Below are 54,764 nucleotides of genomic sequence, written 5' to 3'. Positions count from 1 at the left end.
TGGTCCGGCGGCAGAATGTTCAGGCGGCGCTCGTCTTCGTGCATCGCATCGATCATGCGCTTGGTCAGGGCGTCGAAGGTCTCGCCGTTCTCGTTGGCCCGGTTGATGATCTTGTCATCGATGTCGGTGATGTTGCGCACGTAGGTCAGCTCGTAGCCGCTCTTGCGCAGCCAGCGCGTGACCAGGTCGAAGGCCACCATGCTGCGGCCATGGCCCAGGTGGCAGTAGTCGTACACGGTCATGCCGCACACGTACATGCGCACCTTGTTGCCATCCAGCGGCTTGAAGACTTCCTTGGCTTTGCTCAGGGTGTTGTAGATGGTAAGCACGGCGGTTCCTCAGCTGCCCCAGGAGTCACGCAGGGTGACAGTGCGGTTGAACACCGGGCGGCCCGGCTGGCTGTCTTTCAGGTCGGCGCAGAAATAGCCTTCGCGCTCGAACTGGAAGCGGTCCTCGGGCTGGGCCTGGGCCAGCGACGGCTCGGCACGGCAGCCGCGCAGCACCTGCAGCGAATCCGGGTTGATGTTGTCCAGGAAGCTGCCGCCCTCCTCGGTCTTTTCCGGGTTCGGCGAGCGGAACAGGCGGTCGTACAGACGCACTTCGCACTCGACGCTACCCTCGGCCGGCACCCAGTGGATAACCCCCTTGACCTTGCGCCCTTCAGGGTTCTTGCCCAAGGTGTCCGGGTCGTACGAGCAGCGCAGCTCGACGATGTTGCCGTCGGCGTCCTTGATGGCCTCGTCGGCGCGGATCACGTAGCTGCCGCGCAGGCGCACCTCACCGGCCGGCTCCAGGCGCTTGTAGCCCTTCGGCGGCGCTTCCATGAAGTCGTCGCGGTCGATGTACAGCTCACGGGAGAACGGCAGCACGCGTACGCCCATGTCTTCCTTCGGGTGGCGCGGCAGCTCGAGCTGCTCGACCTGGCCTTCCGGGTAGTTGGTGATGACCACCTTCAGCGGGCGCAGCACGCACATGGCGCGTGGTGCGGTACGGTCCAGGTCGTCACGGATGCTGAACTCCAGCATCGACATGTCGACCACGCCGTCGGAACGGTTGGTGCCGATCATTTCGCAGAAGTTGCGGATCGAGGCCGGGGTGTAGCCACGGCGACGGAAGCCGGACAGGGTCGACATGCGTGGGTCGTCCCAGGCTTCGACGTGTTTTTCGTCGACCAGTTGCTTGAGCTTGCGCTTGGAGGTGATGGTGTAGTTCAGGTTCAGGCGGCTGAACTCATACTGGCGTGGGTGTGCCGGCACCGGCAGGTTGTCGAGGAACCAGTCGTACAGCGGACGATGCCCTTCGAATTCCAGGGTGCAGATCGAGTGGGTGATACCCTCGATGGCGTCCGACTGGCCGTGGGTAAAGTCGTAGTTGGGGTAGATGCACCACTTGTCACCGGTCTGGTGATGGTGGGCATGGCGGATGCGGTACAGGATCGGGTCGCGCAGGTTCATGTTCGGCGACGCCATGTCGATCTTGGCCCGCAGCACGCGCTCGCCGTCCTTGAACTCACCGGCCTTCATGCGCGCGAACAGGTCCAGGTTCTCTTCCACGCTGCGCTCGCGGAACGGGCTGTTCTTGCCTGGCTCCTTGAGGCTGCCACGGTATTCCTTGGCCTGCTCGGGGGTGAGGTCGCAAACGTAGGCCTTGCCACGCTTGATCAGCTCTACCGCCCAGTCGTGCAACTGGTCGAAGTAGTCGGAGGCGTAGCGCACGTCACCGGCCCAGTCGAAGCCCAGCCACTTGACATCGCTCTGGATGGCGTCGATGTACTCCTGGTCTTCCTTGGCCGGGTTGGTATCGTCGAAACGCAGGTGACAGACGCCGCCGAATTCCTTGGCCAGGCCGAAGTTGACGCAGATCGACTTGGCGTGGCCGATGTGCAGGTAACCATTGGGCTCCGGCGGGAAACGGGTAACGATGCGGCTGTGCTTGCCCGAGTCCAGGTCGGCCTGGATGATCGGCCGCAGGAAGTTCGCAGGGACAGCGGGGGCGCCTTTGGCAGCGGCGTTGGGCGCGTTGTCGGCAGTGGGCTTGCTCATAGGATCCTTGAATGCACGTGGCCGGCCTGGGTAGGCCGATTGAATCAAAGGGCCTATCATAGCCGAAGCAGTCAAGCTGCTGACAGTCGGGCCCGGACAAACAGGCGTGATTTATCACGGCTTTTTGCCGCAGCCTGGCAAAATGGCCAGTGCGCGCCATGTGTCGCGATCGCCTGATCCTGCGTCAGGTGGTAACCCGCGCCCTGCGCATCCTAATTCCCGATTGCCTTGAAAGAGCGAGTTTCAGCATGTCCAAAGTCAAACTGAGCACCAACCACGGCGACATCGTCCTGCAACTGGACGCCGAAAAAGCGCCGCTGACTACCGAAAACTTCGTTCAGTACGTCAAGGATGGCCACTACGACGGCACCGTGTTCCACCGCGTGATCAAGGGCTTCATGATCCAGGGCGGCGGCTTCGAGCCGGGCATGAGCCAGAAGAAGACCCGCGCCAGCATCCAGAACGAAGCCGACAACGGCCTGAAGAACAAGAAGTACAGCATCGCCATGGCCCGTACCATGGAGCCGCACTCCGCCTCGGCGCAGTTCTTCATCAACGCCTCTGACAACGACTTCCTCAACCACAGCGGCAAGAACGTGCAGGGCTGGGGTTACGCGGTGTTCGGCGAAGTGATCGAAGGCCGTGAAATCGTCGATGCCATCGAAAAGGTCGCGACCGGCTCCAAGGCTGGCCACCAGGACGTGCCGAAAGACGACGTGATCATCGAGAAAGCCGAGATCATTGAGTGATCCTGCTGATCTCCGATCTGCACCTGCAAGAAGAACGCCCGGACATTACCCGGGCGTTTCTTGATTTGCTCGATGGTCGTGCCCGCCACGCCAAGGCCTTGTACATCCTCGGCGACTTCTTCGAAGCGTGGATCGGCGACGACGCCATGACACCCTTCCAGCAGTCGATCTGCCAGGCCATGCGCCGGCTGAGCGACAGCGGCACGGCCACCTACCTGATGCATGGCAACCGCGACTTCCTGATTGGCCAGGCCTTCTGTGACGCCGCAGGCTGCACCTTGCTGGCCGACCCCAGCGTGATCGAACTCGCTGGCGAACCGGTGTTGCTGATGCATGGCGACACCTTGTGCACGCGTGACCTGGGCTACATGAAGATGCGCCGTTTGCTGCGCAACCCGCTGAGCCTGTGGATCTTGCGCCACCTGCCGCTGGCGGCGCGGTACCAGTTGGCGCACAAGCTGCGCAGCGAAAGCCGCACGCAAGTACGGATGAAGGCTACCGAGATCGTCGATGTGACGCCGGAAGAAGTGCCCCAGGTGATGGCCGCGCATGGCGTACGCACATTGGTGCATGGCCATACTCACCGGCCGGCGATCCACAAGCTGGTGGTCGATGGGCAACCGGCGCGGCGCATCGTGCTGGGTGACTGGGACCGCCGGGGCTGGGTCTTGCAGGTGGATGAGCAAGGCTTTCAGCTGGCGCCGTTCGAGTTTTCCTGACGCCGTAGCGCTGCTAATACCGGCCTCTGCGCGAGCAAATCCGCCCCCACAGGTATCGTGCTGCTTGCAGTCCTGGTGCAGTACTGTGGGAGCGGGTTTACCCGCGAAGAGGCAGGCACTGGCTAACGTTTCAAGGCCGGCTGACCACTGCCCCCTTGTCCCGCTCACTGATCACGACTTCCCGATACTCCGGGTCAGCCTTGATCTGCGCCTCGGTAAACGGAATCGTCGCCAGTTGCCTGGCCGCAAACGCCTTGGTCTGGTCACTGGCATGCGCCGAAGCCGCTTCACTCGACAGGGAAAACGCCAGCAACCCGCGTGCCTCCGGCCCCTTGTCGGTAAAGCTGACCAGTTGCAGGTAGCTGGTACCACTGACCACCAGCCGCTTGCCCTGCCCGTGCGGCACGCTGTGGATCGCGTTGTACACGCCCAACGCTTGCGGGCCGCCCGGCACCGGGGTGCCGTCGACCGCCTGTTGCACCTGGCCCCAGCGCACCTGCCCTGCCACACCACTTTCATTCACCTGCCTGAGCGACGCCAGCGCCGCCTGGTGCAGCCGTTTGCGCACCGCCGCCTGCTCGACCGCCAGGCCGCGCGGGGTATGCTGGGGGTCGGCTGGATCGAAAGCCACCCGCCAGCTATCCGGGTGTTTGGCCAGCGCCTCGAACAGGTTGTTGAAGTGCACCAGGCCAATGCCACTGTCGAGGTCGGCCTTGCCGTTCCAGGCCGCCAGGCTGCTGCATACGGCCTGCACATCGGCAGCGGCGCCCTGGCACCATTGCAGCAGGTCTGGCAGCACCAGACTGGCCAGGTACACCTCATCGTCGGTCACCATGCGTTGCAGATCATCGATACTCAACCGGGCCTTGCCCTGCAGGCGTTGCAGGGCAAAACGGCCACGCATGCCCAGCGGCTGGTCGCTACGGCTTACCAGCGGCGAATAGCCGGTCAGCGGCTGCGCCGGGTTGGTCATCCAGGCCGGGTCGTTGGAGTTCTGTACGAAATCGCTGCGCTGGAGGCTTGGTAGCAGGCGCGCCGGGAAGATACCCGGCTGTGCCGCTTGCGCGTCCACTTTCCACGCACACACGCTGCGCGAGCCATCGAGCACTACCAGGCGCCCCTGGGCCTGCGGATTGCTGCAGGTGTCCAGCAACTGCTGGTCGACATAGGGCACCACCGACTGGTTCAGGTACAAGGCTTGGCCACCCTGATCCACCGCCAGCGTATTGACCCAGGGAATACCCTGCAACTGCCCGATCGACCCCTGCAGCGTTGCCAGGCTGTCGGCGCGGTTGATCTGGTACCACTGCTGCAATACCCGGGTGTTTTCCAGGTTGGCATCCCGCAAGCTATAGGCCGTGCGGCTGTCCCAGTCCAGGCGCCCGGGCCATCGCACCACCGGGCCGAAACGCGAACTGTAGATCTGGCGTTGTACCTGGCTCAGGCTGCCGTCCTCGGCCTTGACTGCAACGCTGATGGTCTGCCGGACCAGCGGCAGCGATTTACCATCGAGCAGGTAGCGGGTCGGGTCCTTGGGGTCGAGCTGCAGACGGTACAGGGTAAAGTGCTGCGACGTATCGACCGTGTGCGTCCAGGCCAGGTGCTGGTTGAAACCGATATTGACCACGGGCAGCCCCGGCAATGCCGCCCCCATCACATCGAGCTTGCCAGGGATGGTCAGCTGCATCTGATAGAAGCGCATGCCCCCCATCCACGGGAAGTGCGGGTTGGCCAGCAACAGGCCGCGACCATTGGCCGAACGCCGGGCGCCCAAGGCCACCGCATTGCTACCGCGCTCCAGGGCAAAACGTTCCTGCCGGGCCAGCGCCGTGGCATAGCCGTTCGTGGCCTGCCGGTCGGCCAGACTGGGCGGTTGCGCACCCGCCAGGGCTTCGACGAACTGCCCGACACCCCCTTCGGCCAACAGCCGGCGGGTCAGCTTGACCAGGTCTGCGCTACTGATCGGTCGCAGCCACTCGCCATTGCCGCACTCGGCGGGCAACCCTTGGCCACGGCGCTCTGCCAGGGCCCGGTTGTAGCCGCTGGCATAGCCCGCCAGCAGCGCCTGGACCGAGGCCGGTTGTGCCTGCAAGAACGCATTGACCGCCGAGGGGCTGTTGAGCCAGGTGAAGAACAGGTCACTCGCCAGGTTGTCGCGCTGCTCCAGCGTCTTGCCGTTGGCACCGAAATATCGGGACCGTTCGCCGCTGACGGTCAGCACCTCGTTACCCAGCAGGCACAGGTTGTCCTGGGCATAGGCGTAGCCGATGCCATAGCCCAGACCCCGCTCATCCTTGGCCACGATATGCGGCACGCCATAACTGGTGCGACGAATCTGCGCGCTGGCATCGCCTGCGGCGGTCTGTGCCGGAACACCTGCGCTGAACGCCACCAAGGCGACAGCCAGACCAGCGCAAGTCATGGGACGGAAAAGTGGAAACACAGGCATTCCTCGTTTTCGGGGGGTCATCCCGATCAGACGAATACCTGAATGGAAATTTTACCAAGCACCGGCTGATGAAACGTCTTACACGGTAACCGGCATTTTTTTTCACCGAAGGGCTGCAGTTTTTCCCTTCTCATTCGTCTTAGTCAGTGAGGCACCGATTGTTTCGGGTTCGTCGACGAAAAGGAGCATTCACATGTACAACCCGCCATCCTCGATCCAGGCCGGGCGCGTCCCGGGCAAAGCGCACCAGGGACAGGACGCACTGGCCGACGGACGCACCGGCAACGAACAGATCCGCGAGTTGTTGCGCACCTTCGGCCTGCGCACCAGCCTGATCCGCCTCAAGGTGATCGACACCCTGCACGTCGCCCAGCGCAGTGGCCGCAGCATCGGTGTGCGCGGTGTGCACGCACAACTGGAACAGCTGGATATTCCGCTGTCGTTCCTCAGCGTGCGCGAAGTGCTCAAGCGGTTGTGCGCAGAAGGCGTCATCCAGCTGGGCAGCGACAAGTGCTACAGCCTCCACCCCCAGGCACGCGCCGTGCTGGAGCAGGCGTCTTCACGCTGAGTGGGCGGCCGGCCACACCAGGCCGGCCCAGCTCGTCAGGGCTTGAACTTGCGCCGCAAGATGCCGTTGATCACCACGACCACCACGGCGATGGCAATCGCCAGTATCTGAAAGGTCTGTTCACTGATCGTGCCCTGCTTCTGCAGATGGGACAGGCCCAGCATCAGGCCCAGCACGACCAGAATGATCAGAATGGAATATTTGAGGCGCTGCACGTGTGTCATCGAAGGTTCCTTGCAACATCGGGGCAAATGGCTCGCAACGAGCCGCGGCAATGATACAACGCCGGTCGGCCCCGGCGCTGGATTTCCTGCTGGGTGAGCCGGCGGCGGCCTGAAAGCATGGGGCTCCCAAGTTACCCGCCGGAGTCACCATGTACAAACCCCTGCTGTTCGCATCCCTGTTTCTGACGCCTTTTTCCTTGCATGCACTCGATACCCGCCAGGCTTCGGCCGAGCAACTGCTTGAGCTGGGGCGCAACCTGGCAGACCAGGCCGGTGCCAGCCAGTGGCAACAACTCTGGCAACGGGTGCGCCAGGCCGGCTACCTGCAGGCAAACGGTGCATCCGTGCATTTCAGCGTAGCGCCGGCGCGGCTGCCTGAACTGGCCCGGCAAACCTTGGCCCAAGCTGACCGGGTCCAAGCACTGCAGCAAACCCAGGCTGTGTACCGGCGCACCTTTGCCGGCCAGGTAGTCGGCCAGCGCGACGGCCAGCCGCTGCATGCACTGTGCCTGCTGGTCGATTGGCGCACGCTGCCACAAGGCATGCTCGACACCCCCCAGTCTTACTTGCGCAGCGCCAGCCTCCTGAGCAGCTATCCGTGCGACTGAGGGGTACCGGACCCAACAGGCATACCCGGAGGAGACCCGATGGGAAACCGCCCGCTACAGCCGAGTGTTGAATCCATGTCCTACAGCGCCGGATATCGCTGCCTGCGAAAGCTGTTCTCCGAAGCTACAAGCCCAAACCCCTATGTCGCCTAGCGACCTGCCAGGGCTGTCGCAGAAAATTCAGTCACACCGTCGACATAACGCCGCTGGTGATCGGGTAGTAATCCCATCCATCCCCGAGGAGCGCCACATGGAATTGCCAGACTTGAGCCAAATCGATACCAGCCAACTGCCCCATTCGTTGCAGGCCCTGATTGACTGCATCGGCATCGAAAACGCCTATCAGCTCACCTGTGCATATGGCGGCAGACCCAAGTACATCCCCAAGTACCGTGAGCGCACCAAGCTCGCCGACGTTCTGCCGGCCGAAGCACTTGACGCACTGATCAAGCGTTTTGCCGGGGTCGCCCTGGAAATTCCCAAGGCCGACCACTTCCTGCGTCAACTACGCAATCTGCAAATCCAGAAAGAAAGCGCCAACGGCTTGTCACGCAGCCTGTTGGCCAACAAGTACGGCCTCAGCCTGCGCCAGATCGGCAACATCCGTCGCCAGGAAGCGTGCGCTCGCTGAGCCCCAACCCCCGTGACCGGTCGCTAATGATCGCTTGTCACACCCAACCAGAAAGAGAGACCCGTCATGATAGATAACAGCCTCATTGGATCCGTCATCAACTCGTTGCCGATGGATCGCATGATTGCCGGCCCGCTGCAAGCGATGGTTCAGGCCCAGGTCACCGCGAGCAAGTCATACGCCGACTTCCTGATGCAAGTATGCATCCAGGACGGCAAAGCGGTCGCCATCCAGTTCGACTACGACGAAACCATTGTCGACGAACAGGGCGAATACAAGGGCGTGGTCAGCAAGACCATGAAAGTGCCGCTGCTGGCGGCCATTACCCACCCGAACATCGCCATCGAAGAAGGCAAGGTCGAGTTCGAACTGACCATCGAACAGTCGGCGGAAGACACATCCAGCAGCGAAAAGAGCGGCGAAATGGCCGCCTCGCTGGGCTGGGGACCTTTCAAACTCAACATGAAAGGCAGCATCAGCCACAAGTCCACGCAAACCCGCAAGACCGATACCCGCGCCCGCTATGCCTTCAACACCACCCTCAAGCGCCAGGAACCCCCAGAAGCGCTGATGCGGGTGATCGACTTCCTTACCGACGCCGCCACCAAACCGACCGTGGTCAAGACGGCAGCACTGGAAAGCCCCGATGCGATCTCGACGGCCGACACGCTGAATAACAAGGGCGCCGACGCTGGAGCCGGTGCCCGCAACGGCGCCATGGCGCCTTGAACCACGCAAAAACCACAAAAAAGCCCCCACTCGGCAGGGTGGGGGCACTACCGTCCAGAGGAGCCAAGTGAGTGGACAAAGTTCCTGCCCCGATGACGTCCATCGACCTGCGTGAAATTACGCGTGGCCTGCAAGAAGCCGCCAGCGCTACCAACGGTCTGATCGCGCAGCAGTATATCAACCTGTTCGACCAGTTCTTCGACTGTGACAGCGAAGCCTTGGGCGCGCCCATGAAAGCCAAGATGGTCGAGGTAGCGATGGACGGCCAACATATCATGCGCGTGCCCCTGTTCGCGCTGGTCTCGCCCAAGGGCCTGGCCTTGGAGCGTATGCAGGTCGACCTGTCGGTCCGGGTCAAAGGTACCGAAGCACAACGGGCACTGCTTACCGCCAGTGAAAACCAGGCCGCGAGCTTCAAGGTGACGATCGGCGGCCAAGGCCGCCAAGGGGAAAGCCGTGACCCGGACGAAGTGCAGATCCGCATGCAGTTCCAGGCCAGCGAGCCACCCGAAGCCCTCAACCGGCTGATCGAGGATTACACCAAGCTGATCATCCCGGTACGTGCCCCCAGCCCCCCGCCTTCGCCCGATACCAATGAGTTCATCGAGGCGGCTACGGTCCGTTGACGGCCGCCCCCCGCGCGACTCAGAAGTCGCGCTTGTAGAAGATATCCAGTGAACTGGCCAATCCGCTGGCAGCCTCGAGGTAGACCTTCTTGCTCAGCTTGTAGCGCAACGCAATGGTGTTGGCGGGCTCGAACACCCCCACGCCGTAGCGCAGGCTCAGCTTCTCGGTCAGGTTACCGCTGGCGACCACACTCGTGGTGTTGCCCGAACCTTCGGTGTCCAACTGGAAGTCGTCGATTCCCAGGCTCGAAGCGAGGCTGCCGGTGATGCCGGCGCTACCGGCCAACCCCAGGCCCAGAGCCGCCTCGGCAAGCATGTTGTTGTCTTCACCGGAAGCGCCCAGTGGCCGCCCCAGCACCAGGTATGACAATGCCTGTTCCTGGCTCATGGCCGGCTCCGAGAACACCTTGGTAGTGGGTTGCTCTGCACTGCCGGTCAGGCGGATACCGGCAATCACGTCGTCAACCTTGCGAATTGCTTCGATGTCCAGGTAAGGCTGGTCGATCGGCCCGGCAAACAGTAGCCGCGCACGGCGAATGGTCAGGCGCTGGCCGTAGGCACGGTAGCGCCCGTCGGCCAGGCTCAGTTCACCCCGGGTATCAAGGTTGTCGCCGATGTGTACATGGCCGAGCAGGTTGGCCTTCAGACCAAAGCCACTGAATGCCAGCTTGTCGTGGCCCACCTCGACGTCGATGTCCATGGCCATCGCCATGGGCGGGGTACCCTCTTCGGTCTGGTGGCCGACGATCACCGTGTCGTCCGACACTTTTACGGTGGACGGTGGCAACTCACGCACGGTGATCGTGCCTTTGGGTATTTGCACCTTGCCGGTGACTGCCAGCTTGTCGTCGACCAGGCGCAAGGTCAGGTCAGGGGCGACCTCCAGCGTCGCATAGGGCTCGACGGTAACGGGCAGTTGCTGGCCTTGCAGGCGCAAGTCCATGCCCAATGCCTGGCCCCAGGTGAGGTTGCCGCGCAACTGGCCCCGCCCCGCCTCGCCACTGCGCCAGTCACCCACAAGCTGCACCTGCTCGCCGGCAATCAACGCCTGCAACGACAGGCCTTCGACGCTGACCGGCAGCTCGGCGCCACTGACCTCGCCGCCGCTGAGCATCAGGTTGCCGTTGACCTGCGGCGCCAGCAGGGTACCCGACAGCCGTCCAGTGCCATTGAGCTGCCCGGCCAGGCGCTCGACCATCGGCACGAACGGTCGTGCCACTGACAGGTCGAGGCCGGCCAGGCGGAAATCACCGGACAACGGCTTGTTCCTGCCCAGCGGGTCGAGGCGGGTATTGACGTTCAGCTCACCCAGGCGCTGGCCACGGAAAACCAGGCGGGTATCGATGCGCCGTGGTGCCAGTGTGCTGTCCAGGCGCAGGGCCTGGTAGGGGAAGTCGACCCAGCGCTCCTGGTCACGCACACGCAGGGTACCGCCACTGGCGTCGACGACGATGCTGCCCTTGGGGCCGCTGGCGGGAATGTCCAGATTGATATCGGCATTGAGCAGGCCCTGCCAGGCGAAGTCTTTCGGCAGCCACTGGGCCAGGCTGTCCAGCGGGAACTGCTTGAGGTGGTAGCGCAAGCGTGGGTCCGGGGCCAGGCGCTGGTCCTCGCCACACAGGCTGGCCTGGCCGGAGCGCCAGCAATGGGCACCGAAGTCCAGCTGGCCGCTGGCCAGGCGCTGCAGGCGCGCCGGTGCCTGCAACCGCCAGTCCTGGCCACCGGCCTGGATTCGCCCGCTGGCCAGGCGCCCACGCCAGTCGCCCTTGTTCAACTGGCCATCCAGGCCCAGGTCGAGTTTGAGTTGCGGGCCGTCCAGCGCCAAGGTCAGCGCTTGCTGGCGAACGTCGCCCTTGCCGTTGGCCTGCAGCTCACCCAATGCCGTGTCACCCAGGTGGATGCCGCCGGCCTTGAGCACGAGCACGCCGCGCTGGGCGTTATCCAGGCGGGCATCCAGGCCCAGCTGCTGCAGGCGGTTCTCAGCCAGGGCCAGCCGTTGGCCTTGCACGGCCAGGGTACCTTGCGGGGCCTGCAAGGTACCGGCGACGTCCAGCCGGCCCTTGACCTGGCCCTGCAGCCTTGGCCACAACTGGCCCAGGCGCGGCAGGTCGAGGTCGATCCGCCCGGCCAGGCGTTGTTGCAGGCTGCCACTGCCAATGATGCGGTTGTCACCCAGTTGGATGGCCAAGGCGCCCAGCGTCCAACGCTCCCCTGCCCCTTGGGCGTCGACCTTGAGCACTGCCGGCTGGCCGCGCAGACGGCCTTTCAGGTCCAGCTGGGCCTCCAGGCTCAGCGCATCACCTTTGAGCTCACCCTTGCTGCGCAGCGGCCCGGCCAGGGTGCCTGGCAGCTCGGCCAGCCAATAGGCCGGGTCGAGCGCCGAAAGCTGCAGGGCAACGTCCCAGGCCAGGTGGTCGGCAAAACCCACGGCAACACTGCCTTCAGCCTTGCCTTGCCCGGCACTCAGCGCCAACTGCGGCAGCTTCAGCTGGCTCAGGTCCCCTTGGAACGGGCTGGCCAGGCTGAACGGCCCGGCCGGGCCATCCAGGTCGCCGTTGAAGCTGCCCTGGTAATTGCCATCGCGGTAATGCACCTGTGCGATGAAGCGCTTGAGCGTGACCTGGGGCGGCGTCTCCAGCGGGTACAGGCGCAGCCACGGGAAGTCCTGCCAGTCCACTTGGGCATCGGCGGCCAGGCCTTGCTGCCAGTCGGCCGTGGCTTGCAGCTTGACGCGCTGGGTGTCGCTGGCGCTCAGGTCCAGGGCAGCCAGCCTGGCGCCTTTGCTATCGACCAATCCAGACAACAGCAAGGCCACTGGCGACTGTTCGGCGGGCAGACTGGCAGAGCCCGACAACTGATAACCGCTGAGCAGGTTGCCCTTGGCATCGAGCTTGAGCTGGTTGAACTGCAGGGTGTCGGGTAGCGAACCGGCCGGTTTGAATGCCTCGGCGCGAACCTGCAACGCTGCCGGCAGATGCTCGGCCAGCGCCTGCAGCTGCCCGCTCAGGGTAGCGTCGAGGTAGCCACTGCTGGTCCCTGCCAGCTTCAAGGTATTCTGCAGTTCGCCGCTGGCAGTCAGCGCCACCTGCCAAGCTTTGCCGTCTACTGCGGGCAGTTGCAGCTGCGCCTGCAGTTGCACCGGCCAGTCGCCTTCGGGCTGCAGGTCGCCCTGCAGGTTCAACTGCAGGTCATCACGCTGCAGCTGCAGGCTGTCGATACGCATCCCGCTACGTGTCCAGTGCGCAGCCAGGTGCAGGTCACCCAGCAGATCACTGCCGTCCAGGCGCAACTGGCCGACCTTGACCTCACCCAACTCGACCGTTAACGGCAAACGCAGGCCTGGCAGTTGCAACGGGCCGCTTTCGCTCGGCTCGGCCGCTGGGGCAAAGGCCATGTCGATGCGCTGCGCCTGCAACTGGCCGATGCACAAGGTGCCGCGCAGCAAACATGCAGGCGACCAGGCCAGCAGCGGTGCCTGCAGCTCTACCCTGCTGGCACCGTCGGCCCAGACCAGCCGGCTGGCTTGCCAGCTACCGCCCAGGCGGCCCTGGAAATCCGCCACCTCAAGCCCAGGCACCTGGCCCAGGGTCCAGCGGCTGCCCGCCTCGGTCCCCAGCAGCAGGCCCACGGCAATACCGAGGCCGGCAATGCTCCCGAGCAGGCCCGCCAGCAAATACTTGATCACACGTTTCACAACTCAGGCCCCATGGAAAAGTGCAGGCGGATGCCCCCTTCGTCATCCAGTGCCCTGGCCAGGTCCAGGCGCAATGGCCCGACCGGCGATACCCAGCGCACACCAAAACCGACGCCGGTCTTCAGGCTCGGCAGCTCAAGGTCGTTGAACGAGTTGCCCTGGTCGACGAAGGTAGCCAGCCGCCACTTCTCGGTCAGTGAGTATTGGTACTCGACACTCCCAGCAACCAGGTAGCGCCCGCCAATGCGGTCGCCATCGCTGTTTTTCGGCGACAGGGTCTGGTAGTCGTAGCCGCGCACGCTCTGGTCGCCACCGGCGAAGAAGCGCAATGAAGGTGGAATGTTGTTCTTGAAGCCATTGGTCGCACTGCCCCCGAACTGCACCCGGCCGAGCAGCCTGTGGTTGTGACCGAGGGTGGTCAGGCCCTTGAGCAGTACGTTGCCATGCAACAGGTTGGTGTCCGAAACCAACCCTTCCTTGGCGGCCTGCACATCGAACTGCAGGCGGTAACCGTTATGCGGGTCGATGCGGTTGTCGCTGCGCAGGAACGAGAAGCTCACCCCCGGCATCAGCAGGTTGCTCAAGCCGGAATCATCGCCCAGCCGATACTCTTCCCGCTGGTACTTGAGCGAGACCACCCGCTGCCAGCCACTGGGCAGCTTGCTGTGCCACTCGGGGCCGACCGTCAGCAGCTTACTGAGCGTGTCGGTGCCAGCAATTTCCTCGTTCTGGTAGCCGCCGGCAAAGCGCAGTTTGTCGGTGAGCGGCGGGTCGAGCGGTATGTCGTACCACAGGCCGACGTTCTGCCGCGGTGCCGACAGTTCGGTTTCCCAGCCATAGCTATGGCCCTGCGGGTTGACCCAATGGCGAGTCCAGTTGGCCTTGCCGCGGGGGCCGACGTCGGTCGAAAAGCCCAGCCCCAGGCCCAGTGTGCGCGGCTTGCGCGTTTGCAGGTGGACGTCCACGGGGACCTCTTCGCCGACGGCGGCGGTAGGCGCCGCATCCACGCGCACGCCTTCAAAGTAGCCGCTCGATTGCAAGTCATTGTTCAGTTCGGCGACCAGTTCGGAGTCGTAGGGTGTACCTGGCTTGAACGAGACCATGCGCTGCAGCAGGTCGTCGTCCAACGGGGTGTCGCCGCCGAAGGTCACGGCGCCCAGGCGATAGCGCGGGCCGCTCTGGTACACCAGTTCGATGTCGGCCACACCCGCCTGGGGGTCCACCGCCAGGCGCTGGCGGCTGAAGCGCCCACTGAAGAAGCCATAGCGTGACGCCTGGTTCTGGATCAGCCGCTTGGCATCTTCGTAGTGGCCGTGGTTGAGCTGTTCACCGGCACGCAGGGCCTTGCTGTCGGGCAGGCGAAAAGCCTTCAGCTCGCTGGCGGGCCCTTCGATGCGCACGGTCACGTTGCGCAGGCGAATCGGCTCGCCCGGGGTGATGGTGATGATCAGTTGCGGGGAACGCTCGGCCGCGCTGGCAGGCTTGACCTCGGTGTCGATCTGCGCCTGATAGTAGCCAAGTGCCTGCGCGGCTTTGCGCGCCTGCTCCTGGGCGCCGCGACTGAAGCGCAGCAGCGCTTCTTCATCACGGTCGCCAAGGGTACCGATGTAGCCTTCGACATTGGCCTTGAGCGCCTTGTTGGCGGGTTCAACCTTCACCAGCAACTCGCTCTGGCCCCATGCTGCGAAACTGGCGGCCCAGATAACCAGGCCCCAGGTCAATCTTCCTGAATACGTCATGCGGCGCATGCTACCAGAGCCGCGCGCCCAAGTGAGCCGCTGCGCTGCCCGCTCAGGCAAAAGCGGAATCGGAAGAGACCGGGTTGGGATGAAAGAACACTCTCTCCCGGATTGGTCCTACAGCTACCTCGCCAATTTCTTCATAACCCTGACGCTGGTAAAACGCCAGGTAGTGTTCGTTGCCGGTGTCCAGTACCACGCCTTGGGTATTCGCGTCCGCTGCGCACCAGTCGTGCACCGCTTGCAACAGTTGCTCGCCGTACTGCTTGCCCTGGTACTGCGGATGCACGCCAAGCAGCGGCAACACATGGACCTTGTCGGTGGGCAGGCAACTGGCCAGGGCGGCCTGGTAGTCCATATAGCGGCGCGTACAGCGCAGGCCGGTGCCCAGCATCATGCGCAGGCGCCAGGCCCAGCTGTCGGCCACGCCCAGCCGGCGCAGCGGTGGCACGATCAGGGCCAGGGCGATCAGGCGGTCGTCCAGCAGCAGGCCGATGGCGGGCAGTTGCAGGTAGAAATGCTGGCGAACCCATTCGCGCACCATCACCCGCAAACGCCGCTCATATCCCGGGCGCTGGGCCTCGAAGATATAGGCAAAGGTCGGCTCGTGGCGGTAGGCGTTGTACAGCAGCGAACGCGCTTCGCGGCTGTAGCCGTCATCGAGCAGGCAGACACGAGCCGGAGCGGCAGTGGTTTCGGGCATTGCGGGCAGACCTCCTGGAATGGGCATACAGTGCCTTGGAGGTGCCTCAGCGTGCATCGTTCACCCCCCTGCACAGCACGTTAGCAGCAGCCTCGCGAAGCCGCCATGCTGGTGGTGACAGGCGATGTCGGCTAGCATCGCGCCTTTTACCAGGATTGTCTTTCCATGAAGATCGTCTGTTTCAACATCAATGGCCTGCGGGCCCGCCCGCACCAGCTGGCGGCGCTGATCGAAAAGCACCAGCCGGACGTGATCGGCCTGCAGGAAACCAAGGTCAGCGACGATCAGTTCCCAGCGGCCGAGGTGCAGGCACTGGGTTACCACGTGCACTACCACGGGCAGAAAGGCCACTATGGCGTGGCGCTGCTCTCGCGGCAGGCGCCGCTGAGCCTGCACAAGGGCTTTGCCAGCGATGAAGAAGATGCCCAGCGCCGCTTCATCTGGGGGACCTTTGCCGACGCCGATGGCACTCCGGTCACCATCATGAACGGCTACTTTCCGCAAGGCGAGAGCCGCGACCACCCCACCAAGTTCCCGGCCAAGCAGCGCTTCTACAGCGACCTGCAGGCGCTGCTCGAAGGCCAGTTCCGCAACGACCAGCCACTGCTGGTGATGGGCGACATGAATATCTCGCCGCAGGACTGCGACATCGGCATCGGTCCGGACAACGCAAAGCGCTGGTTGAAGACTGGCAAATGCAGTTTCCTGCCGGAAGAGCGCGAGTGGCTGGAGCGTTTGAAAGGCTGGGGCCTGGTTGACAGTTTCCGTCACCTGCACCCGGACGTTACCGACCGTTTCAGCTGGTTCGACTACCGCAGCCGTGGCTTCGAAGACGAGCCCAAGCGTGGCCTGCGCATCGATCTGATCATGGCCTCACAGCACCTGGTGCCGCGGATCAAGGCAGCGGGAGTGGACTACGAGCTGCGCGGGATGGAAAAACCGTCGGACCACGCGCCGATCTGGCTGGAACTGAGCTGATCGCATCGCCCGTGCGGCCTCGCATGGCCGGCCTTTGCGTTGCAAAGGGCCGCGCCTGCAGGGCCGTGCCACTGTTTTTCACAACCCCAAGCGCAACGCCTCGCCCACCCCTGCCCCGCGCATATCGTCAGCCGCGCTGACCAAGGCAAAGTTGTACGCCCCGTGCGACCAATAGCGCGCTTCCAGCTGCCCCTCCACGCGCTGCCCGTCGGGCATGCGCCGGTATTGCTCACCCGGTGAGCGCAGGAACAGGCTGATGCGCTGCCCCTTGCCGTCCTCGAACACCAGCAACGCCGCCGGGCCTTGCTCGTTGCTCAGCAGGCGTGCGCCGACCGGCGTGAAGCCATACCCTGCCAGGTCTGGCAACTGGCCCACGCGGCTGAAGTGCCGGCCCAGCCAGTCGCGCAACTGCGCCGGGTCGCTGGCCTGGATATCCAGCGCCTCGCTGCCGGCGAACAGACGGTGCGCCTGGACGGCATCGGCCATCGGCAGGCTGGCGTGCGTCAGGCTCAGGTCGCGGACCTGCCAACCGCCCAGGCCGCCCACCCCCAGTGCCAGCAGCAGTACCGCTGCCGTGGCCCAGCGCCGCTGGCGGCGCTGGCGTAGTTGCCGCTGCAGCCGGGCAAGGTCCAGCTGAGCCGCCCCGGGCAGTTCGGCAAAGCCGGCCAGCGCTGCGCGCAAGCGGCGGGCATCGGCACGCCAGCCCTCGACCTTGGCCGCTGCCTGCGGGTTGGCCGCCAGCCAGGCCTGCACTTCGGCGCGGCGTGCGGGCTCGAGGCGCTCATCGACATAAGCGTGCAATTCGTCTTCGCTGGGGATCAGGCGCGTCATTTGAGTCTCCGCAAGGCTGGTGGCTGGGGGGCACCTTCGGTCAGTTGGCGCAAGGCATTGCGCGCGCGCGACAGGCGCGACATCACGGTGCCGATGGGGACACCAAGCGCCTGCGCGGCCTCCTTGTAGCTCAAGCCTTCGATACTGACCAGCAGCAACAAGGCACGTTGTTCTGCCGTCAGCCGGGCAAACGCCTGCAAATCGGCCTGGGCCAGGATGGTGGCTTCGAGGTTGTCGCCAACCGGTTCCTCGTCACGCTCGCCACGGCCAAACCAGGACAGCCAGCGCGCATGCAGGCGCTCACGGCGTTTAGTGTCAAGGAACAGCCGGTAGAGAATGGTGAACAGCCAGGCGCGCAATGCATCGGCATCTCGTTGTTGATCGCGCCGGCTCAGCGCCCGCTCTACCGTGGCTTGCACCAGGTCATCGGCGCTGCCCGGCTCGCGCGTCAGCCACACGGCAAAGCGGCGCAGGCGGGCAAGCAGCTCGCGCCACTGGTGGTCGTCCAGATCGTGCATGGCAAAGTCCCGGCCTTTGAGGGTGTCAGTGTAAGGGGCAGACGCCTGCCAGGAAATTTTATTCCGGCCGAGGGAATAAGACTTTGCCGGCGGCGTCGTACCGGCACCTTCACTGAACCGGACAATGACCATGAACTCACCCCTGCACGGCCAGGCCCGGGCCTTGCGCCTGGCGGCCATCGGTGCCGTGATGCTGGCCGCCGGCGCCAGCTTTGCCTATGCCGCCGGCTGGCTCGGCGAGCCCCGGCTGACGCCACAACGGATCATCGACACATTCGAGGCCCAGGCTGGGCACTACCCAGGCTACCGCAAGAACCACGCCAAAGGCCTGTGCGTCAGCGGCTACTTCCAGGCCAGCGGGCAGGCTGCCAGCTTGTCCACGGCGCGCGTGTTCAGCCAGCAACGGGTGCCGGTCGTCGGCCGCTTCGCCATCGGCGGCGCCAATCCGTTCGCGCCCGATACCGGCATACCGGTGCGCAGCCTGGCCATCGAGCTGCGCACCGATGACGGGCAGGTCTGGCGCACCGGCATGAACAACCCGCCGGTGCTGGCGGTGAGCACCCCGCAAGGGTTCTATGAGCAAGTGCTGGCGAGCGCGCCGGACCCGGCTACCGGCAAACCCGACCCAGGCAAACTGCAGGCGTTCTTCGCCGCCCATCCGGAAAGCGCGGCGTTTCGCCAGTGGGTCGCCGCCTACAAACCCAGCAACAGCTTCGCCAGCACGCAATACCACAGCATCAATGCCTTCCACCTGGTCGATGCAGCTGGCGCCGCCCACCCGGTACGCTGGCAACTTGAGCCACACAGCGCGTTTGCCGCGTTGCCTGCACAGGTCGATGACAAGCAGTTCCTGCAACATGACCTGCAGCAACGCCTGGCCCAGGGCCCTTTGCGCTGGACCCTGCGCCTGGTCCTGGCCGAGCCGGGCGATGCGGTGGATGACCCTGCCCGCCCCTGGCCTGCCGAGCGACGCAGCGTGGATGCCGGCACCCTGGTGCTGGAGCAGGTCGATGCTCCCGAACACGGCGCCTGCCGTGACCTCAACTTCGACCCGCTAATCCTGCCCCACGGTATGGAAGCGTCGGCCGACCCGATCCTCGCCGCCCGCTCCGCCGCCTATTCGGAATCCTTCAACCGCCGCAGCCGTGAATCGCTCAGCACTGGAGCCCGCCCATGAGACCCGAAGCCTTCCACCCGATCGCCCGCCTGCTGCACTGGCTGATGGCCATCCTGATTCTGGCCATGCTGTTCATCGGCGTGAGCATGGTCGCGGACCTGTCGCCACGTCATACCGTGCTGATCGGCCTGCACAAGGCCACTGGCCTAGCCCTGCTGGTGCTGGTCGTGCTGCGCATCGGCGTACGCCTGGCTCTGCCCCACCCGCCCTTGCCAGGCGACCTGCCAGCATCGCAGCGCTGGGCCGCCGGCGCCTCGCACCTGCTGCTGTACGGCTTGATGCTGGCCATGCCGCTGCTGGGCTGGGCCATGCTGTCGGCGGGGGGCTATCCGCCGCCGCTGGGCCTGCCGGCGATGGCCCCACACGACCTGCAGCTCTACGCCGTCTTGCGCCAGGCGCATGGCTGGGCCGGCTACCTGCTGTTTGCCACCGTGCTGGTGCACGTGGGGGCAGCATTGATGCATGCGTGGGTGCGTCGTGACGGGGTGTTGCGCAGCATGTGGCCCGGCCCTTTGCGCCGCAACCCGTGACCGCCAGCGGACAGGGCGCTCGACAACCGATGGCGATTCCTGATCAACTCGGCTTCCTGTCTGCCGCACTGCCCTGGACTGCCTGATGAATGCTGCAAAGGATCCTGCCGCTCTCCTCCCTGCCAGCACGCTGGACCTGCGCCCGCTGCTGCTGGCCAACATGGCCTGTACCCTGTCGATGATGGCCTTTGTCGCCCTGATCGGCCCGATTGCCCGGCAGCTCGGCATGGCCACCTGGCAAGCCGGTGCCGCGGTTACCGTGGCGGGGGTGGTCTGGGTACTGCTGGCACGCCCCTGGGGGCGCGCGGCGGATCGCTTCGGCCGCCGACGCATCCTGCTGCTGGGCAGCGCCGGCTTCACCCTGGGCTATTGGCTGATGTGCCTGTTCATCGAAGGTGCATTGCGCTGGTTGCCGGGGGCGACGCTGGCGTTCATCGGCCTGACCCTGGCGCGCGGCTGCATCGGTGCCTTCTATGCTGCCATCCCGGTGGGCTGCAACGCGCTGATCGCCGACCATGTCGAACCCCAACGCCGGGCCCGGGCCATGGCCGCGCTGGGCGCCGCCAACGCCGTCGGCCTGGTAGTCGGGCCGGCATTGGCCGCGCTGCTGGCGCGGCACAGCCTGAGCCTGCCGTTCCACATTCTGTCGCTGCTGCCAGCCAGCGCCTTCCTTGTCCTGCTGTTCAGCCTCAAGCCACAGGCGTTGTCGCACCGCCATGTTCCGCGCCCGGTGCAGCTGAACGACCCGCGCCTGCGCCGCCCCCTGCTGGTTGCATTCTGCGCCATGCTCAGCGTCACGGTCTCGCAGATCGTTGTCGGGTTCTTCGCCCTCGACCGCCTGCACCTGGGCCCAGCCGAGGCCGCCCAGGCCGCCGGCATCGCCCTGACCACGGTGGGCGTGGCACTGATCCTGGCGCAAGTACTGCTGCGCCAGCTGGAATGGCCACCGCTGAAAATGATTCGGGTGGGTGCCACAGTGTCGGCCCTGGGCTTTGCCTGCGGGGCCCTGGCAACCACGGCGCCGTGGCTGTGGGCCTGCTACTTCGTCGCGGCGGCGGGCATGGGCTTCGTGTTCCCGGCGTTTTCCGCGTTGGCGGCAAATGCCATGCACGCGTCGGAGCAAGGCGCCACAGCCGGCGCCATCGGCGCGGCGCAGGGCATGGGCGCAGTGATCGGGCCGCTGGCGGGCACCCTGGTGTATGCGCTGGACCCACGCTTGCCATTCCTCGCCGTTGCGGCCCTGCTGCTGCTCGTCGGGCTGTGGCCGATGCCCGCCGCACAAAGGGCCTGACAAGCACAGCGCGCAAGCGTGCAGAGTGTGTTTTAATGCGCATCGCTCATTATTTTTGACACCTCTTGAATACAAGGCGGCTATGGACACGGGGACGCGACTCAAACTGGTGCGTGAACGCAACAACCTCTCCCAACGGGAACTGGCCCGCCGCAGCGGGCTGACCAATTCGACCATTTCGCAGATCGAGCAGAATCGCGTCAGCCCTTCGGTCAGTTCCCTGAAGAAACTGCTCGAGGGCATCCCCATGAGCCTGGCCGAGTTCTTCAGCTTCGACGAGCCGGTGCGCGAAGAGCGCTACGTGTTCCGTGCCGGCGAACAGCCAGACCTGGGCCGCAATGGCTTGCGCATGCTGCTGGTCGGCGCCAGTGTCGAAGGCCGCCAGATGCGCATGCTGCGTGAACTGTATGCACCGGGTGCCGACTCGGGCGAACCGATCGTGCATGCCGAGGGTGAAGAGTGTGGCCTGGTCACCCGCGGTACCGTCGAGTTGTGGGTCGATGGCCAGGTGAGCGTGCTCAACTCGGGCGACGGCTACTACATCCCCACGACCCTGCCGCACAGCTTCAAGAATATCGGCCCGGACGAGGCCGAGATCATCAGCGCCAACACCCCGGCGAATTTCTGACCTCGCCGAACTGCCGCGAAGGGCCGCACAGCGGCCCCCGACAGGAGCAGCATGAACACCCGGACCATCTACCAATGCCTGCGTGATGCAGCGCTTGGCATCCATGCCTTGTCCGTTGAAGCCCGCCACGAACACGGCCTGGTCGATATCGCTATCCAGGGCTGGCAGCTGACACTCGCCATGGACGCCGAGGGCCTGGCCCAATGCGTCCATTGCCAGGCACCCAACGGGGAACGGGCCGGGCTCGAAGATTGGCAGCGCTATGGCACCAACCCGACCGACCTGCTCAGCCTGTGGGAACGCACTCAGCTGGAACGGCTGCTGGCGCCCTGACACAGCGCCTGCTCGACAAAGTCCAGGCGGTCCTGGCCGAAGAACATCTCATCACCGACGAAGCAGGTCGGCGCACCAAACACCCCGCGCCCCACAGCCTCTTCGGTCACCTGCCTGAGCGCAGCCTTTACCTGCTCGTCCCCCGCCAGCGCGCGAAATGCCTGCGGGTCGAAGCCACCCTGGCTAAGCGTAGCGTCGAGGACGGCGCTATCGCCCAGGTTGCGGCGCTGCACGAACAGGCCATTGAACAGCACTGCCAGTAACGCCTCGAACCGCTCCGGCGAGCGCAGTTGGGTGCCCAACGCCCCACGCATCAGGGCCAAGGTGTTGACCGGGAACCCCGGCGGCAGCCCGAACGCAACCCCATAGCGCGCGGCGAAGCGCGCCAGGTCGATGAACATGTGACGCCCTTTGGCCGGAATCATGACCGGCGAAGCGTTGCCGGTGGCCTGAAAAACCCCGCCCAGCAGCATCGGCCGGTAGCGCAGCGTGGCACCTTGGCGGGCGCACAGGCCAGGCAGCTGGGTCCAGGCCAGATAACTGGCCGGGCTGCCCAGGTCAAAAAAGAAGTCGACAGTCTTGTGCATGGTGACGATCCTTGCTCGGTGAAAGGGCTTTACCAACGTTCCAGCCAGGGGCGCAGGTCCAGTTCGAAGGTCCAGGCGTCGCGGGGCTGGGTGTGCAGGAACCAATAGCTGTCGGCGATGTGGGCCGGGTCGAGAATACCGTCCTGGTCCTTGAGGGCGTAGCGCTCGGGGAAACTGTCACGGATGAAAGCCGTGTCGATGGCGCCGTCGACCACCACGTGGGCGACATGGATGTTCCGCGGCCCCAGTTCGCGCGCCATGCTCTGGGCCAGGGCGCGCAAGGCGTGCTTGGCCCCGGCGAATGCTGCAAAACCGGCCGCGCCACGGGTGCCCGCGGTGGCGCCAGTGAACAGCAGGGTGCCGCGCTCGCGCTGGACCATGCGCCGGGCCACCGCCTGGGCGGTGAGGAAACCGGCAAAACAGGCCATTTCCCAGATCTTGAAGTATTTGCGCGGGGTTTCTTCAAGAATGCTGCAGGGCACATTGGCCCCGATGTTGAATACGAACGCTTCGATCGGGCCAATATCGCGCTCGATGGTATCGACCAGCGTCGCCACCTCCTGCTCCTTGCGCGCATCGGAGCCAAAACCGTAAGCCTGGCCGCCGGCAGCGCGGATTTCGTCCAGCAGCGGCTGCAGCCTGTCAGCCTGACGCCGGGTCACACAGGCGATGTAGCCCTCACGGGCAAAGCGCTTGGCAATCTCGCCACCGGTGGCATCACCCGCGCCTACCACCAGCACTACTTTTTGTTGTTCTGCCATGCCTGCACCTATTGGTGAATGATCGTTTAGTAAACGAACGCTATGTTATGATCGCCGCCAACGTCAAGCCCGCCTGCAGAGGCAAGTGAATGCGCTACACCAACGAACACAAGCAGCAAACCCGTGAGCGGCTGCTGGCCAGCAGCGGCGCCCTGGCCAAACGCGGGGGCTTTTCCAGCACTGGCGTGGCCGGGCTGATGAAGGCGATCGGCCTGACCGGCGGTGCCTTCTACAACCACTTCCCGTCCAAGGACGACCTGTTCACCGAAGTGGTGCGACAGGAACTGTGCAACAGCCCGCTGGCGCGCCTGGCCAACCAGGAGGCCAGCCGCGAACGCCTAGCCCGTTGCCTGCAGCAGTACCTGAGCCTGGCCCACCTGCACAATGCCGAAGGTGGCTGCCCGCTGCCGCCATTGGGGGTGGAGATTGCGCGGGCCCAGGCACCCGTGCGCGCGGTGGCCGAACATTGGCTGGTGGAACTGCACCAAGCCTGGAGCGCGACCCTGGAGGACGACGAGTTGGCCTGGGTGCTGATCAGCCAGTGCGTCGGCGCCTTGCTGGTCGGGCGCATGCTGGCCACCGAGAGCGTGCAGTCGCAGGTGCTGGATGCCAGCCGCCACTTCGTCGAGAAGGCCCTGCATGAAGCGGATTAGTCTCCTGCTGTGGCTACTGGCCCTGCCTGCGTTCGCCGAACAGGCTTGCCCGCCAGGGCAGTACCAGGTGTGCCTGATGGGGTGTTTCTGTGCGCCCATCGACCCCGGGCAGGCCGGGCAGATTTTCAAGGATGTTGAAGTGCTGGCTTCTTCCAGCCTGACCTACGCCTTGCAGCAGGCCCGCGACGAGGCCACCGCCGACGGCGTGCAACCGATCCCGCTGCATATTCGTGCACAACTCGAAGCCTGGTATGACTTTGCCGTGCTCGACGCGGCACGTTTCCGGGTGGGTGACGAACAGCAAATGAGCGCGGCCAATGCGCTACTGCAGAACCCTGATGTGAATGCCGTGACGCTGATCGACACGATCATCTTCCGCCGCGCTTCCGACGCCGAGGACAACGTCGCCTTGTGGGCACATGAACTGAAACATGTGCAGCAGTATCAGCAACTGGGTGTGGAAGAGTTCGCCCGACGCTACACGCGCAACTACGACGAGCTGGAAGCGCCGGCCTACAAGATCGAGGCTGAAGTGGGCAAGGCACTGCGCGCGCGTGGTTCAGGACAGGCCAGATAGATACTGGCGGTCGCCGTGCAAGCGGCGACCGCGTCGCTGGCCAACCCGCGCGTGTCAGGACGCCGCCGAAGCCTCTTCGGGCACCTGCTCACGGCTGGCATAACGTTGCGCCAGTACCGCACAGACCATCAGCTGGATCTGGTGGAACAGCATCAGCGGCAGGATCATCGCGCCGATGCCACTACCGACGAACAGCACCTGGGCCATCGGTACCCCGGTGGCCAGGCTTTTCTTCGAGCCGGCGAACAGGATGGTGATGCGGTCCTCCAGGTCAAAACCCAGCAGCCCGCCGAGCAGCCGGGTACCGTACAGCACCACCGCCAGCAAGATCCCGCATACGGCAAACAATCCGGCCAGGTGTTGCGGCGATACTGTGTGCCACAGCCCGGTGACGACCGCCTCGCTGAAGGCGGTATAGACCACCAGCAGGATCGAGCCTTGGTCCACCACCTTGAGCCAACGCGCATTGCGCTTGACCCAGGCACCGATCCAGCGCCGTGCGATCTGCCCGGCCACGAACGGCACCAGCAATTGCAGGGTGATCTTCAGCACCGCTTCCAGGCCCGAGCCGGTATCGCCACTGGCGCCGAGCAACAGCATGACCAGCAAGGGGGTGAGGAAGATGCCCAGCAGGCTGGATGCCGCCGCGCTGCAGATGGCCGCCGGCACGTTACCACGTGCCAGCGAAGTGAAGGCGATGGCCGACTGCACGGTGGCCGGCAAGGCACACAGGTAGAGCACGCCCAGGTACAGCTCGTTGCCCACCAGCGGTACGAACAGTGGCTTGAACGCCAGCCCTAGCAGCGGGAACAGCACGAAGGTGCAGGCGAATACCACCCCGTGCAGGCGCCAGTGGCCGGCACCGGCAATGATCGCCTGGCGCGACAGCTTGGCGCCATGCAGGAAGAACAGCAGGCCGATGGCCAGGTTGGTCAGCCAGCCGAAATACACCGCACCGTCGCCCGAGCAGGGCAGCACGGTGGCGAGCAGTACCACCCCGAGCAAGGCCAGGGTGAAGTTGTCGAACAACATGCGCAAATACTTCATTACCGTTTCCGTCTTGTCATTGTGCAAGGGCAGACGATAAGGTCTTCGACTTTTCGCCGCTAACGCCGGAACCCCCACCGGTATCGCGCAACGGACACCTCCCGCAAAAGGACCTGCCCATGCCTTTCCCACGCCTGGCTACACTTGCCGCTGCCCTCTCCCTCAGTCTTGGCTACAGCACCGCCGAGGCCGACGACCAATTGCAGGCCAAGGTCGACCGGATCATTCGGCCACTGATGCAGGAACAAGGTATTGCCGGCATGGCCGTGGCAATCTATGCCCACGACCATGCCCACTACTTCAGCTATGGCGTGGCCAGCAAGGCCGACAATGTGCCGGTCAGCCGCGACACGCTGTTCGAGATCGGTTCACTGAGCAAGACCTACACCGCCAACCTGGTCGCGCTGGCCAGCGCCGAGGGCGCGCTGGACCTCGCCGCACCGGCCAAGCGCTATCACCCGGCCCTGGCCGGGGCCCCCATTGGCGAGGCGAGCGTCCTGGACCTGGGCGCCTACAGCGCTGACTGCCTGCCGTTGCAGTTTCCGGATGCGGTGCAGACACCACAGCAGGTGGTCGATTTCTTCCGCCACTGGCAACCCCGTGCCGAACCTGGCACCCAGCGTTGCTACTCCAACCCCAGCCTGGGTCTGTTCGGTGACCTGGCCGCGCGGGCCCGGCACCAGCCGTTTGCCACGCTGATGAGCGAGGGCCTGCTGGCGAAAATGGGCCTGCAGAACACTTACCTGCAGGTTCCGGCCGACGCCCAGGGGCTGTATGCCCAAGGCTACGACGCCAACGACCAGCCCGTGCGGGTCGGCCCCGGCCCCTACGCAGACGAGGCTTACGGCATCAAGACCAGCGCCAGCGACCTGCTGCGCTATGTGCGCCTGCACATGCAGCCGGACGGCCTGCCTGCCGCCCTGGTGCAAGCGACAACCATCACCCGACAGGGTTACTTCCAGGTTGGCGCCATGACCCAAGGCCTGGGCTGGGAGCGTTACCCATATCCGGTCACGCTGGATACCCTGGTCGACGGCAACAGCCCGCGGCTCATCCGTGAACCGCAGGCAACCACGCGCTTGCAACCTGCCCTGCCCGCGTTGGCGGCCGCCTGGTACAACAAGACCGGCTCGACCAATGGCTTCGGTGCCTACGCCGCTTTCGTGCCCGCCGAACAACTGGCCGTGGTGCTGCTGGCGAACCGCAACTACCCGAACGAAGCCCGCGTTCGCGCCGCCTTTGAGATACTCTCCGGGCTCTAGTAGCGGCTGCGATTGTCAGACAAAACGACACAATGTAGTGAGGAAAAATATTCACTACAAAATGGTTGACGCCGTTCATCGCCCTTGGGCATGATGAAGCCGTCTCCCTGATCGGGAGCGGTGGCAAGGGTGTTCCAGACGGCCTGCGCGGTAACGCAGGCCGTCCGTGGAGAGGGAAACTGTCCAAAAGGCAGCGTGAGAAAGCCCCTGTTGCGATGCTGCTGTAGCAGCCTTGGTAGTGCGCTACACCGTGGTAGCGCCAACTGTGAAAAATCAATACGACTGGGTAATGGGGGCTTTATGATGAACCTGAACAACAATCCGACTATCGACCAATTGGCTCAGCTGTTCGCCGTACGCAAGGACAGCCTTGACGACCACCTGCTGTGGGTCAGCCAGACCGGTGAAGTGCGCCTGGACCGCCTGCCACCGAATACCGTCGAAGATGAATTCGAAGAGCACCTGCCCAGCATGCGTGCGCGCTTCAAGGTCTACCGTCGTGGCCAAGGCTACGTCGGCAAGAAGGCCGCCGCCGACACCGAGTTCGTCGGCCGCGTCCTGCAGACCCTGCAACAGGAATGGCCCGCTGCCCGTGAGCAGCAGGCCGTGAAGGTGATCGAACCGATCAATTGAGGGTTCGCACCCTGCTTGAGCCCGGCCTGCACAGGCCGGGCTTTTTCATGCCTGGCGCCGGTGCTTGCGGGTTTCCGGCAGCGGCAAGGCGCCGGTGGCCATGGCCCGGGCGCGGTTCACGCCCCAGACCAACGCACGGGTCATGGTCTCGCCCGGCCGTGCGGGGTAATACTCCTCCAGCAATGCCCGCCCGTCCCGGCCATACAGACCCAGGAACAGCTGGGTCGCCCCCAGGCGCGACAGGCGCACCTGCACGTCCAGCGTGGTGCCGTCACTGAGCGCTTCATCATGGCAGCGGCTATGCAGCTGGGCATCGGCCCACTGCCAATAGGTCTCTTCCCTGACTCGCATGAGCATTCAATCCTCCGTTACAGGAATGCCACGTCAGGAAACCACAGCCTTGGCAATCCGGCGAGCGCTACCCGGCAATGCCATGAGGCGGATCAACGAATTGCAACAAAAACCCCGCCGTTCGGCGGGGTTGAGCTGAAGCGGGATCACTTTTTCAGCGGCACCCGCGGCATGAAGCGGCCTTTCTTGCTGCGCTGCAGGTGTGCTGGCTGGAGCTGTTCGGAATCATCCAGCGTCATGTGGGCGAAGCCCAGGCGGAATGCCGCCTGGCCGCAACGCACCTGGCTGTTGATCGGGAACGCGTCGTTCAGGTCTTCGAAAAAGGATTCGCTCATGCCCTGTCTCCCTCCAGTGGCGGACGCGCCGACAACCAGAAGGGTTGCCCAGGTAAACGCGCCCAGTGAAAGTGAGACTAGCTGGTCATTTGCAGACCGCCCGGACTGCAACTCCGCACCCGACCAGCGGCCGGGCGCCCTACTTCAGGCGCACCGCCGTGCCGGTGGCAAATACCACGACCATGCCGCCCTGTACCGACGGCATGCTGATCTCGAAATCCACCCCCACTACCGCATCGGCTTGCAACTGGCGTGCCCGCGCTTTCAGTTCTTCGGTGGCCTGTTCCCGGGCCTCGCGCAATGCGCTTTCCAGGGTTTGCGAACGGCCGCCGAAAAAGTCGCGGAAACGTGCAAAGAAATCGCGCACGAAATTGATGCCCTGCACCGATTCGGAGCTGACTACGCCCAGGTATTCGGCAATCGGGCGGCCTTCGAGCTGGCTGGTGGTGGAAATGATCATGGGGTGCACTCCATTGGCCTGGCAAAAGAGACCGATTCTAACAGCCCCCAGGGCCGCACTTCATGCACTGACCGCGCGCAAGCGCTGGCCGATGCGCGCGCCGAACACGTTCACCAGCAGCCCCGCCATCACCAGCAAGGCGCCCCAGCCCTGGGTGGCACTCAGGCGCTCGCCCAGCAACAAGGCCGAGGAGCTCAGGCCAATGACCGGCACCAGCAGCGAAAACGGCGCTACCTTGCCGGCCGGGTGGCGCGACAACAGCTTGCTCCACAGGCTGTAGCCCAGCATGGTGGCGACAAACGCCAGGTAAGCCAGGGCCAATACCGAGCTCCAGCTGATATGCGCCAGGGCATGACCGATGCGCTCCGGCCCCTCCAGCCACCAGGACAAGGCCAGGAACGGCAGCGGCGGGATCAACCCTCCCCAGATCACCAGCGCCACCAGGTCAACCGAGCCAAAGCGCCGGGTGATGATGTTGCCCAGCCCCCACATGGCTCCGCCGCACAGGGTCAGCACCAGCGCCAGCATCGGCACATGGCCGCCGTCTTCGCTGCCGATCAGCGCCAGGCCGCTGGCCGCCACCAGCAGCCCCAGCACGCTGGCCAGGCGCAGCCGTTCGCCGAGAAACAGCGCGGCAAAACCGAGGGTGAAGAAGGCCTGCGACTGCAGGATCAGGGAGGCCAGCCCTGGTGGCATGCCGCTGTACATGGCCTGGAACAGGAAGGCGAACTGGCCCAGGGAAATGGTCGCACCGTAGGCGACCAGCCAGCGCCACGGCAACTGCGGCCGCTTCACCAGCAGAATCGCCGGGAACGCCACCAGCAGGAAGCGCAGTGCCCCCAGCAGCATCGGTGGCAAGCCATCGAGGCCAACCTTGATGACCACGAAGTTGACACCCCATGCAACGATCACCACCAGGGCGATGAGCAGGTCCTTGAGCGGCATTGCGGTATCCTTTTTTCAGGCGTTCTAGACATATTTCGTTACAGCATAAGGCTATTCCCCCGCCGGTAACCAGCACAGTTGCCGTCCATCCTTACGCAACAGTGCACTGTTTCACCTGTGGCAACTTCACTTGACCCTACTTGTATATACATGCTCAGATGCAGGCGATGTCATCCGCCTTGCGTGCCGCCGATGACTGACTCGCCAAGACAACTACAAAGAAGCGGAGCAGCGTATGTCCAGCAAACCCGTAATCGAGCGGCGCTCGATCGACTACATACCCGAAACCGAGCGCCATGGACGCGTATACAGCCAGTTCACCCTGTGGCTGGGCGCCAACTTGCAGATCACTGCCATCGTCACCGGCGCACTGGCCGTGGTGCTCGGCGGCGACGTGTTCTGGTCGCTGATCGGCCTGCTGCTCGGCCAGTTGATCGGCGGCGCGGTGATGGCCCTGCATGCCGCACAGGGCCCGCGCCTGGGGCTGCCGCAGATGATTTCCAGCCGCGTTCAGTTCGGGGTCTATGGTGCGGCCATACCGATGGTACTGGTATGCCTGATGTACCTGGGCTTCACTGCAACCGGCACGGTGCTCTCCGGGCAGGCGATTGGCCAGTTGCTGAGCGTCAGCGACAGTACCGGTATCCTGATCTTCGCCAGCGTCATCGTGCTCGCCACCCTGGCCGGATACCGGGTCATCCACTGGATCGGCAGAGTTGCCAGCGTGCTGGGCATCATTGCCTTCGTCTACCTGTTCAGCCGTATCCTGATGCTGGCTGACATCGGTCAGTTGCTCGACAACCGCCACTTCAGCTGGGCATCGTTCCTGCTCGCCGTCTCACTGGCGGCGTCCTGGCAGATCGCCTTCGGCCCCTATGTCGCCGACTACTCGCGCTACCTGCCAAGCAGCACCTCACCACTCAAGACCTTCCTCGCCGCAGGCCTGGGCTCGGTGATCGGCGCCCAGGCGTCAATGGTCCTCGGCGTATTCGCCGTGGCCATTGCCGGCGGCCAGTTCTCCGGTCGCGAAGTGGCCTACATCGTCGGCCTGGGCGGTGCCGGCGGCACCGCAGCGCTGCTGTATTTCTGCATCGCCTTTGGCAAGGTGACCATCTCGACGCTCAATTCCTATGGCAGCTTCATGTGCATTGCCACCATCATCAGCGGCTTCCGTGGCCACCTGGTGGTCAGCCGCGCACAACGCCTGCTGTTCGTACTGGCTATCGTCGGTGCGGCCACCTTGCTGGCCCTGCTTGGCCAGCATTCGTTTCTCGGTGCGTTCAAATCGTTCATCCTGTTCCTGCTGACGTTCTTCGTGCCATGGAGTGCAGTCAACCTGGTCGACTACTACTTCATCACCAAGGAGCGTTACGACATCCCTGCCCTCGCCGACCCGCGGGGCCGCTATGGCCGCTGGAACTGGCCCGGGATCATCGTCTACAGCGTGGGCGTGCTGATCCAGATGCCGTTCATCGACACCAAGCTGTACACCGGGCCGATGGTCGAGCACCTGGGCGGTGTGGATGTATCGTGGATGATCGGCCTGGTAGTGCCGAGCGTGCTCTACTACCTGGTGGCGCGTAAACGGGCCCACCACGCGCCAGTGTCGATGATCATGCCTGAGACTCGCTGAGTCGCGCAGACACGGGCTGCAGCAGCGGTTATGCAGGAGCGACCTTGTGTCGCGAAAGGGCCGCAAAGCGGCCCTGGCTTCGGCGTTGGCACCGAGTTCTCTGGGGCCGCTTCGCAGCCCTTTCGCGACACTGGGTCGCTGCTACAGCGTCAGCGTTTGGTACCTGACTCAGGCAGCAACGAACAGTTCGTTGGCAATTTGCGCCTGGGCAGTGTCGATCGCCTGGCTGCGCTGCTCTGGGCCGTAGGCCAGGCCATGGGCGCGAACGATTTCCAGGTCGGTGATACCGATGAAGCCGAGGAACACCTTGAGGAAGTCTTCATGCCCGGCAGCGGTCGGCTGGCCAGCGTGCAGGCCACCGGCAGTCGACACCAGCACAACTTTCTTGTTACCGCACAGGCCTTCCGGGCCGGCTTCGGTGTAGCGGAAGGTCTGGCCGGCAACGGCGACGCGGTCGATCCAGGCCTTGAGCTGGGTCGGCACGGTGAAGTTGTACATTGGCGCACCGATTACCACGGCATCCGCAGCAAGGAACTCGGCCAAGGTTTCTGCGCTCAGCCTGGCTTCGAAGGCCTGGGCCGCATCGCGCATGTCTTCCGGGGTGCCTGCCGCTACCAGGGTGGCAGCGGAGAAGTGAGCGATGGCGTCAGCGGCCAGGTCGCGGTACACCACTTCCACGCTTGGGTCGGCCGCTTTCCAGGCCTCGACCACTTCGCGGCTCAGTTGGCGAGAGGCGGAATTGTCGCCCAGGATGCTCGAATCGATATGCAACAGTTTCATGGGACTCTCCTGTGAGTGACGACCGCAGCTGGGCGATCAAGATGGGAAAATCCTATCGAGGTGACCAATGGCTGATAAGACGGCAAAAATGCGTTAGTTTGTCCTACACATGGAACAATGAGACATTCCCATGCAGGACCTCAACGACCTTTTCTACTTTGCCCGCGTGGTCGAAGCCGGTGGTTTCGCAGCCGCCGGGCGCCAGCTGGGCATCCCCAAGTCGCGCCTTTCGCGGCGCATCGCCGAGCTCGAGGAACGCCTGGGCACCCGCCTGCTGCAACGCACCACCCGGCAGTTGAAGCTCACCGCCGTGGGCGAGCGCTACCTGCACCACTGCCAGGCCATGCTGCTGGAGGCCGAAGCCGCCGACGAAGCGGTGGCCAGCATGAGCAGCGAGCCACGTGGGCGCTTGCGGGTGTCCTGCCCGGTGGCGTTGGCCCACGCGTTCCTGCCGGATGTCATCAGCCGCTTTCTCGAGCAATATCCGCTGGTGCAACTGGACATGGTGCTGCTCAACCGCCGCGTCGACCTGATTTCCGAAGGCATCGACGTGGCCTTGCGGGTACGCGACCTGGGCGATGAAGACCCGGCCCTGGTCACCCGCCGCCTGCGCCAGGCACAGATGCAACTGGTGGCCGCGCCGGGTTTCGCCGATCACATCCGCGACCCCGCCGAACTGGCCTCACTACCGGTGCTGGGCGCCGCCGAAGCGGACCGCCTGGTACACTTCCGCCTGTTCGGCCCCCACGGCAAACAGCAAGAAATTGCCCTGGAACCGCGGCTGGCCATCGACGATTTCGTAGTACGTAATGCAGCCGTACGGGCAGGCCTCGGGTTTACCGCGCTGCCCAGCATGTTCTGCGAAGAAGAGCTGGAACGTGGCGAACTGGTGCGCCTGCTGCCGGACTGGTCGCTACCAGGCGGCTACCTGCAGGCGGTGTACCCGCACCGGCGGGGTCTGCTGCCGGCGGTACGGGTGTGGATCGACCACCTGGCGGCCTCATTCGAGGCCTGTGGAGAACGGTATGTCTGAGCGAAGCCTGAGCGAAGCCTGAGCGAAGCCCAGGTGGCGGCGTTCTGCCTGAGCCTGCCAGGGGCACGGGAAGACTACAAATGGGGCGGCATCCGGGTGTTCTCGGTGGCGGGCAACAAGATGTTCGCGGTGCTTGACCTGGCGGGCGCGGGGCTGTCGTTCAAAGTGGCCGACGAGCTGTTTCTCGGCTATTGTGACCGCCCCGGGGTGCGGCCTGCGCCGTATCTGGCGCGGGCGCGGTGGATCAGCATGGCGCTGCCCTACCCGATGGCAGGTGAGGAGCTGTGTGATTTGCTGCAGCGCTCGCACCAGCTGGTGGTGCGGCGCCTGCCCAAGCGGCTGCAGGTGGGGTTGGTGTTGTGATCCCTCTTCGTCGGCATCTTCGCGGCTTCACCTGAAACAGCAGGTTACCCGCGAAGAGGTCGGCACAGCCATGGATCAACCAACGGCCAGATAACGCCCGCCGAGAAACAGCCAGTCCGCCCAGAACACCTGGTGCAGCAGCACGATTCCCCAGCACACCAGCTGATACGAGACCTTGCGCGTCTTGTGCCGAAACAGCTGCTGTGCCAGCAGTGCCCCCGGCCAGCCACCCAGCAGCTCACTGGCATGCAGCAGCTTTTCCGGCGTACGCCTGGCCTGGCTGCGCGCCTGTTGTTTATCCTGCCAGTACAGCAGCAGGCTGACCAGGCTCATCGCCGGGTACAGCGCCAGCAGCCACCAGGCCTGGTCGAGCCAGGCCATGCGCGCCACTCCCAGGCCTGGCAACAGGCACAGCAGGCCCAACAGCAGCAGCTTCAGGCGTACGTTGCGTACGCCCTCGCGCGGTACTGCCCGGGTTGCCTCAGCCATGTGCCGTCGCCCAGTCAACCCAGCCGAACTGCCAGGTCGCCAGAATCAGCAGGCCAAAGGCGATGCGATACCAGGCGAACGCCGCATAGCTGTGGTTGGCAATGAACTTGAGCAGCGCGCGCACTGCGATCATGGCGAAAATGAACGAGGTCACGAAACCAAGGGCAAAGACCGGCAGGTCGCCGGGCTGGAACAGGTCGCGGTACTTGTAGCCCGAGTACACCGCGGCCCCGACCATGGTTGGCATGGCCAGGAAGAACGAGAACTCGGTGGCAGCCTTGCGCGACAGGCCGAACAGCAGGCCGCCGATAATGGTCGAACCGGAGCGCGAAGTGCCCGGAATCATCGCCAGGCACTGGATGAAGCCGATCTTCAGGGCATGGCTCCAGCGCATGTCATCCACATGGTCGACCTCAACACGGTGCTGGCGACGCTCGGCCCAGAGCATGATCACCCCACCCACCACCAATGCCGCCGCTACAGTGATCGGGTTGAACAGGTACTCATGGATCAAGTCGGCGAACAGCACGCCCAGTACCACTGCCGGCAGGAATGCCAGCAACAGGTTGCCGGTGAAACGCCGCGCCGTAGGTTGGCTGGCCAGGCCGAAGACCACGTCGAGGATCTTGCCACGGAACTCCCACACCACTGCCAGGATCGCCGCCAACTGAATGATGATGTTGAAAGCCATGGCCCGTTCGCCACCAAACCCGATCAGGTCGGCGACGATGATCTGGTGGCCGGTGCTGGATATCGGCAGAAATTCCGTCAGCCCTTCGACCACGCCCAAGATGATTGCCTGAATGGCAGTCCAAAAATCCATCGTTCCCCCGCTGGAGCGCTGCTCATGGCAGGCCCCTTGTTCTTGATTTGCTTGAGTTTGCCGCGCGCGGCCCGGCTGTTTTACAGCGACTGCTGGGCGCAACGCCAGTAGAAAAGTTCACGCTGCCTAAAGGTTTCATCTTGCGCGGCCGAAATCCTAGCAGAGTGCCTTTGCGATCGCCTGGTACGAACGCGGCAGACTATCAGTCGCATAGCACTTAGCCATTAGTCGAGTAGGGCCCTCGCCCAAACCATGCTTGGATGCACTTGAATAACAAGAACAATGCGGGAGCTGTGGGATGAAAACCCTGAGATCGATGTCTATCAGCCGCCGCCTGTGGCTGATTCTGCTGGTGGCGGTAGCGATGCTGCTGGTGCTGGGCCTACTGATGCTGCGCCAGATCCATGGCGACCTGTACCAGGCCAAGGCGGAAAAGACCCGCCATGTGGTGCAGACCGCAGCGGGTGTACTGGCGTATTACCAGGGCCTGGAAACGGCCGGCACGCTCAGCCGCGAAGCGGCCCAGCAACAAGCGCTGCAGGTGGTACGGGCCCTGCGCTACGACCACGACGATTATTTCTGGATCAACGATCTGGGGCCGAAGATGATCATGCATCCGGCCAACCCAAAGCTCGACGGCCAGGACCTGTCGGCCATCCGCGACCCTGACGGCTTCGCCGTGTTCAACGAAATGGTCGCCCTGGCCCGGCAACAGGAAGCAGGGCCGGTCAATTACCGTTGGCCCAAGCCCGGTGCCAGCGAGCCGGTGGCCAAGACCTCGTATATTCAGCTGTTCAAGCCGTGGGGCTGGATCATCGGCTCGGGTGTCTACGTCGATGACGTGCAGGCCGAATTCAATCGCCAGTTGCGCGACGCCTCGCTGGTCGGGCTGGCCATTGCCCTGCTCATGGCCCTGGTGGTGATGCTGATTGCCCGCAGCATCGCCCGCCCGCTGCAGGAGGCCGTGCAAGCCATGGGCAACATCGCCAGTGGCGAGAGCGACCTGACCCGGCGCCTTGACACCCATGGCCGCGACGAAATCACTTACCTGGGCGAGCACTTCAACCGCTTCAACGGCAAGCTGCAGGGCGTGATCGGCCAGTTGCAAGGGGCGGCCCATGCCTTGGCGCAGTCCGCCGGGCATGTGGGCGACAACGCCGGCGCCGCGCAACAGCACAGCGCCCAGCAATCGGCACAGATGGACCAGGTGGCCACTGCGGTCAACGAGGTGACCTACGCCGTGCAGGACGTGGCCAAGACCGCCGAGCAGGCCGCCGGGGAAATGCGCACCGCGCAACAGCAGGTAGCACACGGCCAGGAGGCTATCCATGGCAGCCTGGCGCAGATCGACCAGCTATCGCTGACCATCGACCAGGCGGTGCAGGTGATCCGCGACCTGGCCGGGCACAGCACGCGCATCGGCGGTGTGCTGGACGTTATCCGCTCGATCGCCGAGCAGACCAACCTGCTGGCGCTGAACGCGGCCATCGAGGCGGCACGGGCCGGCGAGCAAGGCCGTGGCTTTGCCGTGGTCGCCGACGAGGTGCGCCTGCTGGCGCAACGCACGGCGCAGTCGACGGCCGAGATCCACACCATGATCGAGCACCTGCAAAGCCAGTCGGACGCTGCGGTCAAGGCCATCGACACCAGCAGCGAAGCCTCGCGCCAGACCGTCGAGCAAGCCCGCGAAGCTGGTGCCAGCCTGGACGCCATCAACCAGGCGCTGAACAACCTCACCGCCTTGAATGCCTCGATTGCCAGCGCCACCTTGCAACAGTCGCATGTGGTCGAGGAGATCAACCGCAACGTGCTGGATACCGCCGGTTTGTCGCAACAGACCGCCGATGCGGCGCGGCAGTCCAGCGAGGCCGGGGTGGCGCTGGGGCGGTTGAGCGAAGAACTGGAACAGTTGTTGCGCCAATTCAAGGTGTAGAGTCGAAATGCCGGGGCTGCAAAGCAGCCCCGAATACCCCGACGCCCTACACCTGGCCCAACCGACCCGCTACAATCGCCGCTCTCTCCGATAGTCTCTCCAAGGATCGCCGATGTCCGGCATTGAACTCATCGCCGCCGTCCTCGGCGTCATCGCTGTCTGGCTCACGGTCAAGCAGAACGCCTGGTGCTGGCCGATCGGCCTGGTCATGGTGCTGATCTATGGCTGGCTGTTCTACGAGGTAAAGCTGTATTCAGGCATGCTGCTGCAACTGGCCTACGCCCTTCTGCAGCTGTATGGCTGGTGGCAATGGAAACGCCCGGGCCATGTTGAAGAGGCCCGCCAGGTCTCGCGCCTGCAGCGCCCGGCGCTGCTCAACGGCCTGGCCACCGGGGTGCTGCTGAGCGCCGCACTGGGCGCTGCCATGGCCAACTGGACCGACGCCGCCCTGCCCTGGCTGGACGCCAGCCTGACCGGTTTCAGCCTGGTGGCGCAATTGTGGATGGCACAAAAACGCCTGCAGTGCTGGCCGCTGTGGGTGGTGGTCGACATCATCTACGTTGGCCAGTACCTGCACCAGCAGCTGTACTTCACGGCGGGCTTCTTCGCGGTGCTCACCGTCATTGCCTTGCGCGGCTGGCTGGAATGGCATCGTGACCCGGCGCTGGTACAGCCATGAGCACGGCCCAGGCGATGAAAGTGCTGGTGCTGTGCGGCCCGGAATCCAGCGGTAAAAGCTGGCTAAGCGGCGTGATCCAGGCGCATTTCGGCGGCGTGGTGGTGGCCGAATACGTGCGCCACTTCATTGACCAGGAATGCCGCGACACCTGTTACGCCGACATTCCCACCATCGCCCGCGGCCAGCTGGCGTGGGAAGACAGTGCCCGTGCCAAAGCGCCGCCACTGCTGATTCTGGATACCCACCTGCTCAGCAACATGCTCTGGAGCCAGGCCCTGTTCGGCGATTGCCCGGCCTGGCTGGAGCCAGCGTTGCTGGCGCGGCAGTATCACCTGCACCTGTTGCTCAGCCCGCAAGGGGTGGACTGGGTGGCCGATGGCCAGCGCAGCCAGCCAGCACTGAGCGATCGCCAGCGCTTTTTCGACGACAGCCTGCACTGGCTGCAGCGGCATCACCAGGCATACAAAATAATCGAGGGCAATTGGCCGCAGCGCCAGTTGCTGGCGCTACAAACAGTAACTAGGCTGATTGATAGCGATGCGCCAGCCAGCCCCATCGAGTGTTAACCCGCCGACACAGTGCGGTGGGCCAAGGCTCCCGAAACTGCGGGGGTTGTGCCCGGCTCCGCCGGCAGTGTCAACATGCTGAAACACTGGCGATAATCCCTTCCCGCTCAAGGCCGCCCATGACCTGGCGCATGAACCTTGCGGTTGCCTGTTTCACGGCTGAGACAGAACACGCCGCAGTTTGTCACCCCCTCACGCCAACCTGCTGATTCATAACGGCTTCTCAAAAGCGGCACACCTTCTGCTATCCCGTTCGCATCGCTGACAAGGCCAGCGCGCACAGAAGGAGTTGCCGTCGTGAGGAAAACTGACAAAGGCCTTCATCACCTGCTGTTGCTGGGCTGCGTGCTCGGTTCGTTGAGCCTGACCGCCCAGGCAGACAAGGGCATCATCATCATCACCCGTGACGTGCAGACGCGTAATGCGACGGTCCCGCCGCTGATCCCCGATCCGTCCCCTACCACCGTCAATGCCAATCCGTCCGCCCACGTCCTCAGGCAAACCAACGAACTGAGCGATGGCGACTTCGCCAGCATCAGCAGTGGCGCCGGCATCAGCAACCTGGTCACCCAGCAGACCAACCACCTGGGCGGCAACCTCGGCAACCAGACGCAACTGCCCAACCTTTCCGGCGGGCGCGGCACAGGCTCCGGCAATGGGATCGCCAACATGGTCAACTCCAGCGTGCAGCGCGGCCTCGCCCCGCTGCAGATCCTGACCGGGGGAGGCAAGTGACATGAAGCCCTCGCTACTGATCCTGGCCGCACTGTGCAGTGCCTCGGCGCTCGCCCAATCGCCAGTCCCGGTGCTCAACCACGCTGACATCGACAGCTCCGGCAGCCGCTACCAAGGCAACCTCTCGGTCAACCAGGCTGCAGGTGACCGGCAACAGCAGGCGAATGCGCGCGCCATTGCGGTCGGGCCTGAAGCACATGCCAGCACTCAGATACGGCAACGGCTGGGTACCCCCGCCAACCCGGCAATGGATGCCAGCGCGACTATCCAGGGCAACGCCTTCAGCAACGGCAGCGGTGCCCTCGGGGTCAACCAGAGCGCCGGCGCCAATACCCAGCAAGCGAATGCACTGAGCATCAGCATCGGTGCCCAGCCGCAAAGCATTGATGACAGCGTCCTCCTGCAGCAGAACGTGGCGCTGCTCAACAACTCCGGTGCAACTGACACGCCAACTGGCCATCGCCAGGTCACCACCAGTGACCAGGCCTTCACCGGTAGCCGTGGCGTGATCCAGTTGAACCAGAGTGCCGGGGTGGGAAACCGCATGGCCAACACCCTGAGCATCCGGGTCGCGGATTGACCCGTTCAGTCAAGAACGACACTTAACCTGATAACGTACGGAGAATCACCATGAAACCCTCGATGGCAATCAAGCCTCTGGTTTTCGCAATTGCTGCGGTCATGGCTGTTGCTGTACAAGCTGAACAGAACGACCGGAGTGGCGGGCACCACAACGGTCACCACAATAACGGGCAGCACACCCCTCCTCCCACGAGGATCCCTGTGTTTGCCACTGCCAACGCCATTGACAGCCAGCGCAGCACCGGCAACACCATCACCAACCAGGGCACCGTCAACGAAGCCGAGATGAGCAGCTCGGCCACCGGTGCCAGCGGCAACGTGGGTGTCAACGTGGCAGCCGGTAACGGTAACCAGCAGGACAACGCCGCGGCCATTGCCAACGCATCGTCCGAGTCCAGCCTGGATAACAGCTTCGTGTTCGGTACCGCCGAAGCCACTGCCGACGTTCGCCAGTTCAGCAACAACAACCGCGTTGACAACTGGTCCACCCAGAACTCGGCGGTGATGACCGGCTCGGCCGATGGCGCAGAGGGCAACGTCGGCGTCAACATCGCCGGTGGCGACCTGAACCAGCAGAAGAACACCATGGCCATCGCCAACACCGGTGCTCCGCTGGGCAATGCCACCGCCACCGCCTCGGCCGAGCAGAACGGCCCGGGGCTGGTGGTCAACAACGGCGCCGACCGCACCTACCGGGTGGACACGCTGACCTTCACCACCAGCAAGAGTGGTTCGAGCTCGCGTGAGGGCACGTTCAACTCGACCGACGACCGCAGTGCCTCCTCGAGCTTCAGCGTGGCCGGCTCGCAAAGCGCCAGTTCCAGCGGTTCCAATGGCTGGAGTTCCAGCGGCTCAAGCAGCACCAACGCCAGCGGTTCGCACAGCGCCACTGCCAGCGGCTCCAACAGCTGGAACGCCAGTGGCTCGGTGGCCGGCAACGCCAGTTCGTCGAGCAGTTCCAGCCTGAGCGCCACCCTGGCCGCTGCAGCTGATGCTACCCGTACCCTGAGCACCGATGACGGCCGCCGTGAGCGCACCCGCACCGACAGCTTCGATGCATCGCTCAATGCCTCGCTCAACGTGGACGTCGACCGCTCGCAGGAAAGCGCCTATGACGCATCGTTCGAGAAGGCATTCGACTCGTCGTACGACAAGACTCGCCAATCGAGCTACGAGAAGTCTCGCGACTCTTCGTATGAAAAGGCTCACGAATCGTCGTACGCCAATGCCTCGGAATCGGCGTTTGAAAAGTCTGGCGAGAAGTCGTCGCAATCTTCGAACGACGTGTCGAAGAGCTACAGCGAAAGCAGTGCCTACGACTTGAGCAATACCGTGTCCTTCCAAGTGCTGACCCCGACCGGCTGGGCCAACCCTGTCACCAACACTGCAACCCTTAGCGGTTCGGTGAATGGCGGCAGCGGCAACCTGGGCGTGAACGTGGCGGCCGGTGTGGGCAACCAGCAAAGCAACTCGCTGGCCATTTCCAACACCTCGTTCTGATCGCTGTGCTTGAGGCCCCCTTCGGGGGGCCTCTTCTGAAGACGAAGGGAAGGCATCCGATCATGCGTATTGTCGCCTTGGCGTGTCTGCTGTTCCTGGCCAGCGTGAGCGAGGCTGCACAAATGCCGCTGTCCGTGCTGCCGGGCGGCGCGGTGGTATTCAAACCCATCCAGAGTGTGCGCGAGCGCAAGTTTGCCGACCTGGTGCAACAGAAAACCGACTTCAGCTGCGGCGCCGCCGCACTGGCCACCATCCTGCGCCAGGCCTACTGGTTGGATGTGAACGAGCAACAGATCATCGAAGGCATGCTGGCCCATGCCGACCAGGACCTGGTCCGCACACAGGGCTTCTCGATGCTCGACATGAAACGCTACGTGGAAAGCCTCGGCATGCGTGCCCGCGGTTACCGGGTGGCGCCCGAGACCCTGCACAGCGTACGCATCCCGGTCGTGGTGCTGATGGACGTGCGCGGCTACAAGCACTTCGTGGTCATGCAGAAGGTCGACAAGGGCTGGGTGTACATCGGTGACCCGGTACTGGGCCACAAACGCTACAGGGTCGATGATTTTCTCAAAGGCTGGAACGGCATCATCTTCGCCGTGATCGGCCAGGGCTACGACAAGCACAACGTCTTGCTCGACCCGCCTCTGCCACTGACCGCCAAGGGCCGGGTCAACGACTTCGCCCCGGTGCAGGACGCAGAGCTGCTGGACTTCGGCTTCATCAAAAGCGACTTCTTCTAACGACGCGTCGAACGACAAGGAGCATGACGCTCCGGGGAGCACCCATGAAGAATTCACTGTGGCTCGCAGTGGTGTGCCTGGCAGCCAGCCTGCCAACCCATGGCGAAACGTTCAAGCCCATCGAACTGAAGGACCAGGAGCTGGCGGCGTTGCGCGGACGCTATGTATTACCGGGCCGCATCATCAGTTTCGGCATTGTCATGACCAGTACCTGGCAGAACGCCAATGGCGAAGTAATCGGCGCGACGTCTACCTTGCAGGTCCAGCAGTCGACCATCAAGCCGCAGTTCTACGTCTCGATGGTGAACGAAAAAGCTACCGGCGCAGGCACCCGCAGTGCTTCGTCGGCCGGCACCGGCACGGTCACCGGTGGCGGCGGGCTCAGCAGCACCGAGGGCGTTACCCAGGTGGTGCGTGCGGCGGGCGACAACAACACGGCCTATAACAACGTCGACATCAACGTGACCAAGGCTGACCAGGCGCCAGCCACGCAACCGCAGGGCCAGGTGCTGGCCGCCGGCCAGACCCTGGTCAGCGAGAACGGCGCGGGCGCGCTGAGCATCTCGTCGACCGGTTTGGGCGTGCAACTCAACATCCAGGCCAGCAACAACCAGGGCAGCAGCGCGCAACGGCTGGCGCAAGGCGGCCTGATGCAGAACGCGACGCTGCTTGGCAATGGCAACCAGGTCAACAACGTCACCTCCCTCAATGTGGTCATGCGCGAGAACGTACCGACCGCCGCGTCGTTGAACGGTAGCCTCGACCAACTCAAGGGCCTGCGCACATTCGGATACTGATGATCTTCACGTTCAAAGGCAGTCGGAAGGGACGGCACCTCCATGCACCGATCAATGACGCTCAGAGCAATTGTCTGCTTGACCACCCTGGCCCCGGCCACCCTCCTTTTCGCCGCCAGCGACCCGCAGGTCGAGGCGCTCAAACAGGAACTGATCGAACTCAAACGCCGCTACGAAGCCCAGCAACAGGCGCTGATGGTGCTGGAGCAACGTGTGCGCCAGGTCGAGGAAACCCCGGCAGCGCCCCCGCCCAAACGCCTGGTCAAATCCCCTGCCGAAGGGGTCAGGGGCGCACAGACCGTCGCCTCCGGCGCGCCGGGTAGCAGCGGCAGTTCCTACGGCCAGGCGCTGGCCGCCGACTCCGAGCCGGCGCAGAGCGTGTCCAACCTGTATGACGAGGCCAGCGGCTTTTTCGGCGGTGGCAAGTTCAGCTTCGAAACCGGCATTACCTATACCCACTACGATACCCGCGCCCTGGTGCTGAACGGTTTCCTGGCGCTGGACTCGATCTTCCTGGGCAGTATCAACCTCGACCGGGTCAAGGCCGACAACTGGACCCTGGACATGACCGCGCGCTACAACCTCGCCCAGCGTTGGCAGTTCGATATCAATGTCCCGGTGGTGTACCGCGAATCCACTTACTCGTCCGGCGGTGCAGGTGGCGCCGGGGCGAACACTTCGGATGCTACCGTGACCCGCGACCCGGAAATAGGCGACATCAACGTCGGCATCGCCTACAAGTTCCTCGACGAAGACGAGACCTGGCCCGATGCCGTGGCAACTCTGCGCATCAAGGCCCCGACTGGCAAGGACCCGTATGGCATCAAGTTGCGCGAAGTGCCCGGCAACGACAACCTGTCGGTACCCGAGAGCCTGCCGACCGGCAACGGCGTCTGGGCGATCACCCCAGGCATCTCGCTGGTCAAGACCTTCGACCCCGCCGTGCTGTTCGGCAGCCTGTCCTACACCTACAACATGCAAGACTCGTTCAGCGACATCAGCCCGCAGGTCAACAGCAAAGTGCCGGGTGACGTGAAGCTGGGCGACTCGTGGCAGATCGGCGGCGGTATCGCCTTTGCCCTCAACGAGAAGATGAGCATGTCGTTCTCGGTGTCCGACCAGTTCGCCAGCAAGAGCAAGATCAAACCGGATGGCGGCGACTGGCAGTCGATCTCCAACAGCGACTACAACGCCGCCAACTTCAACATCGGCATGACCTTCGCCGCCACCGACAACCTGACCATCGTGCCCAACCTGTCCATTGGTCTGACCGATGATGCGCCGGACTTTTCCTTCAGCCTGAAATTCCCGTATTACTTCTGATACTTGCCATCGTCCGGGCCCGTGCGCGCGGCTCGGACTTTGGTTACCAGGCGTGTAGCGAAACGTGTTCCCTGGCCCAGGCTGTTATCATCCAGCACAGATGTATGACGTTTTGATGGCAAAAGGGAATTTTTTGTGAAGAACCTGTCAGACCACCTGCCTACCCGGCTTGCCGCACTGGCAACCCTGGTCCTGGTGATCCCACTGGGTACGCGCGCCATGCTGGGTTGGTCCAACCCGCTCGGTTACCTGTCCGACATGGCCCTCGGCAGCGTCCTGGTATTGCTGCTGTACCGCCGGCCCTGGTGGCTGGCCTTGCCCGTGCTGCTGGCATGGGCCGCCCTGTGGGTGGCCTCGGCTGAACTGGTGAGTGCGGTGGGCAGGCTGCCTGCCAGCGCCGACCTGGCCTACCTGGCCGACCCGCAGTTCATGGAGAATTCGACTGGCGGTGGCCTGGCCCATGCCTGGCTGCCCTGGGCGCTGGGCATCGGCCTGCTGGCCTGGCTGGTCAGCAGCTGGCGTCACCGCACTCACCCGAGCCGGCCGCTGCCGCGCAAGGCCTGGGCCATTCCGCTGTTGCTGTTCGCTGGCCATTGGGGCAGCCAGCAACTGGCACCTGCCGATGCCGAGCAATGGCGCCTGTACAACCTCCCCCATCAACTGATGTCGGCCGCCGTCGGCGATCTGCAGCGCCACGTCGAGGCCTGGACAGGGCAGACACGAACCTTCACGCCGCTGGCCAGCAATGGCCTGACCCAATCCGACCTGCATGGCCAGCGCCTGCTCGCCGGGCCGGGCACGGCCCGCAACCTGCTGCTCATCACCCTGGAAGGGATCCCCGGTGCCTACCTGCGGCCTAACCGCCAGGCCCTGCACAGCCGCTTCGACACAGAGCTGATGCCCAGGCTCAGCCACTGGGCCGAACGCGGCATGAACACCCCGGACTATGTGCTGCACACCCACCAGACCATCCGTGGCCTGTATGCCATGCTTTGTGGCGACTACGACAAGCTGGCCAACGGCACACCCAAGGGGGTCGAGCTGCTGACCCAGAACGAACGCAACCAGGCCTGCCTGCCGGCGCAGCTGCGCCAGGCCGGCTTCACCACCCACTATCTGCAGGGGGCCGGCCTGCGCTTCATGGCCAAGGACCGCATCATGCCGCACATCGGCTTTGATGCAGTGCAGGGTGTTGAATGGTTCCGCAACAGCAACTACCTGGAGTTTCCCTGGGGCAAGGACGACCGGGCCTTCTTCGAAGGTGCCCTGGGCTATGTCGACCAGTTGCAGAAGCAGGACAAGCCCTGGATGCTGACCCTGCTCACCGTGGGCACCCACCAGCCCTACTCGGCCCCTGCCGAATACCTCGAGCGCTACGACACACCGAAACAGGCAGCCGTCGCCTACCTCGATGACGCGCTGGGTGCCTTCCTCGATAGCCTCGAGCGCCAGGGCGTGCTCAAGGATACCCTGGTGGTCATCACCTCCGATGAATCCCATGGTATCGATGGCGTGCGCCTGGCCTCGTCGTGGGGCTTCAACCTCACCCTGGCGCCGGAACAGGCGCAGTTGCCACGGATCAAGCGTGGCACCTACGGCCATGTCGACCTGGCGGCCTCGCTGCTGGACTACTTTGCCCTGCCCATCCCCATGGCGCTGGGTGGACGCTCACTTTACCGCGACTATGACAGCGGTCGCGAAATGATCTCGTACACCAACAGCATGCTGCGCTATCACGACGGCCAAGGCGTGTTCACAGAATGTGACTTTCAGCAGCGCTGCCGGCGTTATGCCAGCGAGGGTTTCATCGCCGACCGGGCGCGCTACCTTGGGCCGGGCGACAGCTTGCTCGGCCAGCAGATCGCAGCGCTGGCCGGGGTGCTCGACCAATCCCTGCAACACACGCCGCTGAACCTGCGCTACCAGTTCGGTGGCCCCTCACCCATCCGCCTGCGCAAGCGCATCCACGATGACTGGGCCGACAACCTGATCGGGGCACAATACCTGGAAATGCCCGAGGGCACGCACACCCGCGTGCGGGTCAAGGTGCGCTCGCTGGACCCAAAGCGCGCCGCCTATATCCAGCTCAAGGCCAAGCAGTCGGAACAGGACGTTCCGCTGGGCTTGCCTGAGCAGATGAAAGTCACCGCCGATGAGCCATTGGAAATGGAGTTCGGCTTTGACAACCCGACCGCGCGCAAGGCGTTTTCCTTCCACTTGCTGGGCTATGGCGGTGGTCAGGTCGAGGTGAGCGACTTCAGCGTGATTACCGCGCTGCCCGGCGAGGATGACGTCGCGGACGAAATGGCCGACGGGCATATTGCCCATTCGGGATGACTATCGATGCCGCTCATCGGGCTGCAGGTATTGCCTGTCGATTACGGCCGCCGGTGCTCGACCAGTGTGTGAACCCCTGACGTGGAGACAGCACCATGAGCACCAGCGAAAGCAGGCACCCGGTGGTTTCCCGCAGCCAGTGGCTGGCGGCACGCCAGCAGCTGTGGCTGCACGAAAAGGCCTTGACCCACCATCACGACGCGCTGGCCGCAGCGCGTCGTGCCTTGCCCTGGGTAAAGGTCGAGCAGCACTATCGCTTTCACGGGCCCGACGGCGAACTGGACCTGGCCGGCCTGTTTGCCGGCCGCAGCCAGCTGTTGGTCTACCACTTCATGTTCGCCGAGGGCTGGATCGAAGGCTGCCACGGCTGCTCGTTCCTCGCCGACCATTTTGACGGCGCCAACCTGCACCTGGCGCACCACGATGTGTCGCTGGTAGCCGTGTCGCGGGCACCCTATGCGCAATTCCAGGCGTTCCGCCAGCGCATGGGCTGGCGGTTTGCCTGGTATTCGTCACATGGCAGCAGCTTCAACGAGGACTTCGGGGTGAGTGTCGGCCACGAAGGCCAGCGCCAGTACAACTACGCGCCGTATGACGGCGAAGAAAGCGAGTTGCCCGGGCTGAGCGCGTTCTACCGGGAGCCGGATGGTAGTGTGTACCACACCTACTCCACCTATGCGCGCGGGCTGGATATCCTGGTCAATACCTACAACTTTCTCGACATTGCGCCACTGGGGCGCAATGAAGGCGGAACCATGGACTGGGTCCGGCACCATGACCGCTATGAAGGGCAAGCAGCGCCAGGCCATTGCTGCCATGAATGACCCACTGCAGGAGCGGCCGTGTGCCGCGAGAGAGCCGCCCCTGCAAGCAGTCACATCATGCGCGTACACCCAGCATGCCGCGCTCGACGATGAAATCGATCACCGCCTGCAACCCCTCGCCCTTCTTCAGGTTGCTGAAAGTCCAAGGCCGCTGCGGGCGCATGCGCTGGGTATCGCGCTCCATCACCTCCAGCGACGCCCCTACATAAGGCGCCAGGTCGGTCTTGTTGATGACCAGGAAGTCCGACTTGGTGATCCCCGGGCCGCCCTTGCGCGGTATCTTTTCGCCTTCGGCCACGTCGATCACGTAGATGGTCAGGTCCGCCAGCTCCGGGCTGAACGTGGCGCTGAGGTTGTCACCGCCACTTTCGACAAAAATCACCTCCAGGTTGCCAAACTTGCGCGCCAGCGCTTCGACCGCCGCCAGGTTCATCGAGGCGTCCTCGCGTATCGCCGTGTGCGGGCAGCCGCCGGTCTCCACGCCGACAATGCGCTCCGGTTCAAGGGCGCCGGCTTCGGTAAGAATGCGCTGGTCTTCCTTGGTGTAGATATCGTTGGTCACCACTGCGATCTGGTAGTGGTCACGCATGGCCTTGCACAAGGCCTCGAGCAATGCGGTCTTGCCGGAGCCGACCGGGCCGCCGACACCGACGCGCAGGGGTTGTTGATAGCTTTGCATGCAGGCAGTCCTCAAGAACGGAACAAACGGGTGTATTGGGTTTCGTGACGCGACGAGGCAATGGCCAACAACGGCAGGCCACTGCCGAGCTGGTCATCGCCCAGGGCCAAGGCCTGATCAAGGGCGGCCGGCAAACCTGTGCCCAGATCGCGCAGCAAGGTCTGGGCAGCCTGCTGGCCGAACGGCACCAGCTTGACCCCGGCCATTACCGCGCCCTCCAGCCAGGCAAAGCCATGGCCCAAAGCCAACTGGCGTAGCGGGATTGCCCAGTGCACGGCCAACCAGGCCATGCCGCCCAGTTGGGTGAGTTCGAGGCTGGCGCGCCACGCCGGTGCCTGGCCCAGCTGCCAACCATCGAGCAGGCGTGCCAGTGCAGCGCCACGTTGCTGCTCCTCCAGGCGCAGCTCGGCGGTTTCGCGGTTGGCCAGCAAAAAACGGCTCCAGCGGCCGAAGGCCTCGGCGTCCTCGGCCTGGCAGGCCTGGTACAGGCGCGCCAGCACCGGCCAGTCGAGCCCGGCCAGGGTGTCGTCGACCTGTTCACGCTGCCAGGCAGCGAAACCGTCCACGCCCCGCACCCAGCCCGCCTCGACCGCCCATTCCAGGCCCTGCGAATAGGTAAAGCCGCCCACCGGCAAGCCGGGGCTGGCCAACTGCAGCAGGCGCAGCAACGCCAGGTCGCTGTCCATCAACCGGCCAGCACCAGCGCGGCGCCAGCCAGCAGGCCGCCGCCAAAGGCTTTCTGCAGGCCGCTGTGGCGGCGCAACAGGCAACCGAGGGCAAAGCCGGCCGCCAGCAGCAACCCGCTGACGGTGACAAAGCCGGCGCTGAACTGCCAGAACGCGCTTGGCGTCGCTTCCACGCCATGGGCCCAGCCATGGAACAGGGCGAACACTGGCATGGCCATGGCCAGCAGCAGTTGCCGAGCGGGTAGCAACACGGCGGCGGCAGCCACCAGCAGCGACACGGCGATCAGGGTTTCCATGCCCAATACGTCGCCGAACAGATGACCACACAGCGCACCGCCGAACATGGCAGCCAAGGTAGCCGCAGGCAGCGCCAGGCTGCGCCGGGTCAAGGCGGCAAGCACGCCGGTGCCGAGCAACATCAGCAGGTGGTCAAGGCCGGTCAGCGGGTGCAGCAAGCCATCCTGCAGCGGCTGGCTGTCGTGGCCCGGGTGGGCGAAGGCTGGCAGCGCCAGCATCAGCAGAAACAGGGCGAAAGTCTTTTTCATCGGTTGCTCCAGGCAGTTCAGGAATGGGCGGGCAAGCGCACGAACGGGTGATCGTGCGCATGACCATGGCTATGGCTATGCGGTGCGCTCTGATAGGCGCCCGCCTCCGGTTCGAACGGCGCTTGCTCGGCCTCCACCGCCAGGCCCAGGCCACGCAGCATGTCGTCGAGCACATGGTCATGCTGGAAGCGCAACAGGCCGGGTTCGATCTGCAGCGGCACATGGCGGTTGCCCAGGTGATAGGCAGCGCGTGCCAGCAGGTGCGGGTCGGCGCAGCGTACCGTGGACACCGCCTCGGGCGCCGCCAGCACGCGGATCAGCTGGGTACCTTCGGCATCGGCCAGCAGCTCGCCGCCGCGTAGCAGGTGGCCACGCTCAAGCATCAGCCCGGCTTCGCGGCCATCGTCGAGGGTTACCCGCAGGCGGCTTTTGATCCGGCTGTCCACGTCAAGGGTGACGCTGCCGGTTTCGCCCAGCGGGCCGGGTTCGGTGATTCGGCGGGTCAAGACAATCATCGGTCCTCCTTCAGAACAGGAAATAGCGCTGGGCCAGCGGCAGTTCGCGGGCCGGCTCGCATACCAGCAGTTCACCATCGGCACGCACCTGGTAGGTCTGCGCGTCGACTTCGATCAGCGGTTGCAGGGTGTTGTGGAGCATGTCGGGCTTGCGCACGCGGCGGCAGCCATGGGCCACGCCGATCAGGCTGCGCAGGTTGAGTTGTTCGGCTAGGCCGCGGTCCATCGCCGCCTGCGGCAGGAAGGTCATGCGCGTGGCATGCCGCGCCGCGCCCAAGGCGCCGAACATCGGCCGGTAGTGCACCGGTTGTGGCGTGGGGATGGAGCCGTTGATGTCGCCCATGGGCGCGGTGACGATCATCCCGCCCTTGATCACCAGCGCCGGCTTGACCGCGAAGAATGCCGGTGACCACAGCACCAGGTCGGCCAGCTTGCCCGCTTCCACCGAGCCCACCTCGTGGCCGATGCCATGGGTCAGCGCCGGGTTGATGGTGTACTTGGCGATGTAGCGCTTGACCCGGAAGTTGTCGCTGTAGCTGCTGTCCGGCGCCAGTGGCCCCCGGCGCAGCTTCATCTGGTGGGCGACCTGCCAGGTGCGCAGCACCACTTCGCCCACCCGGCCCATGGCCTGTGAGTCGGACGACGTCATGGCAAAGGCGCCCATGTCGTGGAGGATGTCCTCTGCAGCAATGGTCTCGCGGCGGATGCGCGACTCGGCAAAGGCCACGTCCTCGGCGATACTCGGGTCCAGGTGGTGGCAGACCATGAGCATGTCCAGGTGCTCGTCCACGGTGTTGACCGTGTACGGCAAGGTCGGGTTGGTCGAGGACGGCAACACGTTGGCCTGCCCCGCCGCGCGGATGATGTCCGGCGCATGCCCCCCGCCGGCGCCTTCGGTATGGAAGGTATGGATGGTGCGCTCGCCAATCGCCGCCAGGGTATCTTCGATGCAGCCGGATTCGTTGAGGGTGTCGGTGTGGATCGCCACCTGGATGTCCATTTCCTCGGCAACCCCCAGGCAGCAGTCGATCGCCGCCGGTGTCGAGCCCCAGTCCTCGTGCAGCTTGAGGCCCACGGCGCCGGCAGCAATCTGCTCGCGCAGGGCTTCGGGCCGCGAAGCGTTGCCCTTGCCCAGCAAGCCGATATTGATCGGCAGGCTGTCGGCGGCCTGGAGCATGCGCGCCAGGTACCAGGGGCCGGGCGTGCAGGTGGTGGCGTTGGTGCCAGTGGCCGGCCCGGTGCCGCCGCCGATGAAGGTGGTGACACCGCTGTTGAGCGCCTCGTCCACTTGCTGCGGGCAGATGAAATGGATATGCGAATCGACGCCGCCTGCGGTGACGATCTTGCCCTCGGCCGCGATCACCTCGGTACCGGGCCCCACCGGCACTGTGACCCCCGGCTGCACATCGGGGTTACCGGCCTTGCCGATCACCGCGATGCGCCCATGCTTGATGCCGATATCGGCCTTTACGATGCCCCAGTGGTCAATGATCAGGGCATTGGTCAAAACCAGGTCCATGGCTTCGGCGGCCAGCATCTGGCCCTGCCCCATGCCATCGCGGATGACCTTGCCGCCACCGAACTTGACCTCTTCGCCATAGATCGTGAAATCCTGCTCGACCTCGACCCACAACGCGGTATCGGCCAGGCGCACGCGGTCGCCCACGGTGGGGCCGAACATGTCGGCATAGGCCCGGCGTGAAATACGGCTCATGCCTTGCCCTCCAGCGCACCCATCACCTTGCCCTGAAAGCCATATACCTCGCGCTTGCCGGCGTAGGCCACCAGTTGCACGGTGCGCGCCTGGCCCGGTTCGAAGCGCACGGCGGTGCCAGCGGCAATGTCCAGGCGAAAGCCCAGGGTCGGCGCGCGGTCAAACACCAGCGCCTGGTTGACTTCATAGAAGTGATAGTGCGAGCCGACCTGCACCGGCCGGTCGCCATGGTTGGCCACGCTGACGCTGACCGTCGCGCGGCCGCCGTTCAGCTCGATGTCGCCGTCGGCGACCTGGATTTCACCTGGGATCATGCGGGGCTCCTGGGCTTGTTCAGACGATGGGGTCATGCACGGTCACCAGCTTGGTGCCATCCGGGAAGGTTGCTTCGACCTGCACGTCGTGGAGCATTTCGGCAATGCCCGGCATCACCTGCTCGCGGGTCAGCACTTCGCGCCCCAGGCTCATCAGTTCGGCCACGCTGCGGCCATCGCGAGCGCCTTCGAGCACCGCGGCACTGATCAGCGCTACCGCTTCCGGGTAGTTGAGTTTCAAGCCACGGGCCAGGCGCCGCTCCGCCAGCAACGCGGCGGTGAACAGCAGCAGTTTGTCTTTCTCTCTCGGGGTCAGCTCCATGGCGCTCTCTCAGGTGGCCCAGATACGCGGGGGGCAGGCTGGCAGGCCGAGGACGGCCGGGCGCAGCACATGCCACAGGCGTTGCAGGGTGCGTTGCAGGTGTTGGTTGTCATGGTCGAGCAGGCGGATCACCAGCAACGACCCGAGCAGGGTCGCGCCGGCCAGGTTGCCCAGTTGTTCGAGTAGCGGGCGCACCTGTTCCAGCAAGGCCTGGTCGGCAGGTGCGGCGCAGAAGGTGGCCACCAACGGATGCCCGCCAAGCTTGGCCAGGTGCCCGCCTTCCAGGCGCAGGCGCTCATGCAGGCCGACCTCACCAGGCAATTCGATGCACAGGCGGCTGTCCAGGGCGCCGTGGTCGAAACGCTCGTTCATCACCGGCCGCCCCAGGCACAAGGTTTCCCACGCCAGCAGGCGCGCCCCGGGTTCGAGGGTGAAGCGGCTGTCGAGGCTGGCGCGGGCACCGCAGAAGAAGATGCTGTCCTGAGGCAACCACTCCAGCGTGCTGTCGGCAGCCAGGTGGAAACGCTGGGTCAGCCGTGCGGTCGGGCCGATGCTGCGGTAGAACTTGCTGGCGCCGGGCATGGTCAGCAAGGCATGACTGCCGGGCTCCAGCTGGATGTCCAGCTCCAGGCGGTCGCCGGCGACCACCCCGCCGGGCGGATGCAGCACGTAGACATGGCACGGCGCGCCTTCAGGATGAAATGGCCGCTGCACCAAAAGAGGTCCGAAATGCCGCCACGCACCAAGGCGGGTCGCCGCGTCGCGCCTGACGAAGCGCAATTGCAGGTAGGCGCTCCAGCCTGCATCGTCTTGTGGTTGTTCGATCTGCTCCGCGAGCGACATCCTGCGGCCCCTGAAATCCGTGGCCTGCTGGCCGTTTAGAGGGCCCGGCATGCGCGGTGAAAACGCGCGCGGCCTGACCACTCGATCAAAATTCTCAGGCTGGATATAGCAGGTTGCGGGCCAACTCCGCAGATGAATGAAGATGAAACCTCTGCGCCAGCCGCTCTGGTATCGGGCATACGGGAGGCTGGCGCACAAAGCGGGGGCGCGATCGGGCCCTGTTCAGGTGCTCTAGCAGAGTGCTACTACGCGGCACGCGTCAACCGGCAGGACAATCAGTAGTCGAAGCGGTCCACTGCGCGCCGGCGCTCGTTGTCATCGCGCCGGTCATAGATGGCCGTGGTCTGGATATTGGCGTGGTGCGCCAGCTTCTGCGCGATCGACAGGTCGTGCTCTTCGATCACCCGGGTAATGAATGCCCGGCGAAAGTCATGTGGCATGATCTTCACCCCAACCTGGGCACCCCGCTGGCGGGCGATGTAATAGATGGCGTGCTTGGTGATACGCGCCCGGGTGATGTGGCTGCCACGGCGGATGCGGTTGAACAGGAACGGGTCGTCCTCGGCGCCTGCCGGCAGGTCCTGGCGGCGCAGGTCGAGCCACGCCTGCAACTTCTCGAACGCCCAGGGCGGCGCATACTTGATCAGCTGGCGGTTGCCCTTGCCCAGCACCTGCAGGCTACGCGCCTCGAAGTCGACCTGGTCGAGGTCGATGTCCACCGATTCGGACTTGCGCATGCCGGTACCGTAAAGCAAGGCGATGATCGCCGCATCGCGCACGCCCTGTGGCCGAGGGTCGGCCGCACACACATCCATCAACTCGCGAATCAGGCTACGCCGCAGGTTGCGCCCCGGTGGCAGGCGGCTGCCACTGTCCGGCTTGACCTCGCGAATGCGCAACAACTGTTCATGTTCGATCAGTCCCTGGCGCCAGGCTTCGTTCACCACCCCGCGGATGGCATTGACGTACAGCGACGAGCTGTTGGGCGCATAACCGTCGGTGCGCAGGGCCGCGACCAGGGCGATCACGTGGCCAGGCTCGAGCCGGTGCCAGGGCACATCGACGATATTGCAATCGACAAAACCCAGCCGATCGGCGGCGTCCTGGAGAATGTAGCGCATGGTTTGCTGGCTGGATGGGGCCAGGCGGGCCATGTACTGCAGCAGCGGGTTTTTCGAGAGATCGGACAAAACGTGAATCCTGTAGCGAAGCGTTGGCAATGGCGAACCACGCCAGCCCCTGAAGCAAGCCAAAACGACAGATAGACGAGGCGACATGACAGCGCCGTAGGCAACTCATGATCAGCCGGAGAAGTGCCATCACCTTGATATACAAGGCGTTTGCAGCTGGCACGGGTCGTGATCTTACCGCAAATGCAGCCTCCTGACCGAATCAACCGGGCTGCCCAGGCAGTGGCATGCGGGTTAACCAGCACCCAGCTGCTCGGCCATTGGCCACCACCCCGGAAACATCTGCTGTACCCGGGGCTCGGCGAAACGTTCGTCGATCAGCACCAGCACGCCCCGGTCCTGGTCACCGCGGATAACCCGGCCCGCCGCCTGGATCACCTTGCGTACGCCCGGGTAGAGATAGGCGTAATCGAAGCCCGCACCGAACTGCCGCCCCAGGCGCTGCTTGAACTGTTCATTGACCGGGTTTACCTGCGGCAGCCCGAGCGTGGCGACGAACGCGCCGATCAGCCGCGTGCCGGGCAAATCCACGCCCTCGCCGAAGGCACCACCGAGGACGGCAAAACCGACGCCACGGCCATCCGCTACGAAGCGGTCGAGAAAACCCTGGCGGGCGGCTTCGTCCATACCGGGTTCCTGGCACCACAGGGGAATGCCCGCATGCTGCTCGGCCAGCAGTGCAGCCACCTGCTGCAAGTACTCGAAACTGCTGAAGAACGCCAGGTAGTTCCCGGGCATTCGCGCATACTGCTCGGCCATCAGCTCGACGATCGGCGCCAGCGAGGCCTGGCGTTGCTGGTAGCGGGTCGACACCTGGCTGGCGATGCGGACTTGCAGCTGTTCGGCGCGGAACGGCGCCGCCACTTCCAGCCAGGCAGTATCCGCCGGCATGCCCAGCAGGTCGCTGTAGAAGTGCCGCGGGCTCAGCGTGGCGGAAAACAGCGTCACGCTGCGCGCCGCCTGCATGCGCGGGGCCAAAAGGCGCGCCGGGTTGACGTTGCGCAGGCTCAGGCTGGCCAGCCGCCGCTTGCGCGGGCCCTGGCGTTGGCTGATGTCGAACAGGAAGTGCTCATCGAACAGGTCGGCGACCCGGCTGAACTGCAAGGCCTGGTAAAAGAACTGCAATACCTGCGGGTCGACTTGCGCAGGCGCCTGGTTCATCTGCTCCTGGATCAGCCCGATGCACTGCTGCAGTGCGCGCAACAGCCCTTCCGGCAGCGCCTCGCTGGCTTGGTAAGGCGCGCGCTGCGCCTTGTACAGCGCATTCCACTGCCGGTTCAGGCGGTCCAGCGCACTGACCAGCCCAGGCGGCTTGCTCTGACGCAGTGCCAGCAACTGGCCCTGGTCGAGGCTGGCGCTGTACATGCCGCGCCCGCGTTCGACCAGGTTGTGCGCCTCGTCCACCAGCACTGCTACGCGCCACTGGTTGGCCTGGGTC

Annotated in this window: 60 protein-coding genes and 1 pseudogene (2 of these 61 only partly in view); 32 read left to right on the top strand and 29 right to left on the bottom strand. The window is 64.4% G+C overall.

Going from position 1 to position 54,764, the window contains the following annotated elements:
- Positions 1-329, bottom strand: partial view of a cysteine--tRNA ligase gene (cysS, locus tag QSV36_RS09895; protein WP_289131408.1) — the 5' portion only. The gene continues 1,054 nt to the left of window position 1, outside the view; only the first 329 of its 1,383 coding nucleotides appear in the window; its start codon is at positions 327-329; the stop codon falls past the left edge of the window.
- 9 nt (positions 330-338) lie between these two features.
- On the bottom strand, positions 339-2,042 hold the full coding sequence (locus tag QSV36_RS09890) for a glutamine--tRNA ligase/YqeY domain fusion protein (RefSeq protein WP_289131407.1): 1,704 nt from the start codon (positions 2,040-2,042) through the stop codon (positions 339-341).
- 248 nt (positions 2,043-2,290) lie between these two features.
- Between QSV36_RS09890 and QSV36_RS09885 the strand changes: the two genes are divergently transcribed.
- Positions 2,291-2,791: a peptidylprolyl isomerase gene (locus QSV36_RS09885; protein WP_289131406.1), complete on the top strand. Its 501-nt coding sequence runs from the start codon at positions 2,291-2,293 to the stop codon at positions 2,789-2,791.
- Complete coding sequence (locus QSV36_RS09880; RefSeq protein WP_289131405.1) at positions 2,788-3,510, top strand: UDP-2,3-diacylglucosamine diphosphatase; 723 nt, start codon at positions 2,788-2,790, stop codon at positions 3,508-3,510. Before QSV36_RS09885 ends, QSV36_RS09880 begins: the two co-directional genes overlap by 4 nt.
- 130 nt (positions 3,511-3,640) lie before the next feature.
- Here QSV36_RS09880 and pvdQ read toward each other — a convergent pair whose 3' ends face one another.
- A complete protein-coding gene (pvdQ, locus tag QSV36_RS09875) occupies positions 3,641-5,953 on the bottom strand; it encodes a bifunctional acylase PvdQ (protein WP_502945660.1) in 2,313 nt (770 codons plus the stop codon).
- 199 nt (positions 5,954-6,152) lie between these two features.
- Here pvdQ and QSV36_RS09870 point away from each other — a divergent pair, with 199 nt between their 5' ends.
- Positions 6,153-6,527 (top strand): fe2+ zn2+ uptake regulation protein, encoded by a 375-nt coding sequence (locus QSV36_RS09870; RefSeq protein WP_289131404.1) that lies wholly within the window; start codon positions 6,153-6,155, stop codon positions 6,525-6,527.
- Positions 6,528-6,562: 35 nt separating this feature from the next.
- On the opposite strand, the gene QSV36_RS09865 is transcribed toward QSV36_RS09870, so the two are convergent.
- Positions 6,563-6,751 carry a hypothetical protein gene (locus tag QSV36_RS09865; RefSeq protein ID WP_289131403.1) on the bottom strand — a complete coding sequence of 63 codons (189 nt, stop codon included), beginning with the start codon at positions 6,749-6,751 and terminating at the stop codon, positions 6,563-6,565.
- A 149-nt stretch (positions 6,752-6,900) separates the two neighbouring features.
- Between QSV36_RS09865 and QSV36_RS09860 the strand changes: the two genes are divergently transcribed.
- From QSV36_RS09860 to QSV36_RS09845, 4 genes are all read left to right on the top strand, one after another.
- A complete protein-coding gene (locus QSV36_RS09860; RefSeq protein ID WP_289131402.1) occupies positions 6,901-7,359 on the top strand; it encodes a hypothetical protein in 459 nt (152 codons plus the stop codon).
- Positions 7,360-7,609: 250 nt separating this feature from the next.
- Positions 7,610-7,990 carry a Mor transcription activator family protein gene (locus tag QSV36_RS09855; protein ID WP_225778040.1) on the top strand — a complete coding sequence of 127 codons (381 nt, stop codon included), beginning with the start codon at positions 7,610-7,612 and terminating at the stop codon, positions 7,988-7,990.
- Between the two features lie 66 nt (positions 7,991-8,056).
- Positions 8,057-8,719 carry a DUF2589 domain-containing protein gene (locus QSV36_RS09850; RefSeq protein ID WP_289131401.1) on the top strand — a complete coding sequence of 221 codons (663 nt, stop codon included), beginning with the start codon at positions 8,057-8,059 and terminating at the stop codon, positions 8,717-8,719.
- A gap of 71 nt (positions 8,720-8,790) precedes the next feature.
- Entirely contained in the window at positions 8,791-9,345 is a 555-nt protein-coding gene (locus QSV36_RS09845; RefSeq protein WP_289131400.1) for a DUF2589 domain-containing protein, read from the top strand.
- A gap of 19 nt (positions 9,346-9,364) precedes the next feature.
- On the opposite strand, the gene QSV36_RS09840 is transcribed toward QSV36_RS09845, so the two are convergent.
- The 3 genes from QSV36_RS09840 to QSV36_RS09830 are packed head-to-tail and all read right to left on the bottom strand — an operon-like array spanning position 9,365 to position 15,481.
- Positions 9,365-13,039, bottom strand: a complete 3,675-nt coding sequence (locus QSV36_RS09840) for a translocation/assembly module TamB domain-containing protein (RefSeq protein ID WP_289131399.1) — start codon at positions 13,037-13,039, stop codon at positions 9,365-9,367.
- Positions 13,036-14,778: an autotransporter assembly complex protein TamA gene (locus QSV36_RS09835; RefSeq protein WP_289131398.1), complete on the bottom strand. Its 1,743-nt coding sequence runs from the start codon at positions 14,776-14,778 to the stop codon at positions 13,036-13,038. The genes QSV36_RS09840 and QSV36_RS09835 overlap by 4 nt, the downstream gene beginning before the upstream one ends.
- Before the next feature lie 52 nt (positions 14,779-14,830).
- Complete coding sequence (locus tag QSV36_RS09830) at positions 14,831-15,481, bottom strand: GNAT family N-acetyltransferase (protein ID WP_289131397.1); 651 nt, start codon at positions 15,479-15,481, stop codon at positions 14,831-14,833.
- A 165-nt stretch (positions 15,482-15,646) separates the two neighbouring features.
- On the opposite strand from QSV36_RS09830, the gene xthA reads away from it, so the two are divergent.
- A complete protein-coding gene (xthA, locus tag QSV36_RS09825) occupies positions 15,647-16,459 on the top strand; it encodes an exodeoxyribonuclease III (RefSeq protein ID WP_289131396.1) in 813 nt (270 codons plus the stop codon).
- 78 nt (positions 16,460-16,537) lie between these two features.
- On the opposite strand, the gene QSV36_RS09820 is transcribed toward xthA, so the two are convergent.
- A complete protein-coding gene (locus QSV36_RS09820) occupies positions 16,538-17,290 on the bottom strand; it encodes an anti-sigma factor family protein (protein ID WP_289131395.1) in 753 nt (250 codons plus the stop codon).
- Entirely contained in the window at positions 17,287-17,808 is a 522-nt protein-coding gene (locus QSV36_RS09815; RefSeq protein ID WP_289131394.1) for a sigma-70 family RNA polymerase sigma factor, read from the bottom strand. The genes QSV36_RS09820 and QSV36_RS09815 overlap by 4 nt, the downstream gene beginning before the upstream one ends.
- 124 nt (positions 17,809-17,932) lie before the next feature.
- On the opposite strand from QSV36_RS09815, the gene QSV36_RS09810 reads away from it, so the two are divergent.
- The 5 genes from QSV36_RS09810 (at position 17,933) to QSV36_RS09790 (ending at position 21,767) form a co-directional block, all read left to right on the top strand.
- Complete coding sequence (locus tag QSV36_RS09810; protein ID WP_289131393.1) at positions 17,933-18,985, top strand: catalase family peroxidase; 1,053 nt, start codon at positions 17,933-17,935, stop codon at positions 18,983-18,985.
- A complete protein-coding gene (locus QSV36_RS09805; RefSeq protein WP_289131392.1) occupies positions 18,982-19,515 on the top strand; it encodes a cytochrome b in 534 nt (177 codons plus the stop codon). The genes QSV36_RS09810 and QSV36_RS09805 overlap by 4 nt, the downstream gene beginning before the upstream one ends.
- A gap of 85 nt (positions 19,516-19,600) precedes the next feature.
- Positions 19,601-20,806, top strand: a complete 1,206-nt coding sequence (locus QSV36_RS09800) for an MFS transporter (RefSeq protein WP_289131391.1) — start codon at positions 19,601-19,603, stop codon at positions 20,804-20,806.
- Between the two features lie 82 nt (positions 20,807-20,888).
- Positions 20,889-21,434 (top strand): cupin domain-containing protein, encoded by a 546-nt coding sequence (locus QSV36_RS09795; RefSeq protein WP_087500627.1) that lies wholly within the window; start codon positions 20,889-20,891, stop codon positions 21,432-21,434.
- A gap of 51 nt (positions 21,435-21,485) precedes the next feature.
- Positions 21,486-21,767: a DUF7693 family protein gene (locus QSV36_RS09790; RefSeq protein ID WP_289131390.1), complete on the top strand. Its 282-nt coding sequence runs from the start codon at positions 21,486-21,488 to the stop codon at positions 21,765-21,767.
- Here the strand turns inward: QSV36_RS09790 and QSV36_RS09785 are convergent.
- Together QSV36_RS09785 and QSV36_RS09780 are read right to left on the bottom strand one after the other, a co-directional pair.
- Positions 21,740-22,354, bottom strand: coding sequence for a 2-hydroxychromene-2-carboxylate isomerase (locus QSV36_RS09785; RefSeq protein ID WP_289131389.1), 615 nt, complete (start codon positions 22,352-22,354; stop codon positions 21,740-21,742). The genes QSV36_RS09790 and QSV36_RS09785 overlap by 28 nt on opposite strands.
- Positions 22,355-22,383: 29 nt before the next feature.
- Positions 22,384-23,115 carry an SDR family oxidoreductase gene (locus QSV36_RS09780; RefSeq protein ID WP_289131388.1) on the bottom strand — a complete coding sequence of 244 codons (732 nt, stop codon included), beginning with the start codon at positions 23,113-23,115 and terminating at the stop codon, positions 22,384-22,386.
- Between the two features lie 89 nt (positions 23,116-23,204).
- Between QSV36_RS09780 and QSV36_RS09775 the strand changes: the two genes are divergently transcribed.
- Complete coding sequence (locus QSV36_RS09775) at positions 23,205-23,768, top strand: TetR/AcrR family transcriptional regulator (RefSeq protein ID WP_289131387.1); 564 nt, start codon at positions 23,205-23,207, stop codon at positions 23,766-23,768.
- Positions 23,755-24,345: an eCIS core domain-containing protein gene (locus tag QSV36_RS09770; RefSeq protein ID WP_289131386.1), complete on the top strand. Its 591-nt coding sequence runs from the start codon at positions 23,755-23,757 to the stop codon at positions 24,343-24,345. The genes QSV36_RS09775 and QSV36_RS09770 overlap by 14 nt, the downstream gene beginning before the upstream one ends.
- A gap of 54 nt (positions 24,346-24,399) precedes the next feature.
- Here the strand turns inward: QSV36_RS09770 and QSV36_RS09765 are convergent, their stop codons facing one another.
- Positions 24,400-25,392, bottom strand: coding sequence for a bile acid:sodium symporter family protein (locus QSV36_RS09765; protein ID WP_289131385.1), 993 nt, complete (start codon positions 25,390-25,392; stop codon positions 24,400-24,402).
- A gap of 119 nt (positions 25,393-25,511) precedes the next feature.
- On the opposite strand from QSV36_RS09765, the gene ampC reads away from it, so the two are divergent.
- Together ampC and QSV36_RS09755 are read left to right on the top strand one after the other, a co-directional pair.
- The gene (ampC, locus tag QSV36_RS09760; protein ID WP_289131384.1) at positions 25,512-26,654 is read left to right on the top strand and encodes a class C beta-lactamase; all 1,143 of its coding nucleotides are present in this window, start codon (positions 25,512-25,514) and stop codon (positions 26,652-26,654) included.
- 300 nt (positions 26,655-26,954) lie between these two features.
- The gene (locus QSV36_RS09755) at positions 26,955-27,287 is read left to right on the top strand and encodes a hypothetical protein (RefSeq protein WP_225778058.1); all 333 of its coding nucleotides are present in this window, start codon (positions 26,955-26,957) and stop codon (positions 27,285-27,287) included.
- Between the two features lie 45 nt (positions 27,288-27,332).
- On the opposite strand, the gene QSV36_RS09750 is transcribed toward QSV36_RS09755, so the two are convergent.
- The 4 genes from QSV36_RS09750 to QSV36_RS09735 form a co-directional block, all read right to left on the bottom strand.
- On the bottom strand, positions 27,333-27,644 hold the full coding sequence (locus tag QSV36_RS09750) for a hypothetical protein (RefSeq protein ID WP_289131383.1): 312 nt from the start codon (positions 27,642-27,644) through the stop codon (positions 27,333-27,335).
- A 140-nt stretch (positions 27,645-27,784) separates the two neighbouring features.
- On the bottom strand, positions 27,785-27,973 hold the full coding sequence (locus QSV36_RS09745; protein ID WP_003253897.1) for a hypothetical protein: 189 nt from the start codon (positions 27,971-27,973) through the stop codon (positions 27,785-27,787).
- Between the two features lie 139 nt (positions 27,974-28,112).
- Positions 28,113-28,433: a YbjQ family protein gene (locus QSV36_RS09740; protein ID WP_003258990.1), complete on the bottom strand. Its 321-nt coding sequence runs from the start codon at positions 28,431-28,433 to the stop codon at positions 28,113-28,115.
- A 60-nt stretch (positions 28,434-28,493) separates the two neighbouring features.
- Positions 28,494-29,378: an EamA family transporter gene (locus QSV36_RS09735; protein WP_289131382.1), complete on the bottom strand. Its 885-nt coding sequence runs from the start codon at positions 29,376-29,378 to the stop codon at positions 28,494-28,496.
- A gap of 235 nt (positions 29,379-29,613) precedes the next feature.
- Here QSV36_RS09735 and QSV36_RS09730 point away from each other — a divergent pair, with 235 nt between their 5' ends.
- Positions 29,614-31,011: a purine-cytosine permease family protein gene (locus tag QSV36_RS09730; protein ID WP_289131381.1), complete on the top strand. Its 1,398-nt coding sequence runs from the start codon at positions 29,614-29,616 to the stop codon at positions 31,009-31,011.
- 168 nt (positions 31,012-31,179) lie between these two features.
- Here the strand turns inward: QSV36_RS09730 and QSV36_RS09725 are convergent, their stop codons facing one another.
- On the bottom strand, positions 31,180-31,791 hold the full coding sequence (locus QSV36_RS09725; RefSeq protein ID WP_289131380.1) for an FMN-dependent NADH-azoreductase: 612 nt from the start codon (positions 31,789-31,791) through the stop codon (positions 31,180-31,182).
- A gap of 130 nt (positions 31,792-31,921) precedes the next feature.
- Here QSV36_RS09725 and QSV36_RS09720 point away from each other — a divergent pair, with 130 nt between their 5' ends.
- Both QSV36_RS09720 and QSV36_RS09715 read left to right on the top strand, forming a co-directional pair.
- Positions 31,922-32,824, top strand: coding sequence for a LysR substrate-binding domain-containing protein (locus QSV36_RS09720; RefSeq protein ID WP_289131379.1), 903 nt, complete (start codon positions 31,922-31,924; stop codon positions 32,822-32,824).
- 18 nt (positions 32,825-32,842) lie between these two features.
- Complete coding sequence (locus QSV36_RS09715; RefSeq protein WP_289131540.1) at positions 32,843-33,187, top strand: MmcQ/YjbR family DNA-binding protein; 345 nt, start codon at positions 32,843-32,845, stop codon at positions 33,185-33,187.
- Positions 33,188-33,262: 75 nt separating this feature from the next.
- Here QSV36_RS09715 and QSV36_RS09710 read toward each other — a convergent pair whose 3' ends face one another.
- Both QSV36_RS09710 and QSV36_RS09705 read right to left on the bottom strand, forming a co-directional pair.
- Positions 33,263-33,676 (bottom strand): DUF1294 domain-containing protein, encoded by a 414-nt coding sequence (locus tag QSV36_RS09710; protein ID WP_289131378.1) that lies wholly within the window; start codon positions 33,674-33,676, stop codon positions 33,263-33,265.
- Complete coding sequence (locus QSV36_RS09705) at positions 33,669-34,499, bottom strand: undecaprenyl-diphosphate phosphatase (protein ID WP_289131377.1); 831 nt, start codon at positions 34,497-34,499, stop codon at positions 33,669-33,671. Before QSV36_RS09705 ends, QSV36_RS09710 begins: the two co-directional genes overlap by 8 nt.
- Positions 34,500-34,797: 298 nt before the next feature.
- Between QSV36_RS09705 and QSV36_RS26035 the strand changes: the two are divergent.
- The 12 genes and pseudogenes from QSV36_RS26035 to QSV36_RS09650 form a co-directional block, all read left to right on the top strand.
- Positions 34,798-35,559 (top strand): annotated as a pseudogene (locus tag QSV36_RS26035) (cache domain-containing protein); the annotation flags it as partial.
- Positions 35,560-35,697: 138 nt separating this feature from the next.
- On the top strand, positions 35,698-36,432 hold the full coding sequence (locus QSV36_RS26030; RefSeq protein ID WP_502945664.1) for a methyl-accepting chemotaxis protein: 735 nt from the start codon (positions 35,698-35,700) through the stop codon (positions 36,430-36,432).
- Between the two features lie 112 nt (positions 36,433-36,544).
- Entirely contained in the window at positions 36,545-37,111 is a 567-nt protein-coding gene (gene pnuC / locus QSV36_RS09695) for a nicotinamide riboside transporter PnuC (protein WP_289131375.1), read from the top strand.
- Positions 37,108-37,677 (top strand): AAA family ATPase, encoded by a 570-nt coding sequence (locus QSV36_RS09690; RefSeq protein WP_289131374.1) that lies wholly within the window; start codon positions 37,108-37,110, stop codon positions 37,675-37,677. Before pnuC ends, QSV36_RS09690 begins: the two co-directional genes overlap by 4 nt.
- Before the next feature lie 297 nt (positions 37,678-37,974).
- Entirely contained in the window at positions 37,975-38,412 is a 438-nt protein-coding gene (gene fapA, locus QSV36_RS09685; protein ID WP_225778070.1) for a functional amyloid chaperone FapA, read from the top strand.
- A 1-nt stretch (position 38,413) separates the two neighbouring features.
- A complete protein-coding gene (gene fapB / locus QSV36_RS09680; RefSeq protein ID WP_289131373.1) occupies positions 38,414-38,992 on the top strand; it encodes a fibril amyloid subunit FapB in 579 nt (192 codons plus the stop codon).
- A gap of 50 nt (positions 38,993-39,042) precedes the next feature.
- Positions 39,043-40,494 (top strand): amyloid-like fimbrin subunit FapC, encoded by a 1,452-nt coding sequence (fapC, locus tag QSV36_RS09675; protein ID WP_289131371.1) that lies wholly within the window; start codon positions 39,043-39,045, stop codon positions 40,492-40,494.
- 62 nt (positions 40,495-40,556) lie between these two features.
- Positions 40,557-41,237 carry a fibril amyloid maturation endopeptidase FapD gene (gene fapD, locus QSV36_RS09670; RefSeq protein ID WP_289131370.1) on the top strand — a complete coding sequence of 227 codons (681 nt, stop codon included), beginning with the start codon at positions 40,557-40,559 and terminating at the stop codon, positions 41,235-41,237.
- Between the two features lie 44 nt (positions 41,238-41,281).
- The gene (gene fapE / locus QSV36_RS09665; protein ID WP_289131369.1) at positions 41,282-42,034 is read left to right on the top strand and encodes a fibril amyloid subunit FapE; all 753 of its coding nucleotides are present in this window, start codon (positions 41,282-41,284) and stop codon (positions 42,032-42,034) included.
- 42 nt (positions 42,035-42,076) lie between these two features.
- Positions 42,077-43,357: a fibril amyloid transporter FapF gene (fapF, locus tag QSV36_RS09660; protein ID WP_289131368.1), complete on the top strand. Its 1,281-nt coding sequence runs from the start codon at positions 42,077-42,079 to the stop codon at positions 43,355-43,357.
- 135 nt (positions 43,358-43,492) lie between these two features.
- Positions 43,493-45,694 carry an LTA synthase family protein gene (locus QSV36_RS09655; protein ID WP_289131367.1) on the top strand — a complete coding sequence of 734 codons (2,202 nt, stop codon included), beginning with the start codon at positions 43,493-43,495 and terminating at the stop codon, positions 45,692-45,694.
- A gap of 95 nt (positions 45,695-45,789) precedes the next feature.
- Positions 45,790-46,518: a DUF899 domain-containing protein gene (locus QSV36_RS09650; RefSeq protein ID WP_289131366.1), complete on the top strand. Its 729-nt coding sequence runs from the start codon at positions 45,790-45,792 to the stop codon at positions 46,516-46,518.
- A 55-nt stretch (positions 46,519-46,573) separates the two neighbouring features.
- Here the strand turns inward: QSV36_RS09650 and ureG are convergent, their stop codons facing one another.
- The 10 genes from ureG to QSV36_RS09600 form a co-directional block, all read right to left on the bottom strand.
- Positions 46,574-47,197, bottom strand: coding sequence for an urease accessory protein UreG (gene ureG / locus QSV36_RS09645; protein ID WP_003253923.1), 624 nt, complete (start codon positions 47,195-47,197; stop codon positions 46,574-46,576).
- A gap of 11 nt (positions 47,198-47,208) precedes the next feature.
- The gene (locus tag QSV36_RS09640) at positions 47,209-47,883 is read right to left on the bottom strand and encodes an urease accessory protein UreF (protein WP_289131365.1); all 675 of its coding nucleotides are present in this window, start codon (positions 47,881-47,883) and stop codon (positions 47,209-47,211) included.
- Positions 47,883-48,428 (bottom strand): HupE/UreJ family protein, encoded by a 546-nt coding sequence (locus tag QSV36_RS09635; RefSeq protein ID WP_289131364.1) that lies wholly within the window; start codon positions 48,426-48,428, stop codon positions 47,883-47,885. Before QSV36_RS09635 ends, QSV36_RS09640 begins: the two co-directional genes overlap by 1 nt.
- A 17-nt stretch (positions 48,429-48,445) precedes the next feature.
- Positions 48,446-48,943: an urease accessory protein UreE gene (gene ureE, locus QSV36_RS09630; protein WP_289131363.1), complete on the bottom strand. Its 498-nt coding sequence runs from the start codon at positions 48,941-48,943 to the stop codon at positions 48,446-48,448.
- A 10-nt stretch (positions 48,944-48,953) separates the two neighbouring features.
- Entirely contained in the window at positions 48,954-50,657 is a 1,704-nt protein-coding gene (ureC, locus tag QSV36_RS09625; protein ID WP_289131362.1) for an urease subunit alpha, read from the bottom strand.
- Positions 50,654-50,971 (bottom strand): urease subunit beta, encoded by a 318-nt coding sequence (locus QSV36_RS09620; RefSeq protein WP_289131361.1) that lies wholly within the window; start codon positions 50,969-50,971, stop codon positions 50,654-50,656. Before QSV36_RS09620 ends, ureC begins: the two co-directional genes overlap by 4 nt.
- A gap of 19 nt (positions 50,972-50,990) precedes the next feature.
- Positions 50,991-51,293 carry an urease subunit gamma gene (locus QSV36_RS09615; RefSeq protein WP_186674355.1) on the bottom strand — a complete coding sequence of 101 codons (303 nt, stop codon included), beginning with the start codon at positions 51,291-51,293 and terminating at the stop codon, positions 50,991-50,993.
- A 9-nt stretch (positions 51,294-51,302) separates the two neighbouring features.
- Entirely contained in the window at positions 51,303-52,136 is an 834-nt protein-coding gene (locus QSV36_RS09610; protein WP_289131360.1) for an urease accessory protein UreD, read from the bottom strand.
- Between the two features lie 275 nt (positions 52,137-52,411).
- The gene (locus tag QSV36_RS09605; RefSeq protein ID WP_289131359.1) at positions 52,412-53,326 is read right to left on the bottom strand and encodes a site-specific integrase; all 915 of its coding nucleotides are present in this window, start codon (positions 53,324-53,326) and stop codon (positions 52,412-52,414) included.
- Between the two features lie 234 nt (positions 53,327-53,560).
- Positions 53,561-54,764 carry the 3' portion of an ATP-dependent DNA helicase gene (locus QSV36_RS09600; RefSeq protein ID WP_289131358.1) on the bottom strand. The gene runs 1,070 nt beyond the window's last position, so 1,204 of the gene's 2,274 nt are visible here — the last part of the coding sequence; the start codon falls outside the window, past its right edge; it ends in the stop codon at positions 53,561-53,563.

Origin of the sequence: Pseudomonas sp. BCRC 81390, from assembly GCF_030341915.1 — a bacterium.
Taxonomy (GTDB): Bacteria; Pseudomonadota; Gammaproteobacteria; order Pseudomonadales; family Pseudomonadaceae; genus Aquipseudomonas.
Note: the sequence above shows the minus strand (reverse complement) of the source record. Positions and strands in the feature narration are given on the sequence as shown.

Bases quoted from the DNA above. Each gene is read 5' to 3' on its own strand.
- QSV36_RS09835 (WP_289131398.1), bottom strand. From the start codon at position 14,778: ATGACGTATTCAGGAAGATTGACCTGGGGCCTGGTTATCTGGGCCGCC.
- QSV36_RS09780 (WP_289131388.1), bottom strand. From the start codon at position 23,115: ATGGCAGAACAACAAAAAGTAGTGCTGGTGGTAGGCGCGGGTGATGCC.
- xthA (WP_289131396.1), top strand. From the start codon at position 15,647: ATGAAGATCGTCTGTTTCAACATCAATGGCCTGCGGGCCCGCCCGCAC.
- fapF (WP_289131368.1), top strand. From the start codon at position 42,077: ATGCACCGATCAATGACGCTCAGAGCAATTGTCTGCTTGACCACCCTG.
- QSV36_RS09800 (WP_289131391.1), top strand. From the start codon at position 19,601: ATGAATGCTGCAAAGGATCCTGCCGCTCTCCTCCCTGCCAGCACGCTG.
- QSV36_RS09635 (WP_289131364.1), bottom strand. From the start codon at position 48,428: ATGAAAAAGACTTTCGCCCTGTTTCTGCTGATGCTGGCGCTGCCAGCC.
- ampC (WP_289131384.1), top strand. From the start codon at position 25,512: ATGCCTTTCCCACGCCTGGCTACACTTGCCGCTGCCCTCTCCCTCAGT.
- QSV36_RS09775 (WP_289131387.1), top strand. From the start codon at position 23,205: ATGCGCTACACCAACGAACACAAGCAGCAAACCCGTGAGCGGCTGCTG.
- QSV36_RS09740 (WP_003258990.1), bottom strand. From the start codon at position 28,433: ATGATCATTTCCACCACCAGCCAGCTCGAAGGCCGCCCGATTGCCGAA.
- QSV36_RS09810 (WP_289131393.1), top strand. From the start codon at position 17,933: ATGACCATGAACTCACCCCTGCACGGCCAGGCCCGGGCCTTGCGCCTG.
- QSV36_RS09790 (WP_289131390.1), top strand. From the start codon at position 21,486: ATGAACACCCGGACCATCTACCAATGCCTGCGTGATGCAGCGCTTGGC.
- QSV36_RS09650 (WP_289131366.1), top strand. From the start codon at position 45,790: ATGAGCACCAGCGAAAGCAGGCACCCGGTGGTTTCCCGCAGCCAGTGG.
- fapD (WP_289131370.1), top strand. From the start codon at position 40,557: ATGCGTATTGTCGCCTTGGCGTGTCTGCTGTTCCTGGCCAGCGTGAGC.
- fapE (WP_289131369.1), top strand. From the start codon at position 41,282: ATGAAGAATTCACTGTGGCTCGCAGTGGTGTGCCTGGCAGCCAGCCTG.
- QSV36_RS09610 (WP_289131360.1), bottom strand. From the start codon at position 52,136: ATGTCGCTCGCGGAGCAGATCGAACAACCACAAGACGATGCAGGCTGG.
- QSV36_RS09860 (WP_289131402.1), top strand. From the start codon at position 6,901: ATGTACAAACCCCTGCTGTTCGCATCCCTGTTTCTGACGCCTTTTTCC.
- QSV36_RS09870 (WP_289131404.1), top strand. From the start codon at position 6,153: ATGTACAACCCGCCATCCTCGATCCAGGCCGGGCGCGTCCCGGGCAAA.
- pnuC (WP_289131375.1), top strand. From the start codon at position 36,545: ATGTCCGGCATTGAACTCATCGCCGCCGTCCTCGGCGTCATCGCTGTC.
- QSV36_RS09865 (WP_289131403.1), bottom strand. From the start codon at position 6,751: ATGACACACGTGCAGCGCCTCAAATATTCCATTCTGATCATTCTGGTC.
- QSV36_RS09730 (WP_289131381.1), top strand. From the start codon at position 29,614: ATGTCCAGCAAACCCGTAATCGAGCGGCGCTCGATCGACTACATACCC.
- QSV36_RS09885 (WP_289131406.1), top strand. From the start codon at position 2,291: ATGTCCAAAGTCAAACTGAGCACCAACCACGGCGACATCGTCCTGCAA.
- QSV36_RS09805 (WP_289131392.1), top strand. From the start codon at position 18,982: ATGAGACCCGAAGCCTTCCACCCGATCGCCCGCCTGCTGCACTGGCTG.
- QSV36_RS09755 (WP_225778058.1), top strand. From the start codon at position 26,955: ATGATGAACCTGAACAACAATCCGACTATCGACCAATTGGCTCAGCTG.
- QSV36_RS09690 (WP_289131374.1), top strand. From the start codon at position 37,108: ATGAGCACGGCCCAGGCGATGAAAGTGCTGGTGCTGTGCGGCCCGGAA.
- QSV36_RS09815 (WP_289131394.1), bottom strand. From the start codon at position 17,808: ATGCACGATCTGGACGACCACCAGTGGCGCGAGCTGCTTGCCCGCCTG.
- QSV36_RS09720 (WP_289131379.1), top strand. From the start codon at position 31,922: ATGCAGGACCTCAACGACCTTTTCTACTTTGCCCGCGTGGTCGAAGCC.
- QSV36_RS09725 (WP_289131380.1), bottom strand. From the start codon at position 31,791: ATGAAACTGTTGCATATCGATTCGAGCATCCTGGGCGACAATTCCGCC.
- fapB (WP_289131373.1), top strand. From the start codon at position 38,414: ATGAAGCCCTCGCTACTGATCCTGGCCGCACTGTGCAGTGCCTCGGCG.
- QSV36_RS09855 (WP_225778040.1), top strand. From the start codon at position 7,610: ATGGAATTGCCAGACTTGAGCCAAATCGATACCAGCCAACTGCCCCAT.
- QSV36_RS09850 (WP_289131401.1), top strand. From the start codon at position 8,057: ATGATAGATAACAGCCTCATTGGATCCGTCATCAACTCGTTGCCGATG.
- QSV36_RS09890 (WP_289131407.1), bottom strand. From the start codon at position 2,042: ATGAGCAAGCCCACTGCCGACAACGCGCCCAACGCCGCTGCCAAAGGC.
- QSV36_RS09785 (WP_289131389.1), bottom strand. From the start codon at position 22,354: ATGCACAAGACTGTCGACTTCTTTTTTGACCTGGGCAGCCCGGCCAGT.
- QSV36_RS09710 (WP_289131378.1), bottom strand. From the start codon at position 33,676: ATGGCTGAGGCAACCCGGGCAGTACCGCGCGAGGGCGTACGCAACGTA.
- QSV36_RS09620 (WP_289131361.1), bottom strand. From the start codon at position 50,971: ATGATCCCAGGTGAAATCCAGGTCGCCGACGGCGACATCGAGCTGAAC.
- QSV36_RS09765 (WP_289131385.1), bottom strand. From the start codon at position 25,392: ATGAAGTATTTGCGCATGTTGTTCGACAACTTCACCCTGGCCTTGCTC.
- QSV36_RS09705 (WP_289131377.1), bottom strand. From the start codon at position 34,499: ATGGATTTTTGGACTGCCATTCAGGCAATCATCTTGGGCGTGGTCGAA.
- ureE (WP_289131363.1), bottom strand. From the start codon at position 48,943: ATGATTGTCTTGACCCGCCGAATCACCGAACCCGGCCCGCTGGGCGAA.
- QSV36_RS09820 (WP_289131395.1), bottom strand. From the start codon at position 17,290: ATGACGCGCCTGATCCCCAGCGAAGACGAATTGCACGCTTATGTCGAT.
- ureG (WP_003253923.1), bottom strand. From the start codon at position 47,197: ATGCAAAGCTATCAACAACCCCTGCGCGTCGGTGTCGGCGGCCCGGTC.
- QSV36_RS26030 (WP_502945664.1), top strand. From the start codon at position 35,698: ATGGACCAGGTGGCCACTGCGGTCAACGAGGTGACCTACGCCGTGCAG.
- QSV36_RS09750 (WP_289131383.1), bottom strand. From the start codon at position 27,644: ATGCTCATGCGAGTCAGGGAAGAGACCTATTGGCAGTGGGCCGATGCC.
- QSV36_RS09830 (WP_289131397.1), bottom strand. From the start codon at position 15,481: ATGCCCGAAACCACTGCCGCTCCGGCTCGTGTCTGCCTGCTCGATGAC.
- fapC (WP_289131371.1), top strand. From the start codon at position 39,043: ATGAAACCCTCGATGGCAATCAAGCCTCTGGTTTTCGCAATTGCTGCG.
- ureC (WP_289131362.1), bottom strand. From the start codon at position 50,657: ATGAGCCGTATTTCACGCCGGGCCTATGCCGACATGTTCGGCCCCACC.
- QSV36_RS09640 (WP_289131365.1), bottom strand. From the start codon at position 47,883: ATGGACAGCGACCTGGCGTTGCTGCGCCTGCTGCAGTTGGCCAGCCCC.
- QSV36_RS09770 (WP_289131386.1), top strand. From the start codon at position 23,755: ATGAAGCGGATTAGTCTCCTGCTGTGGCTACTGGCCCTGCCTGCGTTC.
- QSV36_RS09735 (WP_289131382.1), bottom strand. From the start codon at position 29,378: ATGCCGCTCAAGGACCTGCTCATCGCCCTGGTGGTGATCGTTGCATGG.
- QSV36_RS09795 (WP_087500627.1), top strand. From the start codon at position 20,889: ATGGACACGGGGACGCGACTCAAACTGGTGCGTGAACGCAACAACCTC.
- QSV36_RS09615 (WP_186674355.1), bottom strand. From the start codon at position 51,293: ATGGAGCTGACCCCGAGAGAGAAAGACAAACTGCTGCTGTTCACCGCC.
- QSV36_RS09745 (WP_003253897.1), bottom strand. From the start codon at position 27,973: ATGAGCGAATCCTTTTTCGAAGACCTGAACGACGCGTTCCCGATCAAC.